Raw genomic sequence first — 49,552 nt, forward strand, 5'->3', positions numbered from 1 at the left:
ATTTGGGGTTTTTAAAAAGATCAAAAATCAGTGAATTTTAAATATTATTCTAAATTCTGAATATAAAAATGCCCTAAATTAGGGCATTTTTTATGATCTTTTAACAAAAGTTATGACGAGAAAATGCAGCGAGTACTGTTCTTTCTGAAATTTCTAAATAGTCTTCCATTGTTGTTGCGGCTTCTTGTGCTTTTCCATCCATCAACAGCATTAAAATCTGTTCATTTTTTTCAATATAAGGTGCGTGTAGTAATTGAGGATCATTGAGTAAGCCAAATGCTAAACGTAATTCAGCTAGAATAAGTTGGTATTGTTTAAACAGTCTAGGGCTATCTGAAAGCTCAACAATCGCGGTATGAAAGTGCATATTGCAGGTTCCTACACCGTTCCAATCTTGTTGTTCTTGAAAAATTTTTGCTTGATTAACACTATCTTGCATTCTAACAATAGCGGGATGCATGGGATAAGAATGTCGTAGAGCATCACATTCAATTAATCGTCTTACACGATAAATATCCATGATACTTGCCATATCTGGTACAGAAACAAAAACACCACGATTAGGTTTATAAGTCAAAAGCCCTTCTTGGGTAAGAACGCGGAAAACCTCTCTTAAAGTATTACGCGATATTTCTAGCGTTTCACTTAATGCAGTTTCTGACAATCTTTCGCCAGGAGGTAATTCTCCAATAGTGATTTTTTGCCGAATAATATTTGCAACTTTTTGAGAAAGAATTTGTGGAGATGTTTTTTTCTGCATTATCTTCTGCTATTAGCTTAATAGAAGCGTCTATTCTATCAGTGTGTTTTGTAATATATAACCTCTATTATGCCACTCTGTCGTACTTCTCACTGTATCGAATATAACTTTCTATTTATTTCCATCAAAAAAATTAATTTTTCCTTACGATATTTTAGTGATTAAACATATTTTTCCTTCTATATTAGCGCACTATTTTTGTGCATTTGATCTTTTTATGCCTCATTTAAGTGCATATTCATGACTAATTAACGAGTCATAATTGTCAATAAAATGTTAAAAATGCGATCTTGTTTGCACTTTTATCATCCCATATTTAAATCTATTTGCTTATTTATTCATCTATTATTATTAATTGTTCAACAATCTAATATCAGGTGATTAACAATTACGTATTCATGCTCAACAATGGCACGCTAATTGCCTTAGTAATAATAATTAAAATAATGATGATAAAGGGGGTAGCTCATGGCTACACAAGACACTGCAAATACAACATCAAATACGTTTATAAAAAATAGACGTTCTTCTCTGATAGCTGCCATTTTTTTAATGGCAACGTCAGCAATTGGGCCAGGTTTTATTACTCAAACTGCAACCTTTACTGCCACTATGGGAGCCGCATTTGCGTTTGGTATTTTGGCATCAATCATCATCGACTATGTTGTTCAGCAAAGTATCTGGCGAGTGATCACGGTTACCAACATGCGAGCTTCAGATATTGCTAACAAAGCAATACCTGGCAGTGGCTACTTACTTGCTGTATTAGTTATTTTTGGCGGCTTAGTATTTAACGTGGGTAACATTGCAGGTGCTGGCTTAGGGCTTAATGCAATGGTTGGTCTTGATCCTAAATGGGGCGGGATCTTAAGTGCTTTACTTGCGATCTATATTTTCTCATCACGCAAAGCCAGTAACTTTATTGATCGTATGATCATTGTTCTTGGTATCGTTATGATCTTACTGACGGTTTTTGTCATGATTGCGTCTAATCCTCCAGTAGGTGAAGCATTAAGACAAACTGTTTTACCTGATGCAATTAACTTCGCTACGATCACTACAATTGTTGGTGGGACCGTAGGCGGTTATATCTGTTATGCGGGGGCTCACCGTCTCCTTGATAAAGGAACAACGGGGATTGAGAACATTGATGCGGTATCAAGCGCTGCAACCAAGGGAATTTTAGTCGTTGGATTAATGCGCTATATCCTGTTCCTTGCCATTTTAGGTGTGGTTGCCAGTGGCGTAACATTAGATATTTCTAGCCATGCAGCAAATCCAGCTTCTCAAGCATTTCAACATGCAGCGGGTTTAACTGGATTACGCATCTTTGGTCTTATTTTATGGGCTGCTGCATTAACGAGTGTGATTGGTGCTGCTTATACCTCAATGTCATTTATTACTGTATTTAAAGAAGGTGTTACTGAGCGTCAACGTAATATCGCAACCATTATTTTCATCGCTATTTCACTCGCCATTTATATGGTAATGGGAACTGCACCGGCTGCATTATTAGTCTTTGCCGGTGGTTTTAATGGACTCATTTTACCTATTGGTATGACACTTTTCATTTTTGTTGCATGGCGCCGCCAAGATCTCATGAATGGTTATAAATATCCTGCATGGCTACTGTGGTCAGGTATTTTTGTCTGTGCGCTGACTTGGTATATGGGCATTATGTCCGTGGGTGCTATTTTCAACTACCTCAACATTGCTTAAGAGAATAATAACGATGATAAAAGCAGTCGATTTAAACAGTGATTTAGGTGAAAGCTTCGGTCAATGGACAATGGGCAATGATGATGCAGTGCTTGGAATTGTCAGTAGTGCAAATATTGCTTGTGGCTTTCATGCAGGTTCACCAGATGGAATTTTAAAAACATTAAAAGCAGCGAAACAACACAATGTCGCGATAGGGGCACACGTCGCTTATCCTGATTTAGTGGGTTTTGGTCGCCGTAATATGGATATCGCCAGTGATGAATTAACCGCAGATGTGATTTATCAAATAGGTGCATTACAAGGATTAGCTAAAGCGGTTGGAATGAGTGTGACTTATGTTAAGCCTCATGGCGCGCTTTATAACACTATTGCTCATGATAAACGTCAAGCACTTGCTGTTATTGATGCGATCCTCTCCATCGATCCACAACTTATATTAGTTGCTTTAGCCGGATCACCCCTTATTGAACTTGCAAAGGAAAAGGGGCTTCGAGTGATTGCTGAAGCCTTTGCAGATAGAGCTTATCATTCTGATGGCACATTAGTTTCTCGCAAAAAAGAGGGTGCCGTTTTACATGATCCCAAACTTGTTGCACAACGCATGTTACGCCTTGTGCAAGAAGGTGGAATTGAATCTATAGAAGGTATTTTTACCACGATACAGGCTGATTCTATTTGTGTTCATGGTGATAGCCCAGATGCTGTAGCTCTTGCCAAAAGTGTAAAAGAAATTTTAATTAATCATGGTGTTAGCATTAAGCCTTTTGCCCCTTCTTCACTGAACAATGAGGTGTAAAAATGACTTATTTAATGAAGGCAACACCTGAGGCAATCACAAAAGCACAAGAAGCTCGACTTGCCATTCGCAATGGTTTGGATATTCCAACAGCGGGTATGGCAAAAGGAATGACACAAGCTAATATGATTAGTTTGCCGCGTGATTGGGCATTTGATTTTCTGCTTTATGCTCAACGTAATCCAAAAAGTTGCCCTATTTTAGATGTGTGTGAATCAGGAAGTTATCGCACTGTTTTAGCAAAAGACGCTGATCTACGCACTGATATTCCCCGTTACTGTGTTTGGGAAGATGGCAAATTAGTTGATGAAATTACGGATGCCACTGAGATTTGGGCACAGCATCCGGATCTAGTCACTTTCCTTATTGGCTGTAGTTTCACATTTGAAACGCCAATGTTAGAAGCGGGCATTGAAATCCGCCATATCACAGATAACAGCAATGTTCCGATGTATAAAACGAATCGCTTATGTCGCCCTGCTGGGCGATTAGAAGGCGAGTTAGTGGTTTCGATGCGTCCTATTCCTGCTGACCGAGTTGCTGATGCTGTAATGATCAGTGGTCGATTTCCTTCTGTACATGGTGCTCCGGTTCATATCGGTTCACCAGAAGCGCTGGGTATTAAAGACATTATGTCACCCGATTTTGGTTCTCCAGTAAGAATTGAACAAGGTGAAATCCCTGTATTTTGGGCTTGCGGTGTAACTCCACAAGCGGCAGTTATGCGTTCAGGTGTACCTTTCGCCTTAAGTCATTCTCCGGGACATATGTTTATTACGGATGTGCCTGATGCGGCTTATCACGTATAAAGGAGGAAGATACTTTGCGCTTTTTACCCGTTAATTTATCTCACTTATTAGTTGAGCTTTCTTCTTTGAAAGAGACGCTCGCATTGTATGAATCTGTCAAACAAGCGAATATTGCTGCTATTCAAGATATTGTACCCGCGGCAAAAACACTCTTAATTCACTATACGCCGTGGCTAATCACGGCTGAAGAACTTGTGTGTCAGCTTCGACAATTAGAAGTCAAAGCGATATCAGCTCGTCAAACACAATCATTAACGATCCCTGTTCATTATCAAGGTGAAGATCTTAATGAGGTCGCTGAATTATTAGGGATCGCTACCAATGAGGTGATCCGCAGGCACACAGAACAAACCTATCAGGTTGCATTCACTGGTTTCGCCCCAGGTTTTGCTTATTTGATTGCCGATGAAACGCAGCTCTATGTGCCTCGCCGTAAAACACCTCGCACACGAATTCCTGCTGGATCTGTCGGATTAGCCGGTGAGTTTAGTGGTGTTTATCCACAACAAAGCCCAGGTGGTTGGCAATTAATTGGCACCACAGAAATAAAAATGTGGGATCTTTCTCGTGAACAACCTGCCTTTTTATTACCAGGTAATGAAGTGCATTTTGTTGATGCCCAAAAATCCCCAGTAACAGTTTCATTACCTGAGAAAAAATCAGCAGTAGCTTCCCAGCTCTCGTTAAATGATAAAGGGTTATATGTCATTTCAGCGGGGCTACAAACTTTATTTCAAGATGAAGGGCGTATTGGTGCGGCATCAATGGGCGTATCTGCTTCAGGTGCACTCGATAAGCCAGCCTTACATGCAGCTAATCGTCTAGTGGGTAATCCTATCTCATTTGTGGCGCTTGAAATAACGCAAGGTGGATTGACGCTTAAAGCACGACAAGACTGTGTGATTGCATTAACCGGTGCAGATTGTTCTATTTTATTAAAACATGAATCGGGTGAGGGCGAATATTTATCAGGTTATCAGCCTATAGATGTTCGTTGTGGTGATGAAATTATTTTAGGTATGCCAAAAGCGGGTGTACGTAGTTATCTAGCCGTTAGAGGTGGTTTTGAATTACCAGCGGTTTTAGGCAGCCATGCGTTTGATACTTTAGCGCAAATTGGTCCTAATGCTTTACAAGAAGGTGACGTGCTTCATCTTAATCACGAAAGTACGCTAAATGGGATTATTGCTGAGGAACAACCTACATCAACACTGCCAAAACAAGGCGATATCGTTACGCTGGATGTTGTTCTAGGCCCTCGTACAGACTGGTTTACAACGGATGCGATAAAGACGTTAACGTCTCAATTATGGCAAGTGACACCACAGTCTAATCGTATTGGGTTACGTCTGTTGGGCGAAATACCTCTGGCACGAGAGAAACAACAAGAGCTATCGAGCGAAGGCACTTGCATTGGTGCAATTCAAGTTCCGATTAATGGGCAACCTGTTTTGTTCCTTAACGATCACCCTTTAACAGGAGGATACCCTGTTATCGGCGCTGTTGCTGAATATCACTTACCACTCGCAGGGCAGATCCCTGTTAACGCTAAAATTCGTTTTAATCCAATTACCGAATTTCAAGAATATTGATAGGAGAATGCCACTCATGACAACAATTAACCAAAAACAACGAGTGAAGCATAGAGTACTGATTGCCAACAGAGGCGAAATCGCTGTTCGTATTATTCGAGCTTGTCAGGACTATGGCGCGACTTCCATCGCTATTTATGCCAATGATGATATTGATGCACTGCACGTTCGTCTTGCTGATGAAGCTTATGGGCTCAATGGTAATTTGCCGAAAGAGAGCTATCTAGATATTAATAAAATTATTGATATTGCCCATAAAGCCAATGCCACGATGATCCATCCCGGTTACGGTTTTCTTTCTGAACGAGCTGACTTTGCAAAAGCGGTACAAGACGCGGGATTTATTTGGATCGGCCCTAACCCAGAAACGATAGAAGTACTTGGCGACAAAGTGAAAGCTCGCAAAATTGCACAATCTGTTGGTGCTCCTCTTGTAAATGGTACGGCTGATCCTGTTAATGATGCCAAAGAGGTTCTAGATTTTGCTAAACAATATGGTCTACCCGTTGCCATTAAAGCTGCTTTTGGTGGTGGAGGTCGAGGTTTAAAAATCGCCCATAAAATGGAAGAGATTGAAGAGCTTTATCATTCAGCAGTACGAGAAGCTGTAACAGCTTTTGGACGTGGTGAATGTTATGTCGAACAATTCTTAGATAAACCTCGCCATATCGAAGCGCAAATTATTGCAGATAAACTGGGTAACGTTGTGGTTGTAGGAACGCGAGACTGTTCATTACAACGTCGTAATCAGAAGTTAATTGAAGAAGCACCAGCACCTTACTTAACAGATGAACAACGTGAACGTATTCACCAATCAGCTAAAGATATTTGCGCTAAAGCGGGCTATGTGGGCGCAGGTACAGTTGAATTTTTATTAAGTGCTAATGGGACTATCTCTTTTCTTGAAGTAAATACGCGTTTACAAGTTGAGCACCCAGTTACCGAAGAAACCGCAGGTATTGATTTAGTGATTGAGCAATTACGTATTGCGGAAGGTTTACCACTAAGTATTGATAAAACCCCCGTTCCACGCGGTCACTCTTTTGAATTTAGGATCAATGCAGAAGATCCAGCCAAAGGCTTTTTGCCAACACCGGGTTTAATTACGCATTTCTCTCAGCCTTCAGGTCCAGGTATTCGTGTAGATAGTGGTGTTGCTGAAAATAATCAGGTTTCACGTCAATTTGATTCCATGATGGCGAAATTAATCGTCACTGGGGCAACGCGTGAACAAGCTATTTCTCGTGCTCGTCGAGCATTAGCTGAATTTAAAATTGAAGGCGTGGCAAGTGTATTGCCTTTCCATTGTGAAATGATGGGGCATACTGATTTTACTGAAAACTTTAAAGTGCATACCCGTTGGATTGAAACTGATTTTCAGGCAAAAAATACCCATTTCCCTCGTAGCACACAGGCAAAAAATGAAGAGCTAGTACGTACTTTTATTGAAATTGATGGTCGTCGTCACGAATTAGCTTTACCTGCTCAATTACTTTCTCTCTCTGCGGTAATACCGACAGCAATCGGTGCGAGCCATGAGAAAGAAGAGAATGAAAAAGCCGTCACTGCACCTATTTCTGGTGTATTACATAGCTGGGTTTTATCTGATGGCGACAAAGTCAAAGAAGGCGATGTCATTGCTATTATGGAAGCCATGAAAATGGAAGTTCAGGTTGTGGCTTCTCGTAATGGTGTGTTACTGCAAAAAGCGAAAACAGGTGATTATTTTTCAGCAGAAACCATTTTGGCTGAAATTAACTAACTGATTAATCAATAAAATATCTTTTTTCAAAGTTAGCTCTTTAATATGAATAAACCTCATATTAAGGAGCTTTTTTATAACAATGAAATTTATATTCCTATTTGTTATATCTAATTCCTTTTGGTTATAAGTTATTTTGCCTATAATCGAAGCTTGTGAAATTTTGAGCAAAAAGGAAATAAGATGTTGCTTGTAACACAACTGCTTATTGGCGCTACGATAGGGTTAGTTATTACAACAACGGGTGTTGGCGGTGGTGTTATTTTATTGCCAGTTCTTATTTATCTTTTTGGTATGAATGCACTAGCGGCAGTTGCGACAGCAAATTTACTTTCTATGCTAATGAAACTCTCATCTTCTTATATCCATTTTCGTTTAGGCAATATTCCATTAAAACCTGCACTATTGATTTTGGGGATCATGTTTCCTGCGACATTTTTAGCGAGTTATGGCGTGACATGGTTGGGATCACAACCTCAATATTATGCTCGTGTTGAATCTGCAATTAATATCTTAATGATTGTGGCTATTGTATTTTCGCTGATCTTATTTTTACAGCGAATGATAAGAAAATCATCACTTTCAGCTCCTTTGAGCCCTTTATCGGCACCTTCTTCTGTTACTTTTTCTTCCTTATTTGTGCCGGGAGTAAGTGCTGGGTTTGTACTTGGTGCAACTGGCGTAGGAGGGGGATTAGTGGTGTTGCCTGTGTTAATGCGTTTTGCACAAATGGGGATTAAAGAGGCAATCGGCACTTCTATTTTTATTACCACGATCCTTTCTGGTGGATCAGCTATCGCTTATAGTGCTGGTGGTTATACCGATGTTCACACGGCACTTATTCTTTGCTTAGGCTCATTACTCTCTATTCCATTAGCACGCTATTTACTTGTGTATTTATCAGAGCGTTTTTTCCAATATTTAACACTGTCTTTTATTCTGATCAGCATCATTATGATGAGTTGGAAATTAATAAATTAACTTAATGTAATATCGAGTGAGTCAATCTTTCTCTTATTACCTTTAGTTAGACTAAACTTATTCTATCATCATTAGATTAACTATTAAGAGTAAGTAAAAACGAGATGAACATTAAAACAGGTGATGAGTTTTTAGTTTATATGGCGCTGGGTGAAGAGAGTTATATGAAAGAGTATTACCGTGTGATTGAAATTGATCCAACGCTTTCCCAAGTGACAGGTAAATTACTAAGAAGAACGACAGCTGATGACAAAAATATTGGTTTAGGTCGTTGCGAGTTAGAGGGTGGTATTGAACAATTTGCGTTAGAAGATATCTATCCTGTTAAAGAGTGATCCGTTATTGGGATCACTCTCTTTACTTAATTTGTCGCTTAGGCAACGGGCGCATTTTCAGGTAATGCAGATTTTGGTAAGCCAAACACTTTGTCAAATACCCAGTTATAAACGAAGGTATAACAAGGGATGATGATGATCAGTGCAAAGTCCATCATTAACGCTTGCCATAACGAAACATTAAGCCACCCTGCTATTAACGGAATTAAATAGAGCACCAGTGTTAGCTGAAACCCAATCGCATGTACTAGGCGACGTCTAAATGTTCGAATTCTTGAAACCTGCCGACTCTCCCAAAATTCAAATAGACAGTTATAAATAAAATTCCAACTCACCGCGATTGTTGTGATCACAAGCGCTAATGGGCCAGTTACTGCTGTTGAGCTATCAGCCAAAAGTGCAAGCCCGACTGATGAAATAACCCAGCCAAAAATTTCATAAGCTGTCACGTAGACAATTTTTCGTTTGATACCTTGCATTGTGCTCTCTTTTTCTGTGGATCTGTGTCGTTAAGCATCGTAAGATAAATCAGTAAGAATGATAGAAAAAGTTAGCTAGTATCAATTTGACTGAAACATCAGGAGTGAACATGCAGTTCTCAAGTGAACATATTGCGATATTTTTAGCCGTGATGGATAAGGGATCTTTCTCTGCGGCTGCACGTTCATTAAAACGCGTTCCATCAGCAGTCAGTATGGCAATTGCGAATATGGAAGCTGAATTAGGTTATGCACTTTTTGAGCGTTCATCACGAGAGCCACAGCCCACAGAAAAAGCCAAAGCACTTGAACCCCATGCCCGAATGATTGCAGAGCAATTAAAATTATTACAAGTGCATGCACAAGAGCTTTCGATGGATCTCGAAAGTGTCTTAAATATTGGTGTTGCGGCTGATATTAATCCTGATTATTTATTACCTGCGTTATCTGAATTAACGCAACGTTATCCGTTACTTAATGTGAATGTGATAACAGCTGCACAAGATGACATAATTGAAATGCTACATGCGCGTAAAATACAGCTCTGCTTAGTTTATGGTGGAATGTATGTTAATGGTGATGAGCAATTTCAATATTTAGGTTCTGAATCACTTGTTGCAACAATATCAGCCAGCCATATAGCTCTTGCTCACCCCGCAGGTGTATTTATTGAAGATTTAGTGAATGTTCGCCAAATCATTATTGCTAGTCATACTCAGGAATTACGTGATGTACGCTCTTTAGTGGCAACGAATTATTGGCAAACTGATAGTTTTCAAATGGCATTAGGTATGGTTGAAGCGGGAATGGGCTGGGGTAATTTACCGTATTCACTGATTTATACCCAATTACAAAAAGGTAAGCTCAAGCAGCTTCAGTTTAAAAATACCAAAAATGAGTTGCGATTACCTATTCATGCTATGTGGCTAAAAGGGGAGTCGTTACAAAAAGGGGCAAAAGAGTTAGTTGAGCTGATGAATACTCACCAGCCCATCGTACCTAATTTTGATTAATCTACACGTTGTTGATGAACCCAAACGGCAACTTCAACACGAGATTTTAGCTTCATTTTTTTCAGTAGATGTTTGACGTGTACTTTGACCGTACTTTCAGTGATATCAAGCTTACGTGCGATCATTTTATTTGATAGCCCTTGCGCGATCAGCTTTAAAATATCGCGTTCACGCGGGGTGAGTTGTTCAATATCTCGCTCACCTTCAGAACGATCTTCACGTAATGACTCGGCCAAAATAGGGGTTAACGTAGGGCTGACGACCATTTTCCCTGCGGCAGCTTGTTTAAGAGCCGCAAGTAATTCTTCCGGCTCCATATCTTTTAAAAGATAACCATCAGCACCACGTTTTAAGGCGGTGACTAAATCATCACTGTAGTTTGATACACTAAACACGACGATCCGACCTGATAACGACTTTAATCGCAGTTGATCAAGTGTTTCAAAACCATTCATTCCTGGCATATTCAGATCGAGTAAGATTAAGTCAGGATCTAACTCTTCAGCTAGTTTCACACCTTGAATACCATCTCCCGCTTCCCCAACGACAGTTAGTGTTGTATCAAGACTTAAAAGTTGTTTTACACCATTGCGTAGCATCGGGTGATCATCAATGAGTAAAATTGTCGCTTTTTCTGTGGAGGATCCCATATTATTCATTACGACTTGCTCCAATTTAGACAGGGTCTTTATGAGTAGTTATTAATGGAAATTTAACAAACACTTGAGTACCGCCCTGTTCGCGTACTTTTATAGTATAAGAACCATTTAGGCTATTTGCGCGTTCACGCATAATAATAAGACCATAATGATTTAATTTTTCAGGGTTAGGGCTAATTCCTTCACCATTATCATTAATTTTTAGCTCAACCATGCCATTATCAAGTGATAAAGAGACTTCCGCCCAGTTGGCATTGGCATGTTGTAAAATATTATTTAACGCTTTACGCACAATTTGAACCACATGAATGCCTTGATGCGAATTTACGCATTTTGCAGGTAATTGATAGTCAAAATTAATAGCAAAACCAAGGCGTTGATTAAATTCAGTTAATGTACTTTCTAACGCAGCAAGTAATCCTGGTTCAGTCAGTTTTAAGCGAAACGTGGTTAACAGTTCTCTTAATTGGCGATAAGCCACATTAAGCTCTTCACGCATCTCTTTGAGTAGTTTTTGGCAATTATCGGGTAAGGTTTCTGACTGCATTTGCAAATAGCTGACTTGCATTTTTAAACAGGAAAGTGATTGGGCAATAGAGTCATGTAATTCGCGAGCAATTGCCGAACGCTCATCCATTAATAGAAGCTGTTGCTGTTGCTCGTTTTGTTGTTCCATTGCCAGCATGGCTGAAATTTGTTTTGTCAGTAATAGCATTAAGTTATTTTGTTCATCCGTTAAAACCGTATTTTCAGGTAACTGCATAACAAACAAGCCATAACGATGGATTTGATCGGCTAATTCCCAATGTAATAACTCACTATTTAGCAAAGTTGCTATTGGCGTATTATCTTCACAACGTTCACATTGCTGATCAGGGCAATGATGCGGGCGTGATTGAGGCGCTAAACTAATTTCATTAAACAGTGTGTGATGATTATCTTCATATAAGCGTATCTGCAAATACGCATTAGGAATAATTTGTTGAAGCTCAAATAATATCTGTCTTAATCGAGCACACAGCGGTGCGGGGGAGTGTAACTGCTGGCTTGAATGATAGAGGTAAGAGAGCACTTTATTTTTCTGTTGTAAGTCGTGCGTTTTTTCGACCACTCTTTTTTCTAATTCACTATACAGCGTAGAAAGCTCTTCTGACATGGTATTGAGTGCGATACCCAATGTGGCAATTTCATCATGGTGTGCGCGCTGATGAAAACGTGCTGAAAAATCACCATGACCAATCGAATTCGCCATCGCCATTAATTGTTGCCAAGGATGTAATAAACGACGGCGAAAATGCCAAACAGAGCCAAACAGTAATAACAGAGTGAGCGCAGTAAAAATTAGCTGGGTATAAGCCACCATCCTTATTTTTTGCTCTGTTAGCTGGTCTATACTTAACACTAACTTATCGAGTTGAGAAACAAAAAAGATAACTTCTTCTTTTGCATCATCACGTTGTTTTGCATAGAGCAATGTTGGTTTTAAGGTATCTTTCCAGTAAGTATTTAATTGAGCATATTGTGATTGTAGCGATTCATTGCTTAAGACTTGAAGTAATTCACTACTGTCTAAGTCGGTTTCTAATTCGTGAAGATAATAACGATGTTGTTCATCTAGGGGTAAAGCAGATAACAAGCGATAGCTCTGCATACGCAAAGAGCCTGATTTATTAATCGCATGGGCATTACCTTGCACACTTAAAATAATATGGTTAGAAACCGCCATACCCACAACACCCAATAGGGTGAAAAGTAACATTAATATTGCGATTTGATTAATAATTGAAAAACGGTAATGCCATTGGATTTTATGAGTACTCATCGCTATTTTTCCAAATTTATTCAGGCACTATCTTGCCTTAAAAAGGCATCAAATGTCATATACTACTAAAGTATTACCCCTAAATATCTTATGGAGGTAATTTCACTTGTAAATTATAGCGGTTTTAATTTAACTTATTAATTTAAAATGAAAAATAAAGGATAACCCTATTAATACTTAGGTGTAAAGAACGATTTTAGCTTAAAAATCAAACAAATCTTTGCTTGATGCAGATCATGACTAATTAACAATTCTAATCGTAAAAAGGTGCCAATCTAACCGTTAATCGAGGTTGTTATGGCACTCACTCAACACCCAGAAAAAATGAGAAAAGGGGTGATCGAAGATTGGCATCCTGAAGATAAAGCTTTTTGGGAAAAAACTGGTCAAAAGATCGCTTCACGCAATTTATGGATTTCTGTTCCTTGTTTACTCTTATCATTCTGCGTATGGATGCTTTTTAGTGCAGTTGCAGTAAATTTGAACAAAGTCGGTTTTAACTTTACCACAGATCAGCTATTTATGCTGACGGCGCTACCTTCTGTTTCTGGCGCTATTTTACGCGTTCCTTATTCATTTGTTATTCCTATCTTTGGTGGCCGTCGTTGGACTGCGATCAGTACCGTATTTCTGATCATTCCTTGTATTTGGCTTGGTTTTGCAGTGCAAGACACCACAACGTCTTACTCAACCTTTATTGTGATTTCACTATTATGTGGTTTCGCAGGTGCAAACTTTGCATCAAGTATGGCAAATATCAGCTTTTTCTTCCCTAAAGCACGTCAAGGCGGTGCATTAGGATTAAATGGTGGATTAGGTAATCTTGGCGTAAGCGTTATGCAATTAATTGCCCCATTAGTGATTGGTGTGGGTGTTTTTGCAATGTTTAGTGGCCCCGGTGTTGTTCAACCTGACGGTTCGCACTTATGGCTAGAAAATGCGGCGTGGGTTTGGGTGCCTTTCTTATTGTTTTTTACCTTTGCTGCTTGGTTTGGTATGAATGATCTTGCCGCTAATAAAGCCTCTTTAAGTCAGCAATTACCTGTTTTAAAACGGGGTCACCTCTGGTTATTAAGTATTTTATACCTGTGCTCTTTTGGTTCATTTATTGGTTTCTCTGCGGGTTTTGCCATGTTATCAAAAACCCAATTCCCAGATATTGTCATTCTGCATTATGCCTTCTTTGGACCTTTATTAGGGGCTTTAGCACGTCCTGTCGGTGGTGCGCTTTCTGATAAATTTGGTGGTATTAGAGTTACGCTGATTAACTTTATCATCATGGCAATATTCTCTGCATTACTCTTTTTAACGTTACCTGAAAACGGTGCTGGTGGTTCGTTTATCGCGTTCTACGGTGTCTTTATGGTGCTGTTTTTAACCGCCGGTTTAGGCAGTGGTTCTACATTCCAAATGATTGCAGTGGTGTTTAGAAAAATCACTGTTGATCGCATGAAAGCCCAAGGTGCCACAGATGAAGCGGCTCAAAAAGAAGCGGTAACAGAAAGTGCCGCAGCGCTTGGTTTTATCTCTGCCATTGGTGCAATTGGTGGATTCTTTATTCCTAAAGCCTTTGGTACATCATTGGCTATGACTGGCTCTCCTGCCGGTGCCATGAAAATCTTTGTTCTATTTTATATCGCCTGCGTCTTGATCACTTGGTTGGTCTATGGACGTAAACACAATAAACAATAATGACGAATTATACGCAATGTGAGAGCGCTCGCGCGCATTGGGAGAGTATCTGATGAGTAAGTTTCTCGATAGATTCCGCTATTTCAAACAACTTGGCGATACCTTTTCAAAGGATCATGGCCAAGAGCTAAATGTTAATCGTGACTGGGAAGATGGTTATCGCAGTCGTTGGCAACATGACAAAATTGTACGTTCTACTCATGGGGTAAACTGTACAGGTTCATGTAGTTGGAAAATCTACGTCAAAAATGGGTTAGTCACATGGGAAACCCAACAAACTGACTATCCGCGTACACGTCCTGATTTGCCTGATCATGAGCCTCGTGGCTGTCCTCGTGGTGCAAGCTATTCATGGTATTTATATAGCGCGAACCGCGTTAAATACCCAATGGTACGTAAACGCCTCGTTAAATTATGGCGTGAAGCAAAAGCACAACATAGCGATCCCGTTGATGCATGGGCTTCTATTGTTAACTCGCCAGAAAAAACCAAAAGCTATAAGCAAGCGCGTGGTCGTGGTGGTTTTGTTCGCTCTTCATGGTCAGAAGTGAATGAAATCATTGCAGCTTCTAACGTGTTTACAGCAAAAGAGTTTGGTCCTGATCGTATTATCGGTTTCTCGCCAATTCCTGCTATGTCGATGGTGTCATATGCGGCGGGTGCGCGTTATTTATCGCTTATTGGTGGCGCGTGCTTAAGTTTCTATGATTGGTATTGTGACTTACCACCTGCTTCGCCAATGACTTGGGGTGAGCAAACAGACGTACCAGAATCAGCCGACTGGTATAACTCTTCTTATCTGATTGCGTGGGGTTCTAACGTACCTCAAACCCGTACTCCTGATGCGCACTTCTTTACCGAAGTTCGTTATAAAGGCACTAAAACAGTTGCCGTAACGCCTGATTATGCTGAAATCGCTAAACTGTGTGACCAATGGTTAAACCCAAAACAAGGTACAGACAGCGCAATGGCAATGGCGATGGGACACGTTATTCTTAGCGAATTCCACGTTAAGCGCCAAACAGAATATTTCCGCAACTATGTGCGCACTTACACTGATATGCCAATGTTGGTGATGTTAGATAAACACGACTCAGGCAAATTAGTTGCAGGTCGAATGTTACGTGCCTCTGATTTAGTGAACAATCTAGATCAGGAGAAAAACCCAGAATGGAAAACTGTTGCCATTGATGAGCAAACCCAACAATTGGTTGCTCCTCAAGGTTCTATGGGCTTTCGTTGGGAAGGAGCGGCTAAATGGAATCTTGAGCCTAAAGACGGTAAAAGTGGTGAAGATGTCACATTACAATTAGGTCTTTTAGATAATCATGATGATATTGTTGATGTGGCATTCCCTTATTTTGGTGGCATTAAAAGCGAATATTTTTAAGGTGTTGCGCTTGATGATGTGCTTGTTCACAAGCTACCAGCTAAGCGTATTACACTTGCGAATGGTGAAGAGAAATACATCACAACAGTTTATGACTTATTATTAGCCAACTACGGTATTGATCGCGGTTTAAATGATGAAAACTGTGCGTCAAACTACGATGAAATCAAAGCATATTCACCCGCATGGGCTGAAAAAGTCACAGGTGTAAGCCGCCAAGATATCACCCGTATAGCGCGTGAATTTGCGGATAACGCAGAAAAAACACATGGTCGTTCAATGGTGATTGTCGGTGCAGGTATTAACCACTGGTATCACATGGATATGACTTATCGTGGCATTATCAATATGCTGATTTTCTGTGGTTGTGTCGGTCAAAGTGGTGGTGGTTGGGCACACTATGTTGGACAAGAAAAACTGCGCCCGCAAACTGGTTGGTTGCCATTAGCCTTTGGTCTTGACTGGCAGCGTCCGCCTCGTCATATGAACAGCACCTCGTTTTTCTATAACCACTCAAGTCAGTGGCGTTATGAAACCGTATCGCCAACAGAGTTATTATCGCCATTAGCGGATAAATCTCGCTTTAGCGGTAGTTTGGTGGATATGAACGTGCGTTCAGAACGTATGGGCTGGTTACCTTCCGCACCTCAATTAAACTTAAACCCATTGTCTATTGCGAAAAAAGCACAAGAAGCGGGTGTGAGTGCGGCTGACTATACCGTTAATGCATTGAAGTCAGGTGAGATTCGTTTTGCATCAGAACAGCCTGATAACCCACAAAATTTCCCGCGTAATTTATTTATCTGGCGTTCTAACTTGTTAGGTTCGGCGGGTAAAGGACATGAGTATTTACTGAAATACTTGCTGGGAACTGAAAACGGCCTGCAAGGTAAAGATTTAGGCGAGCAAGGCCAAGTCAAACCACAAGAAGTGGAGTGGCAAGATAAAGGCGGTGAAGGTAAAGTTGATTTAGTGGTGACGTTAGACTTCCGTATGTCAAGTACCTGCCTCTTCTCAGATATCGTTTTACCAACCGCAACGTGGTATGAAAAAGATGATATGAATACCTCGGATATGCATCCGTTTATTCATCCATTAACAGCCGCGGTTGATCCTGCTTGGGAATCTAAAACAGACTGGGAAATCTATAAAGGCATCGCTAAAACCTTCTCTAAATTATGTGTGGGTCATTTAGGGGTTGAAACTGATTTAGTGACATTACCTATTCAGCATGACTCAGCCGCTGAAATGGCACAGCCTTTCGATGTGAAAGATTGGAAAAAAGGCGAATGTGACCTTATTCCGGGTAAAACCGCACCACATCTTATTCCTGTAGAGCGTGATTATCCTAATACCTATGCTCGCTTTACGTCATTAGGCCCTCTAATGGATAAATTGGGTAATGGCGGTAAAGGGATCAGTTGGAATACACAAACAGAAGTCGATTTCCTGAAAAAACTGAACCGTGTTCGTCATGAAGGTGCTGCAAAAGGGCGTCCAGCGATTGAAACAGCAATTGATGCAGCTGAAGTTATCCTCTCTTTAGCCCCTGAAACTAATGGTCAAGTAGCGGTAAAAGCGTGGGATGCACTGAGTAAAGTGACAGGACGCGATCACACTCATTTAGCTAAAGTAAAAGAAGACGAAAAAATTCGTTTCCGCGATATCGTTGCTCAACCTCGTAAGATTATTTCAAGCCCGACATGGTCTGGTCTTGAAGATGAGCACGTCTCTTATAACGCCTGTTATACCAACGTTCACGAGATGATCCCTTGGCGTACTTTAAGTGGTCGTCAGCAATTGTATCAAGATCATGAGTGGATGCGTGCTTATGGTGAAAGTTTAGTGGTTTATCGTCCACCAATTGATACCAAAGCCATTGATGCAGTTAAAGGCAAAAAACCAAATGGTTTCCCTGAAAAAGCGCTGAACTTCCTGACGCCTCACCAGAAATGGGGTATTCACTCAACATATAGCGATAACTTACTGATGTTAACGCTTGGTCGTGGTGGCCCTGTGGTTTGGCTGAGTGAAGATGATGCTAAAGAGATGGGAATTAGTGATAACGATTGGGTTGAAGCATACAACAGTAATGGTGCGCTAACGGCGAGAGCGATTGTCAGCCAACGTATTCCTGATGGCATGATTTATATGTATCACGCACAAGAACGCCAAATAAATCTGCCAGGATCTGAAATAACAGGAATGCGTGGTGGTATTCACAACTCTGTGACGCGTGTTTGCCCTAAACCAACCCATATGATTGGTGGATATGCTCAGTTGGCTTATAGCTTTAACTATTACGGCACTGTGGGTTCTAACCGTGATGAGTTTGTTGTGGTGCGTAAAATGAAACAGATTGATTGGCTTGATGGTGAAGGTGATGCTTATCAACAGACCCTGAATGGACAGGAGAAGGCATAATGAAAATTCGTTCACAAGTCGGTATGGTACTGAACCTCGACAAATGTATCGGTTGCCATACCTGTTCAGTAACCTGTAAAAATGTTTGGACGAGCCGTGAAGGTGTCGAATACGCATGGTTCAATAACGTTGAAACAAAACCGGGTACAGGGTATCCACAAAATTGGGAAGACCAAGAGAAATGGAAAGGCGGTTGGATCAAAAATATCAAAGGTAAATTGGTACCAAGAATGGGCAACCGTGTTGGTCTATTATCGAAAATTTTTGCCAACCCAGATGTCCCAGCATTAGATGATTACTATGAGCCATTTGATTATGACTATGAGCATTTAAAAAATGCACCAGAAGGCTCTTTACCGACAGCACGACCTCGTTCGCTGATCACCGGTCAGCGCATGACCAAAATCGAAAAAGGCCCAAACTGGGAAGACGATTTAGGTGGCGAATTTAGCAAACGTGCTGCGGATAAAAACTTCGCCAATATGCAAAAAGAGATGTATGGGCAGTTTGAAAATACATTCATGATGTATTTACCACGTTTATGTGAACACTGCTTAAATCCTGCTTGTGTTGCAACATGTCCAAGTGGTGCGATTTATAAACGTGCTGAAGATGGCATTGTGCTTATCGACCAAGATAAATGCCGTGGATGGCGCATGTGTTTAACCGGATGCCCATACAAAAAAATCTACTTCAACTGGAAAAGTGGTAAGTCAGAAAAATGTATTTTCTGTTATCCACGAATTGAAGCCGGTCAGCCAACACTGTGCTCAGAAACTTGTGTAGGACGTATTCGTTATCTGGGTGTGATGCTGTATGACGCAGATAAAATTTCACAAGCCGCCAGTGCGGATAATGAAAAAGATTTATACCAAAGCCAATTAGATATCTTCTTGGATCCATTTGATCCTGAAGTGATCAAAGCCGCTGAAGAGCAAGGTATTCCATTAAGTGTGATTGATGCAGCGCAGCGTTCACCTGTTTACAAAATGGCGGTGGATTGGAAGCTGGCATTACCACTGCACCCTGAATATCGCACCTTACCAATGGTTTGGTATGTACCACCTTTGTCACCTATTCAGTCTGCTGCTGATGCGGGCGTGCTACCACATACAGGCGTTCTGCCTGATGTAGAAAGCTTACGTATTCCAGTTCAGTATTTAGCAAACTTACTGACAGCTGGGGATACTGCACCTGTGTTATTAGCATTAAAACGCATGTTAGCGATGCGTCATTATAAACGTGCTGAAACCGTAGAAGGCAAAACAGACTTAAGTGCATTAGAGCAAGTAGGTTTGACTGAAGCGCAAGCACAAGAGATGTATCGTTATCTAGCTATTGCAAATTATGAAGATCGCTTTGTTATTCCATCAAGCCATCGTGAACTTGCAAGAGAAGCTTTCCCAGAACGTAATGGTTGTGGTTTTAGCTTTGGTGATGGTTGTCATGGCAGTGATAGCAAATTTAATTTGTTTAATAGCCATCGTATTGATGCGATTGATATCACATCAAGAACACCTCAAGACGAACGCCGATCAGAGGAGAAAATATAATGATCTCTCTGAAAGTCATTTCACATCTCTTAGATTATCCCACACAAGAATTGTGGGATAACCGAGGCGAACTTATCGATGCATTACAGGAAGCTGATGAGCTTCCTGTGACTCAAGTTGCGAAATTAATGGCATTTATTCATACCTTAACGCAACAAGAGTTGTTAGATGCGCAAGCCAATTACAGCGAGCTTTTTGATAGAGGGCGGGCGCGATCACTACTGTTATTTGAACACGTTCATGGTGAGTCTCGTGATCGTGGTCAAGCAATGGTTGATCTGCTCAATCAATATCAACAAGCAGGGATCACATTAAGTAGTCGTGAACTTCCTGACTATTTGCCTACTTATCTTGAGTATTTAACGCTCCTGCCAACGACAGACTGTATTGAAGGGCTAAATAACATTGCGCCTATTTTGGCGCTGTTAGGTGAGCGTTTGAAACAACGAGGCAGTGATTATCACGCGCTCTTTGATGTGTTGCTTTGCCTCTCACAAAGTGGATTGGAAGCATCACAACTGACTGCTCAAGTAGAAAAAGAGCCTTTAGATGATACACCTGCTGCATTAGATGCTGTGTGGGAAGAAGAGCAAGTAACGTTTCTTGGCGAAGGTACGCAATGTGGCAGTGGCAAAATCAGCCAACATCAGCGCCGTTTTGCACAAGAGACGACAGTTCAATATCTCAACGTGGGGAATTCGTTGGATACGGGAGCACAAAAATGAATTACATCAATATGTTATTTTTTGATATCTATCCCTATATTGCTGGTGCCGTTTTTATTATCGGTAGCTGGTTACGTTACGACTATGGTCAATATACATGGCGAGCCGGCTCTAGCCAGATGTTAGACAAGAAAAATATGCGATTGGCTTCTAACTTGTTCCATATCGGGATCATCGGTATTTTTGCTGGTCATTTTCTGGGAATGCTAACACCTCACTGGATGTATGAATCTTTCCTGCCTATTGAATACAAACAAATTATGGCAATGGTTGGTGGCGGTACTTGTGGTGTATTAATGCTGGTGGGGGGCGTGATGTTATTAAAACGCCGTTTAACCAATCCACGGGTTAGAGCTACATCTTCATTTGGTGACATCATGATCTTAACGCTTTTGGTTATTCAAGTAGCGCTAGGTTTACTGACTATTCCATTCTCAGCACAACATATGGATGGTAGCGAAATGATGAAGCTGGTGGCTTGGGCACAATCTATAGTGACTTTCCACGGCGGTGCTTCGGCTCATCTTGAAGGTGTCGCGTTCGTGTTTAAATTGCACATTTTCTTAGGTATGACGATTTTCTTATTGTTCCCATTCTGTCGATTAGTTCATATTTGGAGCGTGCCAGTTGAGTACTTAACTCGTCGCTATCAAATTGTGCGTAATCGTCATTAATGAATACCCATCTCCTGATAGTAAATTAGAGACCTTTTAATTGCGCTTATCTCACCCCCGCCCGCGGGGGTTTTTTTTATCTTTTTTCTCCCTTAAAACTTGAACAAAAAATTTGAATGGTTAAAGCAATAATCTTTAGATTCATTTAAGAATAGTTGCACTTATAATTCTTTTTAACGAAATGAATTTATATAAGGCAATAAATAGTTAATTAAATATCGTGATATTTAATTAAATTTAAATATTTATAATTGGTTGTTTATTATAAATAAACTCAAATTTAAATTAATCTGAATATTGTCATGTAAATTTGGTGCTATGATTTAATTGAGTCTTACCTCTATTATGCTATCGGAGATTATTATGAGCTTTAAATATCATCGTATTGATAAAAATAATGCCGCTGTTCTGTTGGTAGACCATCAAGCTGGATTACTCTCTTTAGTCAGAGATATCGAGCCTGATAAATTCAATAATAATGTACTAGCATTAGCCAATGCTGCTAAATACTTTAATTTACCTACCATTTTAACGACTTCTTTTGAAGATGGTCCTAATGGTCCTCTAATGCCTCAGCTCGTTGAAATGTTCCCAGATGCTCCTTATATCGCTCGCCCAGGTCAAATCAATGCATGGGATAATGAAGACTTCGTCAAAGCAGTTAAAGCAACGGGTAAAAAACAACTGATTATTGCGGGTGTTGTGACTGAAGTTTGTGTTGCATTCCCTGCATTATCAGCACTTGAAGAAGGTTTTGAAGTCTTTGTTGTCACTGATGCTTCAGGTACTTTCAATGCCATTTCTCGCGACTCTGCATGGGATAGAATGTCAAAAGCAGGGGCTCAATTAATTAACTGGTTTGGTTTAGCTTGTGAGTTACACCGTGATTGGCGTAATGATGTCGAAGGATTAGGTACACTGTTTGCTAACCATATTCCAGATTATCGTAATCTGATGACAAGCTATAATACTTTAACAAAAAAGTAAGCGGTTAATTTAAGTTTTACCTAAAAATAGGGCTTATATTATTTTTTGAAAAATATAATTTAATTGAATTTTAATTTTATTAAATTATAGATGTAAGCCCTTAATTAAAAATGGAATAGAAATGAAAAGTCAAATATTAAAAGCTACCGCTGTTGCTATGGCATTAAGTGTAGGTGTTGCACAGGCTGCTGAATATAAAGCAAGTACTGCTGAAGGTCCAATAAAAATAGTAAACCTAAAAGCAATGGAAGCTCAAGTTCAAGCAAATATGGAAAAAGGCGCCTTCGGTTATATTCGCGGTGGTGCTGAAGATGAAAATAACTTACGCTCTAATACAAGTGCATTTGATAAAAAATATATTATGCCTCGTTCATTACAAGGCATCGAATTTTCTGACTTAGATTTAAAAACAGAATTTTTGGGTATTAAATTAGATACGCCTATTATTCAGGCACCGATGGCAGCTCAAGGGCTTGCACATCAACAAGGCGAAGTTGCCACAGCAAAAGGTATGGCGAAAGCCGGCTCTATTTTTTCATTAAGCACTTATGGTAATAAAACCATTAAAGAAGTGGCGGACGCCCAACCCGGTTACCCATTTTTCTTTCAGTTGTACATGAGTAAAAATGATGCCTTTAATGAGTATATTTTATCTCAAGCAAAACAGTATGGCGCTAAAGGTATCATTATGACTATCGACTCTTCAGTGGGTGGTTATCGTGAAGATGATGTGAAAAATAACTTCCAATTCCCATTAGGTTTTGCCAACTTAGAAGCGTTTGCAAAAATCAGTGATGATAAATCTAAAACAGGTAAAGGTGCGGGTATTAGCGAAATTTATGCTCAAGCTAAACAAGCATTTACACCCGCAGATATTCAGTATGTGAAAAAAATGTCTGGTTTACCTGTGATTGTAAAAGGTATCGAATCACCTGAAGATGCAGATACTGCAATTAAAGCCGGCGCAGATGCAATTTGGGTTTCTAATCACGGTGGTCGTCAATTAGATAGCGCACCAGCAACAATTGATGTCTTACCTGCGATTGCCAAAGTGGTGAATAAACGTGTACCTATCGTGTTTGACAGTGGTGTGCGTCGTGGTTCACATGTCTTTAAAGCATTAGCAAGTGGTGCAGATGTTGTTGCCGTCGGTCGCCCAATTCTTTATGGATTAAATTTAGGGGGTGCTGAAGGTGTTAATTCAGTTATCCAACATTTAAATAAAGAATTAAAAATTAATATGATGTTAGGTGGCGCAAAAACAGTAAAAGATATTCAAGCCACTCCACTTTATACCGACGCAAGTTTTAATCAATAATTAGTTTATAAAGTTAAAAGTAATAAAACCCACGCTCAATATTGAACGTGGGTTTTTTCTATTAACTTATTTTTTCTATCAACTTAAAAGAATATTGTTAGTTTAAAAAATTATTCTTGGGTTGATGGTGTATCACTAAAACAGAGGTTATTTTGATTATTAATACCACCATCTGACGATGAATAACCTAGACAACCTAACATTGAATCAAAAATATTGTGATGATAGAACGTGCGTTCTGCATCTTGATTGCGCTTTAAGTTATCAAATAGCTGTTTATTTTCAGGCTCTGCTAAATAGCTATCTGACATCCAAACTAAGAATGGTACTTTAAATTGTTCTGGTGGGGCAATTTCTTTTGGTGTGCCATGTAAGCCACCTTTTTCTGAAATAGATTCACCGTGATCGGAGGTATAAAACACAATGGCTTTTTTATCGCGCAATGTGTCGAGTATGCCATCAATAAAATAGTCGGTATAAAGAATAGAGTTATCATAAGCATTCACTAACTGCTCTTTAGTACACTCATCATCCACATTTAAACATTCAGGTTGGTATTTTTTGAATGATTCAGGGTAACGCTGTGAATACATAAAGTGAGAGCCTTTAGTGTGTAAAATTACTAAATGATTTCCCTTTGGATGTTGGGCAACCGTATTTGCCGTTTCAGTAATTAATAAGGTGTCATCAAGTTCTTTACCAAAATTGCTATTTTTTGCAGTCATCATCTCTTTCATTGCGTAGTTATTTAAATCAAGTTTATTGTAAAACCACAATTCACTTTGCATGGAGAACAACTCTGATGACATACCTAATTGGCTTAATACTGAAAAAATATTGTTCTCTTTTAATGTCCGCTGATCGTTACTTTCTGTCCCGTTTTCTCGTACAAACATACATTTTAAAGAGAGCTTGGTTGCGGTATCACAAGAAATACCTTTAAAGGCAACAAGATTTTTCTCTTGGCTTAATAGAGGATTTGTTTGACGTTCATATCCTAACAATCCCATATGATCCCATCTTGCTGTTTCACCAATAATAAAAACAACATACACATCTTCATTTGCCTTTGAAGGCTCATAAGTGAAGTGATCGGCAGGATTAAAAATATTTTGGTTATTAAACGTATCGTCATACTGCGTTATTGCATATTGAAATAATGGGATAATCCAATTTGTAGGTAAATACGCATAACTTAAGCCACCACTATAGCTTGGCAGATCCAAGTTATTTTTTATTTCATAGGCTTTTTGTTTTGAATCAAGTGTTTTCAAATAGGCAAAAACAGCCAGTGCAATCACAAGCATTTTGACGGTATTTTTTATCCAGATTTTTTTCTTTTGTTGTGTAGTTAGATTTTTCTCTGGTTTTTTACCTAGCCAAATAAGAGCTAATGGCAAAATAGATAAGCCAATAATCCAAATAATCACATTTGGGCTAACCAGCTCTTTAGATAAATCCGTATCCGTGGTTAGTGTTGAAATAATAATGCCGTATCCAATGACGACATCATAAAAAGAAATATAGTAACTCGCACAAACACTCACGACGAGAATAAAAGAGGCGACGATTTTAAAGAATAGAGAGCCGAAAAAAGAGAGTAGCCGTAATAGAAAGAAGGTAAAGGCAATGTTAACAGCAATTTCACCTAGAATATATAATACATCAATGAGGGGGTTGTTTGTATTTTGTGTGCCGTATCGGCCAATGTAAACGGAAAGATTAAGAAAGAAACCAAGGTAGACAGCTAAAAAAAGGGCAATGTTCTCTTTAGAAAAACGTAAAAACTTTAATTTTTGCATGTTCAGTTATTATCAATTTATATGGTGTAGAGGTCTTTAAGACCGCGAGGTTGTTTTCAGGTTCAGTATTATGTTCTTTTTTTTATTGAAGTTTAAAAATTTTTTATTTGATTTACATAAATATCAAAATTATTAATTTTAAATAGTTTTAGTAGATAGGAATATTGATAGAGATATTAGAAGGTTGTCATCATTATATACGGCAAGATCCCGATAAAGGCAGATAAGAAAGCGTATTTATTATTTTGATTTCGCAGATGAAATAAATAAGTATTATTACGTTATAAATATTAATGTATAACGAATTTTGATAGAAATACAAATCGACATAAATATCGTCATTAGTGTCGAGCACTTCCTACTACTTTAGCTGTCATTGTTTTCTTGCTCATTCAACGGATTTTATTTCTCTTTATTTTTCATTGTGTTGTGGAAAAGTGAAAAAGCGTGCTTATTTGGCACACTCTCTGCATAGATAGAGGAGAAGATCAGGTAATAACCTGAAAGTTGATGAACACAGGAGCAATGTTGATGAAAAAAGTCATCACGGTCTGTCCGTATTGCGCCTCAGGATGCAAAATCTACCTGAAGGTGGAAAACGGTAAAATTATTGGCGCTGAAGGAGCCAATGGTTTAACAAACCAAGGTGAGCTGTGTCTGAAAGGGTATTATGGATGGGATTTTATCCATGATACTAAGATACTGACTCCACGTCTTAAAACACCAATGATCCGTCGTGAAAGAGGCGGAAAATTAGAATCGGTTTCTTGGGATGAAGCGATTGAGTTTGCAAGTAGCAAGCTTCTTGCTATCAAAGAGAAATACGGTGCTAAATCTATTATGACAACCGGCTCTTCACGAGGCCCGGGTAACGAAGCTAACTTCGTTATGCAGAAATTCGCTCGTGCGGTTATCGGAAATAATAATATAGACTGCTGTGCTCGTGTCTGACACGGCCCTTCGGTTGCAGGTCTGCAGCGTTCGGTCGGTAATGGTGCTATGAGCAACTCAATCGTTGAGATTGAGGATACCAAATGTCTATTTGTCTTCGGCTATAACGCCGCAGACTCGCATCCTATTGTTGCTCGCCGTATTGTTAAGGCGAAAGAAAAGGGTGCCAAAATTATTGTATGTGACCCTCGTTACATCGAAACAGCACGTTTAGCCGATTTACACTTAGGCTTAAAAAATGGCTCTAACATTGCGCTATTAAATGCGATTGCGCATGTGATTATTGAAGAAGGATTGCATGATAAATCCTTTATCGAAAATCACACCGAGCAATTTGACGAGTATTGTAAATTAGTTGAAAGCTATACACCTGAATCTGTTGAAGAAATAACAGGTTTAAGTGCTCAAATTATTCGTGAAGCTGCACGTATGTACGCGAAAGCAGAAACAGCGACAATTCTTTGGGGTATGGGTGTAACTCAATTCTACCAAGGTGTTGAAACGGTACGTTCACTGACTAGTTTAGCTTTATTAACGGGTAATTTAGGTAAAAAATATGTCGGGGTTGGCCCAGTTCGTGGTCAAAATAACGTACAAGGTGCGTGTGATATGGGAGCATTGCCTAACACACTACCAGGTTATCAATACGTTACTGACGAAAAAGCGCGTGAGAAATTTGCTAAATTCTGGGGCATTGAGTCAATGCCTGAAGAAGTGGGCTATGCGTTAAGTGAAGTTCCTCATAATATCGATCACGGCTTATTAAAAGCTCACTATGTAATGGGTGAAGATCCACTGCAAACTGAGCCTGATTTAGCAACAATCCGTAGAACGTTTGAAAAACTGGATCTACTGATAGTGCAAGATATCTTTATGACCAAAACGGCGTCTATTGCTGACGTTATTTTCCCTGCAACATCATGGGGTGAGCATGAAGGTGTTTATACTGCGGCAGACCGTGGTTTCCAACGCTTCTATAAAGCTGTTGAACCTGTTGGTGATGTGAAAACAGACTGGCAAATTATCAGTCTGATGGCAACAGCAATGGGTTATCCAATGCATTACAACAATACCAAAGAAATTTGGGATGAGTTGCGTGAGTTATGCCCAATTTATTATGGTGCGACTTACGAAAAAATGGCGGACTTGGCTTATATCCAATGGCCTTGCCCAACAGAAGATAGCCCAGGTACACAATATCTGTACGATGGTGGTAAATTCGATACTCCTAACGGTAAAGGTCAATTCTTTACTTGTGAGTGGGCTCCACCAATTGACAAACTCTCTGATGAGTTTCCAATGGTATTGGCAACCGTCCGTGAAGTTGGACACTACTCTTGTCGTTCAATGACAGGTAACTGTAAAGCATTGGCGGCGTTGGCTGATGAACCGGGTTATGTTCAATTAAACACAGAAGATGCCAAACAGTTGGGTATCAAAGATCAAGAGTTAGTTTGGATACGCTCTCGTCAAGGTAAAGTCATTACGCGTGCTGCGGTCAGTGATAGACCGAATAAAGGTGCTGTATATATGACTTATCAATGGTGGATTGGTGCTTGTAACGAACTGGTTGCAGAGAATTTAAGCCCAATTACCAAAACACCTGAGTATAAATATTGTGCAGTATGTGTTGAGCCAATCAAGGAACAGGCTCAGGCAGAACACTATGTGAAAACGGAATATAGCAATATTAAACGTCGTTTAAGAGAAGCCGCCGAGGGTTGATCTTCGTCTGATTAATATTGTCTTTCTGCCTTAGAACCGAGTTTATTGACCTTAGCGTCAGTAAGCTCGGTTTTTTATTAGATTATTATTTTGTGCACAACTAAGCGACGGACTGATTTAAATAAAGTGTTAAAGGTAAGTCAGGATGCGGATCCATCGAATCAAATTTATGTGATGGGTGAGAATCAACCGTTGGATAGCGAGATAGTAAAACAATAAAGTCTTGGTAAGCCTGTTTTTTATTATCATGCGTAAAAATAGGTGTACCGCTATGATTTAATTCATTATCTGCAATGAGTAAAATATCAAGATATTGCGCATTATTGTGTTCATAAAGTACATTTTTAGGATCAATTTTTTGCCAAGCTGTTCCTATCGCCTCTTTTGGTGAATGAACACGTAAAGCGCCAGTATTATCCTTAACGTTATTCTTATTCATCATCACAATCATGGTGTGATCAACGCCATCTTTATGAACCCCTTCAATTGAAAGTTCACTTAAAGAATCTGGTTGGGCAATTAATCTTAAATGAAAAACAGTTGATATTGATTTAGGCGAATTTTGATCGGTTAAGTGACGAGATGTAAATTTATTACCTTGAATTAATAGCATTTTTAATTTTAATAACGCTTGATAAGCCGTATTGCTCTGCCAGCGATCATCAAGTGCTCTAAAATGCCTTTGTGTGCCACTGTCTTCACGAATAAATCCATCTTCTTCAGTGAGAACAAAAGGTTGATATTCTAGTCTGGAGATCGTTTCTATATCATTATCAAAAAGGTAGCGTCCTGTTCGAGAATGACGAAATGAAAGAGTCGGATCTTGTGCTAAATAGTCACCATATTCCATGAGTGCATTAATATCTTTTTCTTCAGCACCTAATTGTTTTATTAAATCAATGACAATACTTTGGGGAATAAAGACATATTTATTATTCTTGTATTCTTTTTTTATTTCACTAATTCTATTTATAAGCAGGCTATTCATATATAATATGCTCCATTGATGGTTTATATTATTAATAGTTAATAAAGTGAGTAATTAATAAAATATAATCATTTAGATTATAGATAGAGATTAATAAGTTTCAAATGTACAAAAAAAGAGTGTAATAAAATAATTACACTCTTTTAGATAAGTAAGAAACTATTTTAGGGTTAAAGTATTTCTGGAATTGAAATACCGAGACGTTGCATCCGCGATAATAACGTTGTTCTTTTTAATCCTAGTTTTAAAGCAGCGCCTCTAGCGCCAGCAACTACACCATTGGTTTCTCTTAATGCTTGAATTATCCTTTCTCGCTCTTCATCATCGCTTTCTGGCGCATTCGTCTGCATGCGCTTTTCAATGGATGAAGGTTGCGTCAGTACCTGCTTTAAACGAGAGGGCTTGTTAATATGAAGCTCTTTTAACTGAAGGTTTAATGTTGATCCTCGCGTTAAAATAACGGCACGCTCAATAATATTTTCAAGTTCACGAACATTACCCGGCCATGGATAAAGTGTTAACTGCTCCAATGCGTTGGCAGGTATACAATCTATTTTTCTATCCATTCTACGCGCAATTTTTTGCGTAAAATGTTTAGCTAAAAGCGGAATATCTTCAGGTCGCTCTCTTAGTGGTGGAATAATAATAGGAAAAACATTAAGACGATAATAAAGATCTTCTCGAAATTCACCTTCATCTGTTAATTCATGCAGATCTTTATTGGTCGCTGCAATTAGCCTAACATCAACTGGGATCACTTTATTACCACCCAACCTTTCTATTTCTCGCTCTTGAAGAACGCGAAGTAATTTGGGTTGTAAGTCAATTGGCATATCACCAATTTCATCAAGAAATAGCGTGCTTTTATCTGCCATCTCAAATCGGCCAATATGTGTATTGGTTGCGCCTGTAAATGCGCCTTTATCATGGCCAAAGAGATCACTTTCTAAAAGGCCAGAAGGTACTGCGGCACAGTTCATTTTTATCATCGACTTATTTTTTCGCAGACTTAGACGATGAATAGCGCGCGCAATTAATTCTTTACCCGTACCTGTTTCACCTAATATAAGTACAGTACTATCACTTTGTGCCACTAATTCAATTTGTTCTAGCACATTATGCATAGCGTCACTTTGATAAATAATCTCACTGAAGCATGCATTGTTATCTATTTGCTCATTAAGCCAAATATTCTCATTCTTTAAACTGTCTTTTAAATGTGTTATTTCTTCATAAGCCGCTGCATTTTCAATGGCGATACCAATACGAGCTGCAATTTGTTGTAGCAATTGGCAAGTATCGTTAGTAAAAACGCTTCCTACTTCGTGTGCTAAAATTAATAAGCCTAGCGGTTTATGATTAAAAGCCAGTGGCAATAACAAAGCCGTCTGCATATTTTGCTTAACTAGACGCTTAATCAAAACATCTTCTTGATTTTCTTTATTAATATCAATTAAGACAGGTTTATTCTGATTAATAATTTCTTCTGCTTTGTTATTCGCGCTACTAAACTTACGTTGTTGGCGAATGACTGATTTCCCAGTCTGATAACGACTAGAGTAAAGAATACCTTCACCACTATTTTGTGATGAGGTACGGCATAACATAAGACTAATATGGTTCAATCCAAAAAAACGATGTATTTCTTTAGAGACTTCAGAAATAAGACCATCCATGTCTAGATGAGCTAATACAGAATTTGTGATATCAACCAATATTCGATATTGGTTGCGCTCATTACGAAGGCTCTCCATAGTTTCAGCATTGTTACTGCTTAATTTCATGACACCACCGATTGCCCTAAAAAATTAGCTATATTGTAGTAGGTTTATAATAAATTTATATCAATGACTGAATCATTTTTGATCCAACCCGCTATTTTTGTATACGTCGTGAAACTTAAGAATATAAATGTATCAAATCACTATATAATCAAATATATATCGATTTATTTTATCGTCAAAATTGTCGAATAATTTGACGAAGTAACTTATTTATTAATTAATAATTATTTTTATTTGAAAATTATTTAATTGAAAAATAAGGAATAGTTATATCAAAAATATATTGGCATGAACCGTGCTAGATTCATTCTATTGATACTCTAATTATTACTCTTAATTAGAATAACTCGTTGCATTTATCGCCATATATAACGGCTATATATAACAAAGATCAGGAGAATATGATGAACCGTTTCATCATTGCAGACCCTAAAAAATGTATTGGTTGCCATACTTGTGAAGTGGCTTGTGTCGTGTCACATCAGCAAGTAGACCAAGATAATTTAGCCATTGAGCAAATTAGTGAGCAGAATTTCCAACCCCGAATTCATGTGGTCAAAGGATTTTCAATCAGTACGGCAGTTGTTTGTCATCAATGTGAAGATGCCCCTTGTGCTAATGTGTGTCCGAATGGCGCTATCATTCATAACAAAGATTATTACTATGTTGATCAGGAAAAATGTATAGGTTGTAAAACCTGTGTACTGGCTTGCCCTTATGGCACGATGGAAGTGGTTTCTCGTCCAGTTATGCGCACATCAACCGCGCTCAATGCGATTGAGGCATTTAAAGCGGAAGCCAACAAATGCGACTTATGCCACCATCGTGAAGCGGGTCCCGCATGTATTGAAGTCTGCCCAACTCATGCTTTAGTGTGTATTGATAGAGATGCACTTGAAGAGATGGTTAAAGAGCGTCGTCGCAGAGCAGCTTTTGAAACCGGTGCTGAATTGTTGTTCTAAGATCAATAATAAAGCAACTATGTACTGGTACTATAGTTGCTATTATTTATCCTGCTTCAATAAGGTATCGACATGCATGAAATTACGCTTTGCCAGAGCGCATTTGAGATAATAGATTCTCAAGCTAAATTAAATAATGCAAAAAAAGTAAAAAGTGTATGGATGGAATTGGGCGCATTATCTTGTGTTGAAGTCAGTGCACTTGAATTTTGCTTTGATATTGTTTGCAGAGACACCCTTGCCCAAGGTTGTGAATTACATATTGAGGTTATCCCCGCGAAAGCATGGTGTTGGGATTGTCATCAAGTTGTCACTGTTTCAACCTTTAATGCAGGTTGTCCGTCTTGTGGTAGCCAAAATTTGCGCGTTGAAAATGATGATGCAATGCGAATAAAGCAAATAGAGATCGAATAGGGGTTGTTATGTGTCTTGGTATTCCAGGTCAGGTTGTTGAAGTCGGAAAAACAATCACTGAAAATGCAATGGTCGATGTTTGTGGCGTTAAACGAGAAGTGAATATTGCGTTAGTCTGCGAGGGTGAGCCTCATACGATGATCGGTAAGTGGGTGTTAGTGCATGTTGGTTTCGCCATGAGTATTGTCAATGAAGAAGAAGCAAAAGAGACGCTGGATGCTCTGATGGCAATGGGAGAAGTTGAAGATGATGTCTCTGCTTTTCTTTATGGCGAAGAGGGCGCACCTAAGCAAGTTTGAATAAATTTCAAGCTATTGCATGCTTTATTACTTTTTCTTATAATTCAATCTCATTTCTCTGAAGCTGGGACGACCCAGCTTTCTGTTGTTCATTCAGGGGACGACCCCAAATATGTTTTATATAAAAGGGGTAATTTATGTCCTGGGCAATTCTATTTGTTGCTGGTTTACTTGAGATAGTTTGGGCTGTTGGCTTGAAATACACTCATGGATTTACGCGACTAACACCAAGCATTATTACGATAACGGCCATGATTGTGAGCATGGGCATGTTATCTTATGCCATGAAAGGCTTACCAGCAGGCACCGCTTATGCGATTTGGACTGGTATTGGTGCTGTCGGTACTGCAATTTTTGGTATTTTAGTTTTTGGTGAGTCTGCCAATATTTATCGTTTATTGAGTTTAGCGATGATAATTTTTGGCATTATCGGGCTGAAATTGGCGAGTTAATTGTGATAGGTTTGATTTATTAAAAAATTTTCTAATAAGATTAGCGTAATTAAAATCTTTTTACTTATGTTATTGTTCTAATAAAAATCATCAAAAATCAATTAGATAATGATAATTAAAAGATCTGCGTTAAAATTTTGATAGTCAATAAGCGGTAACATTTAACCATAGAACCCCCCAAAATAAGTGTCCTATTTTGGGGAGAATTTAGAGACTTTGATTTTGCTCTAATCAATTGGGTACGATATTTTCTAGCTTCTCCCATATCCTTTTTGCAGAATAAAAAATGCAATCACCTAACTTTTTTTGTTTCTTGGTTTTTAATCTAAGTGGTTAAAGAAACATTGATTGAAAAAGTGGTACTGGTTACTATAGTGCTCATTACTGCAGAGGGAGTGGCATGGGAATATATAAAATATCTTCTTTTAAGAGAAGTGTGAAGAAAACACCCATAACGGATAAGCAGTTATCTGTAGCTGCAAAAGAAGTTCAGCAAGGAAAATATGAAGCTGACTTGGATGGTGGAGTAATAAAAAAACGTCTAGCAATACAAGGACAAGGTAAAAGCGGAAGTGTTAGAGTCATCATATTTTTTAAGATCAACAATCATCTTTTTTTCGCTGATGGCTGGACGAAAAATGCCGTTAATGCAAAGGGAAAAAAAGAAATAGAAGATGACGAATTGCAGGCCTATAAACATTTAGCAAATGAGTTTTTAAATTATGATGAAAGTACTATTAATCATTTAATTTCTTGCAGAATTTTAGAGGAAATAACTGATGAGTAACAAGCTAAATAACATGCTTGAATTGGCTAAAGAGCTAAATGCCGCAGGTACATCACCCGATAGCTTGGTTCAAGAAATTGAAAGTATTGTTCACACTCGTGAAATTAATGACAAAATACAATGCGTATCGGCGATGAGTGGTGCAGAGATTAAAACTTTGCGCACTAAATTTGGAATGTCACAGGCTGTTCTTGCCCGAGCTTTAGGTATGTCAAAAGAGAGCGTATCTAAATGGGAAAGAGGTGAAAAGAAGCCAAGTGGACCAGCGCTAAGAATGTTACGTATTTTAGAACGTCAGGGACCTGAAGTCCTAATAATTTAAGTGAGAGACGATAAGCCGTTAAGTGCTTTTTGTTTACTGTGGAGATATAGTTCAAATATAAAAAAGTTAATTATAGAAAATTTTTTTCATAAAAAAAGCCACTCAATGAGTGGCTTTTAATTTTTACGTATTAATCAATTACAGCGTAAATACACCAATGATAGCGATAACGCTGATAATTGCTGCACCACCATAAAATACCCATTTGCTTGCAGGTACATGCACTTTAAAATCGTGCAGAGTATGGTGAATACGGTGTAATGCACACCAAACTGGCAGAATAATCATTAGCAGTAAGAACAGACGGCCAATGATGCTTTGGCTAAATGCCATAATACGTTCATAAGTAAATGCTTCTGGCGCAATACCCATAGGGATTAGGATACCGAGCAGGATGATGATTGCTGGAGAAACAATCGCACTCCACATACCACCTGCACCAAATAATCCCCAGAAAATAGGTTCATCAGAGCGCTTAGGAAGTTGATTCTGATTCATTATTTCCTCCTGGGTTAAATTAACGCCACTGCCAGAATAGCGGCAGTAACAACGATAGTGACACCCCAGAAACCACGAACGATGGGTTCTTGTGGCATTTTTTCATCTTTAACAACGATAACCACTGCTTTTGGTGCAAGTTTGAACCAAGTTGCAGAGTGGAAGACCGTCGCAATTAGGGTCACAATGTTAATTAGCATTACAATTGGGTTGCTCAGGAATCCAACGAAACCTGCCCAACTTTCTGGTCCATTTTTCAGTGCGAATACACCAAACAGTACAACCAGACTGAACCAAAGTTGTGGAAGACAAGTCCCTTCACGGGTGATATAGAAACGATAGAATCCAAGTTTCGTCCACCAGTTTGGTTGCATGCCACGAACATAAGGCTTACGTTTTGTTGTCATGTCTTGTTTCCTCCTTAACGTGGTTTCAGCATCGCAATGACAAAGTCTTGCGCACTGGCTGCTTTACCTTGCTGAATAGCGGCAGCAGGATCCACATGTTTTGGACAGACTTCAGAACAGTAGCCAACAAAGGTACAAGACCAGACACCATTCTCACCATTTAACTGAGGCATACGCTCTTTTGCCCCATGGTCGCGACTATCTGTGTTGTAACGTTGAGCTAATGTAATCGCTGCTGGGCCAATAAACTCTGGGTTTAGACCAAACTGCGGGCATGCTGCATAGCAAAGACCGCAGTTGATACAACCAGAGAATTGGTGGTATTTTGCCATTTGAGCAGGAGTCTGTTTATTCGTCCCTTCTGAAGGCTTACGATCATTACCGATGATATAAGGTTTAATCGCTTCTAAGCTTTCAATAAAGTGAGTCATATCGACAACAAGGTCACGCTCAACTGGGAAGTTACCTAACGCTTCAACTCTTATACCGTCTGGATATTCACGAATAAACGTTTTACAAGCCAATTTAGGCACTTTGTTGACCATCATGCCGCAAGAGCCACAAATCGCCATACGGCAAGACCAACGATAAGAAAGATCAGGCGCTAAATTGTCTTTAATATAACCCAATGCGTCCAGTAATGAGGTTTGCTCATCATAAGGAACATCATAAGTGACGAAATGAGGCGCTTCGTCTGTTTCTGGGTTATAGCGCATGACTTCCATTTTAATGTGCTTCATGTCATCAGCCATTCGCTTTCTCCTTATTCTGCTTGTCTTGTGCAGTCGCTTCACCACCATAGACACGTTTAGCAGGAGCAGATTTCGTGATCTTCACATCGCTATATTCTAAACGAGGGGCACCTTCTGGGTTATAGAACGCCAGAGTATGTTTCAGGAAGTTCACGTCATCACGCTCAGTACAACCTTCGTCAAGACGTTGGTGTGCACCACGAGACTCTTTACGATTGATTGCGGAATGAGCCATACATTCAGCGACATCTAAACCAAAGCCAAGCTCAATTTTGTACAGTAAATCTGTATTAAAGACACTGCTCGTGTCTTTAATTTCAACGCGTTTGAAACGTTCTTTTAATTCAGCCAGTTTATCAATGGTTTTTTGCATTAATTCAGGTGTACGATAGATACCGCAACCTTCTTCCATTGATTCACCCATTTCGTCTCGAATTTGTGACCAGCTTTCAGAACCTTTTTGGTTCATCAGATTTTTCAGGCCATCTTCGATATCACGAGTACGAGCATCTAATGCTGATGCGTTAGCTGGTGCTGCTTCTTGTGCACAACGAACCGCTTCTTCACCAGCAAGACGACCGAATACAACCAGCTCTGCCAGTGAGTTAGAACCTAAACGGTTAGCGCCGTGTAAGCCAACAGATGAACATTCACCCACCGCAAACAGACCTTTAATACGAGTCTCAGTTTGTTGGTTAGTTTCGATACCACCCATAGTGTAGTGAGCAGTAGGACGAACAGGGATTGGTTCATTAACTGGGTCAACACCCACATACGCTTTTGCCAGTTCACAAATAAATGGCAGACGTTCATGAAGTTTTTTCGCACCCAGATGACGTAAGTCAAGATAAACAACGTCACCACGGTGAGTTTTGATGGTACGGCCTGCGCGCCACTCATGCCAGAAAGCTTGAGAAACTTTATCGCGAGGACCTAATTCCATGTATTTATTTTCTGGTTTACCTAATGGTGTTTCTGGTCCTAGGCCGTAATCTTGCAGATAACGATAGCCATCTTTATTGACCAGAATACCACCTTCACCACGACAACCTTCGGTCATCAGGATACCTGAACCTGGTAGGCCAGTTGGGTGATATTGAACAAATTCCATATCACGCAGTGGAACGCCATGACGTAAAGCGATACCCATACCATCACCAGTAACAATACCGCCATTGGTATTGAAACGATAAACACGTCCCGCACCACCAGTTGCCATAATGACTGCGTTAGCACGAATTTGAACTTTCGTACCTTCCATCATATTAATAGCAACAAGACCACGAGCGTGACCTTCATCAACAAGAATATCGAGAACAAAGTGTTCGTCGAAACGTTGAATTTGTGGGTATTTTAAGGATGTTTGGAACAGGGTATGTAGCATATGGAAGCCGGTTTTATCGGCTGCGAACCAGGTCCGTTCGATCTTCATCCCACCAAAACGTCGGACGTTGACTGACCCGTCTTCTTTCCGGCTCCAAGGACAGCCCCAGAGTTCTAGTTGAGTCATCTCTGTTGGACAATGCTCAACGAAGTAATCGACGACATCCTGTTCACACAACCAGTCACCGCCTGAAACGGTATCATTGAAGTGGAAATCATAGGAGTCGTGAGCCTGAGTCACTGCTGCTGATCCGCCTTCTGCTGCCACGGTGTGGCTACGCATTGGGTAAACTTTTGAGATCAGAGCAATTTTCAGTTGAGGATTAGCTTCCGCTGCAGCTATTGCTGCTCGTAAGCCTGCGCCCCCGGCTCCGATTATCGCTATATCGGCATTAAAGGTTTGCACTGCGCTTCTCCATTGTTCAAGTGAAAATTGGAATAATTGTCTAGAATTCAATTCACTGACATTATTAATTTGTAATGCTATTTTTTTACGCTATCCGTAACGAAATTGTTTCACTACCTTGTGACTGCGCTTGATAACATCTTTATTATCATTGACTGTAATTTTAGTATAACGAAATGTAGGGCACCGAAATTTGATATGAATGATGGTTTTCCCGTATTTCGCAAAAAAAGTGTGATCTATGCCAAGAATTCTGGGTTTAACTAATAAGCCACCAGAGAAACTTGAAGATTAAATAGAATATATTTTTCTAAATTGAAAATTTATAAATAGTAATGAATAACCTATTTTGAAAGTATAGATAACTTTAATTGGAAATGACAATGATTTTTTATTAAATGTTGATTTTAAAGGGTAAATGCTTTTATCTTTCTTAAGTCTAATTTTAATTAATAAAATTCCATTTTAAAAACTAAAATAAATTTTTTACTATTTATCTAAAACAAATCGGTTTGTCTTGTTAATTGTTAATAAAATATTAATAATATTTCTAAAGGTTTTTAATATTCATCAAAATACGTAGATTTAAATAGAAAGTTAACTTTGAAGTTTAGATGAGTTTGGCTATTTAAATATAAGCATAGTGTTAGTTTATTGTTATTTGTAATTGAGAAAAAGAATTATTCTAATTAACTTTTTTTATAAAAATAGCGAAAAAGCACTGAGTTTCTTACTTTAAATTGGTGTTTATTTAAACGATAAAAAGTGCCCAAAAGTAGATGTTTTGTAGAATTATATTTATTTATCTTATGTGTTTTTACTTAATAAAAGAAAAGATCAGTGAAAAAATATAAAATGAAACCTCTCTTTATTAGGAGAAATTTGTCTGTTGAAGAGGATGCGAGTAAACTGCACGCTTTGTTTTCTGTTGGAGTTTTTCGTTCATGAGTGAAATCGCGGATTGGCAGCCAAGCGCCTCAATCGCCAACTTATTAAAAAAGGCGAAAATAGTCAGTAATATTAGGCGTTTTTTCACTGATCGTGGTGTGTTAGAAGTTGAAACACCGATGATGAGTCAGGCTACCGTTACCGATGTTCATCTTTACCCATTTGAAACCCAATTTGTGGGGCCTGGTGCTTCTCAAGGGCTAAAACTTTATTTGATGACAAGCCCTGAATACCACATGAAGCGTTTATTGGCTGCAAACAGTGGGCCGATTTATCAAATGGGGCGTTGCTTCCGTAATGAGGAAGCCGGTAGATATCATAATCCGGAATTTACGATGCTTGAGTGGTATCGCCCTTGTTTTGATATGTACCGGTTGATGAATGAAGTCGATGATCTACTGCAAGAAGTGTTAGATTGTGAAGCATCAGAGTCACTCTCTTATCAGCAAGCATTTTTGCGTTATCTCGATATTGACCCTTTATCTGTTGATAAAGAAAAATTGCGTGAAGTGGCGGCAAAACTGGATTTATCAAATATTGCAGATACTGAAGAAGATAAAGATACGCTACTTCAGTTGCTATTTGTTTCTGGAGTTGAACCTCATATCGGTTTAGAAAAGCCAACCTTTATCTATCATTTCCCTGCGTCACAAGCGTCATTGGCTGAAATCAGCTCTGAAGATCATCGTGTAGCAGAGCGTTTTGAAGTCTATTTTAAAGGTGTTGAGTTAGCGAACGGATTCCGTGAGCTGACGGATGCACAAGAGCAACGTCATCGCTTTGAACGTGATAATCGTCAGCGAGTGGCAATGGGATTACCAGAGCAACCTATTGATGAGCGCTTTTTAGCTGCTCTTGAAGCGGGACTACCTGAGTGTTCGGGTGTAGCTTTAGGCGTTGATCGCCTTATTATGCTAGCACTGGGTGTTGAACGCCTTAGTGATGTTATTGCATTCCCTGTTTACAGGGCATAAGTGCGATATCAATAGTGCTAAAAAAGAGAGCCGAGGCTCTCTTTTTTATTTTTTGGATTTTCGGCTTTGTCTTCGTTTTTCTTCTGCTTCAAGGGCTTTTTCTTGAAACTTCGCAAACTTATTCCCTGTTACGTCTTTCATATAGCGATAATTAATAAACCAAAACGTAATACATGAAAATAAAATAACCCACCAAATTAACAGTAGCTTTAATGCAGAATTAACACCCAGCATTAAATTAAAGCTAATTAAGACCATTAAGCTGACAAATATCGAGCTAAATAATCCTCCTGCAATTTGCAACATATATTTTTTTAAAGGTGTGATACTGATTAATGGCAAGATAATTGCCATAGAGAACAGTACGCCAAATGTGGCAAACATAATAATCGAGATAGGTTCATCAAAGCTTAGAAACCAATCCGTTATACCAAAAAAAGAAAAGGGAATTTCTATCATGATATTGCTTCCCTACTAGGGTAAAAAAGAGGGATATCTTTAAATTTAAAAATAAACATAAACACTATATTAGGAAAAATACGTATTTCAGTATTATAGAGAGTCACGGATTGATTGAAGAATTCTCGCCTGTCAGCTATGCATTCTTCTAATTCTTTCGCTTGTATTTGTAATAGGTGCAAATTTTTCCCGCTGATAAGTTCAGGATATTTTTCAGCAATAATGAGTGATTTTTTTATTTGTGGTAATAACTGATTAGCTAAATTAACTTTTTCATCTAATACATCTGCATGTAAATAGTGATCTCTATTTTCAGCCAATTTTTCAAATAAGGCTTTCTCATGATCCATTGCTTTTTGTGTAATCACTATCAGCATGAGGATCAAGTCAGCTTGTTTTTTTAATAAAACATCAATGTTTGCAAAGGCTTTATAGCAATTATTTTTTAGCATCACCATGTTGTTATAAATCATCACTAATTGGCGTATTAAAAAATACACTAAGGTGAGAATAAAAATAATGAAAATAAGCCATTCCATAATAATTAATTACCAAGGTGAAGAGGTGTTATTAAAATAAAGCGTTAAGATGCCGTCTTGATATTCCATCGGTATTACTAAAATGGAAAAGATAACAAAAAGAGCAAGGATAACGATGATAGTCGCGTTACGACGTAAAGGACGCGCTTTGTTCCAACTAACAATATAATCTTGTGGCGATAAACCCAGTAGGTAATGAGGCGCTTTACGTGTGATAACCACTTCGCTATTGACGGACTCTGCATCACCAATTAATAAATATGTTGTATTTTTGTCTAAAATGTACTCTTTAAAACGTTTACTGTTGGATTCAAAATCTTGATGAGGTTTGATACCAAAGTGTATAAAAGGAGTATCAGCCGCAAGAACTTGAATTGATCCTGTATCATCTGTCATCGTGAAATTATTGATTTCTTTTTCGCAAAGCGTTTGCTGATAGCTTTTTTTACCTTCTTTGTCTGTGGATATGTCGTATTCATAATAGAAATAGCCATAACACTCTTTTTTACCTAATCGACTATTTAAGATTTTCCCCGCAGTTATCTTGCCTTCAATTTCAACAAGCCCAATGGCTAAAGAGCGAATTTTAGATGTCGCTAGAATTTTTTGAAAACGTAAAAAACGTTTTTCAGGTGTTCTTCTGACGATTTGGTAAACGAACATTAAAACGAAACTTAAAAAGAACAATCTTTGGTCGATAAATAAGCTGAAGCTTAAACTCAGCAATAAAAGGCTAACAAATACAGTGTTGATAAGTGCTGAAAATTTAGAGGTTCCTTCATTTTGTAATTGATGGTAATTCTTTATCGCTTTCTCTCCAATATTCGCAATATGGGTTGAAATACCATATGCAAATAGCAAAATAACAGCGAATGCAATTCCGGAGATAAGATTAACAACAGAGTCTTCACCACTAGGATAAACGTCCGTTTCTCTCGAAAAAAACAGATAATTTCCAGCAGCAAAAGCGATCCCTAAAAAGGGAACAATACTCAAGCTATTCTTCTTTTTTTGAGGACGTTTGCTGCGTAAAAAATAGATTAATGCACCCACAGCACAGCCGATAAAAAAATAAATTAACACTGCAATTTATCCTTAATGCGGTTATTTAAAGTGAATTCCTTCAAATTTCATTTCTTCTTTTGGTATTTCGAGTAATTGCATACGTTCAAAGCGAAAAAGGCCAGCAATTAAGCTATCAGGAAACATCTCTATTGCAGTGTTGTAGTTAGTTGTTGCATCATTAAAGCCTTCACGACGTTGAGCAATTTTATTTTCTACATCACTAACACCTGTTTGAAGTAGTGCTAATTGCTCACCTGAAATTAACGTCGGATAATTTTCAGCAAGGGCAATCATGCCTCGCAGTGCTGTATTCATCTCATTTGTTGCGCTAATTTTTTCATTAATATTTTGTGCTTTAAAATAGCGTTGTCTTGCGTCACTTAATGCAATAAATACACCTTTTTCGTGCTCCATGGCTTTTTCAGCTATAGCCATTAATTGAGGAATTTGGTCAGCTCTTTGTTTTAAAATAACGTCAATATTCGCAAACTGATTACTTACTTGATTGCGTGTTGCAATAAGACGGTTGTAAATGGAAATTCCCCAACCAATAAAAAGAACGATAAGAACAAGTAAAATAATCGCCATTATTGTCATCGTGATCCCTTCCTCTAAATATTTAATAAATAATGATAGCTAAATTAAAAAGTGATTATGATTTTTAATTAAATTATTAGAATAAGTTAGAGAAAGATTAAGGAATATACAATCAGAAAGGGCGCAAATATCTAGGATACTCGTCATACTTCAAGTTGCAGCGTTGTTGACTATATTCATTCGTACTAGTCACATACTTATGTATGCTCCTAGCACCTCATTCATTTGTCGCCTAGCTGCACCTTGAATTATTTAGAGTATCGACTTGTTATACTTCAAGTTGTACCTTGAATTATTTAGAGTATCGACTTGTTATACTTCAAGTTGCACCTTGAGTTATTTAAGGTGCAACTAAAATGTGATAAGTTATTTAGCTTGTTTTTGTAAGAATTTAACTCCTAAATCAGGGAAGTCTGTAAAGACACCCTCAGCACCTGCTTGGTTATAAATGATGTCGTAAAGCTGATCACCATCTTTTGCGTATTTAGGCAGTTTATCAATACGAACAGTAAATGGATGAATGGTTAGTTTATTAGCATGCGCATCAGCAGCCATTCCCGTTAAGGTGATTTTTTCTGGTGTTGAATTTTCTTCGACTAACATGTGGTAGTCAGGGCCAATACCATCGGCATAAGTGGCAATTTCTTTCATTGCACCTGGCTTAAACATCCACTCATAGCTGTAGTTTGTCCATGTTCCATCAGGTTGTTTTTCATAAGTCTCATTCCAGTCTGTATAGGCAATTAACTGAACGAGTTTTAAATCCATACCCATTTTAGGCATTAATTCTGTTTTGATGCGTTTTAGGTCGTTAGCATCGAAAGATTGCAGATAAACATTGTCGGTTTTTTTCGTGTAACCATACTGTTTAAGTACTTCGAGCACTTTAGAGGTAATGTCTTTGCCTTCTTGTTCATGGAACCAAGGCGCTTTAATTTCAGGGTAAATACCAATATCTTGCCCTGTTGATTTGTTTAAACCTTGAACAAATTCAATCTCTTCTTGGAATGTGTGTACACGGAAATCGGATTTACCCATAGGGAAACGGTTTGGATAACTTTGGACTTTTTTACCGTCAACAATGTCAAAACCTTCGGTAAATTTTAGCCCTTTGATCTCTTCAAGTGTAAAGTCGATAGCGTAATAACGACCATCTTTTCTTGCTCTATTTGGATAACGTTCAGCCACATCTGTTACACGATCAAGATAGTGATCATGTAAGACAACCAGTTCGTTATCTTTTGTCATCACTAAGTCTTGTTCTAGATAATCTGCGCCTTGAGCATAAGCTAATGCTTTGGCAGGAAGCGTATGTTCAGGCAAATAACCACTTGCACCACGGTGAGCGATAACGACCTTATCACTTGCCGCTTGTGCGATTGCACTTAAAGATAGAGTTAAAAGAACGCCTGCAACTAACGGTTTTATTCTAAAAGATTTACTCATAAAGCTGCTCCATTTTAATTCTATGTACAACAAAGTTATGTACAGTTGGCAATAAAAAAGCCACATCAAAACAGTTGATGTGGCTTGGTTTTTAGAGATGAGATTTAACTAATTTCATAAATAATCAGTTAGCGATTATTCGTACTTCTGAAGCATTTCACGTTTGTGTTTGGTTTCAGTAACCATCACGATAAGTAATAACACAACAGATAGCGCACTACCGCCGATCATGACCATAAAGCCGCCATCCCAGCCGAAGTAGTCAACGGTGTAACCTACGATAGCACTTGCTGCAACAGAACCACCTAAGTAACCGAATAGACCAGTAAAGCCTGCTGCTGTACCTGCTGCTTTTTTCGGGGCAAGCTCTAGCGCATGCAGACCAATTAACATAACAGGACCGTAGATTAAGAAACCGATGATTAACATACACGCCATATCAACATTCGGGTTACCCGCTGGGTTCATCCAGAATACGATAGTTGCGATAGTTACCAAGGTCATGAAGAACACGCCTGTTGCACCACGATTACCCTTGAACACTTTATCCGACATCCAACCACACAGCAGCGTGCCTGGAATACCAGCGTATTCATATAAGAAGTAAGCCCATGATGATTTATCCATTGCAAAGTGTTTAACTTCACGCAGATAAGTTGGTGACCAGTCCAGTACGCCGTAACGCAGTAAGTAAACGAACACGTTCGCAATTGCAATCATCCACAGAAGTTTGTTAGGGAACACATACTTCATGAAGATTTCTTTTGCAGTCAGTTCTTGTTCGTCGGTTTCTTTATAATCTGGTGGATAGTCGTTTTTGTACTCTTCGATTGAAGGTAAACCACAAGATTGTGGGGTATCACGCATTAATGCGAATGCAATCATAGCAACTAAGATTGCGGCAAATGCTGGCATATATAACGCTGCTTTCCAGTCGTTAAACCACGCCATACCTAATAAGAACAGTAATGGAGGTAAGCCACCACCAACGTTATGAGCACAGTTCCAGATAGAAACGATACCGCCACGTTCTTTTTGTGACCACCAGTGCACCATTGTACGTCCACAAGGAGGCCAGCCCATACCTTGGAACCAACCACAAAGGAACAACAGAACGAACATTACCATAATGCTCGAAGTTGCCCATGGTACAAAGCCCATAAATAGCATCACTGCGGATGCTAAAATAAGACCTGCTGGTAAGAAATAACGAGGGTTAGCACGGTCAGAGAATGAGCCCATGATAAACTTAGAGAAACCGTAAGCAATCGAGATCCCTGATAAAGCAAAACCTAGGTCACCTTTAGAAAACCCTTCTTCTACAAGATAAGGCATTGCTAACGCAAAGTTTTTTCTTACTAAATAATAAGCAGCATAACCGAAGAAAATCCCCATAAAGATCTGCCAACGCAGACGACGATAGACAGGATCTATCTGCTCTTTTGGCAAACGCGCTTTATGTGGCGCAGGTCTAAACAGACTTAACATATTAGCCTCCGATGGCTTTTATTTTAATATGTTGATATTAAATAATGACAAAACGAACAGTGAAGTTATCAAAAAATTTTCTTTAACGAACTTAATAGTAAACTTATACAATCAAATTTACTGTGAGGTATTACTCAGTTGTCGAATAATTTTTCAAGATGTGCAATTTTGAGTGATATGTTAACTTTATCAAATACTTTTTGTTAAATAATTTGTGATTAGTATCACACTTGTGGTTTTAATTTTTCACTCGTGAGCGTTTCTCTTTCGTTTTTGCTCATTATCAAACATTAACCACATTTTTTGTGTATCTTATACACTATAATTAACGCTAAAGAATAATTAAGCGTTTGCTGAATGTAATGTGAGAGGGCATCTCTATGATGAGCGGTTCACCAGTGACAGAAACTGATGTCATTATTATTGGCGGGGGAGCAACCGGTGCAGGCATGGCAAGAGACTGTGCACGCCGTGGATTACGTTGTGTCCTGCTTGAAAGGCATGATATTGCAACCGGTGCGACCGGTCGAAATCATGGATTGTTACACAGTGGTGCGCGTTATGCAGTAACAGACCCTGAGTCAGCGCGTGAGTGTATTGAAGAAAACATGATTTTAAAACGGGTCGCTCGTCATTGTGTTGAAAAAACGGATGGCCTTTTTATTACCCTTCCTGAAGATTCTTTAGAGTTTCAACAGACCTTTATTCAATCTTGCCAAGCAGCAGGTATTGATGCTCAAGCGATTTCACCCGAAGAAGCTATTCGCTTAGAGCCATCTGTTAACCCAAATTTAATCGGCGCGGTTAAAGTGCCAGATGGTACTGTCGATCCTTTCCGTTTAACTGCCGCAAATATGTTAGATGCCCGCGAACATGGCGCCCAAGTACTGACTTACCATGAAGTTGTTGGACTTATTCGTGAAGGCGACCGTGTTAAAGGTGTGAAAGTTTACGATCATCAAGCGAAAAAACTGTATGAAATTCGCGCGCAAATAGTGGCAAATGCAGGGGGAATTTGGGGGCAAAAAATCGCTGAATATGGCGAGTTAAAAGTTCGTATGTTCCCAGCCAAAGGTGCGTTGTTGATTTTGGGTCATCGTATTAACAATATGGTGATCAACCGCTGTCGTAAACCTGCGGATGCCGATATTTTAGTGCCTGGCGATACCATTTCATTAATTGGTACAACATCAACACGAGTACCTTACGATGAAATCGACAATATGTATGTCACCCCTGAAGAAGTTGATATTCTTATTCGTGAAGGTTCAATGTTAGCGCCAAAACTGGCTCAAACTCGAATTTTACGTGCTTATGCAGGTGTGCGTCCTTTAGTTGCAAGTGATGATGATCCATCTGGTCGTAATGTTAGCCGTGGTATTGTTTTACTCGACCATGCGCAACGTGATGGATTAGAAGGATTTATTACTATTACTGGCGGTAAATTAATGACTTACCGTTTAATGGCTGAATGGGCAACAGATAAAATCTGCGAAAAATTAAATGTCTCTGCTAAATGTACAACCGCAGAAGAAGCCTTACCGGGCTCTCGCCAATCAGCAGAGCAAGCATTACGTAGCGTTGTTTCATTACCTGCGCCAATTCGTGGTTCTGCGGTTTATCGCCACGGTGATTTAGCTAATAAATTATTGAGTAATGAACGTAGCGATAAGAGTTTAGTCTGTGAATGTGAAGCCGTTACGGCAGGGGAAGTTCGCTATGCGGTTAACTCTTTAACTGTCAATAACTTACTTGATTTACGCCGCCGTACTCGCGTGGGTATGGGAACATGCCAAGGTGAACTTTGTGCTTGTCGTGCAGCGGGTTTATTAAACCGTTTACAAGTCACTACTCCTCACGAATCAGAACAGCAGCTTGCCCATTTCTTAAATGAGCGTTGGAAAGGTATTCGACCAATTGCTTGGGGTAATGCGTTACGTGAGAGTGAATTCACCAGTTGGGTTTACCAAGGTTTATGTGGTTTAGATGCTGATATGATTGAAAAAACAGCTTCAGCGGAGGCAGATAATGAAATTTGACGTCATCATTATAGGTAGCGGGCTTGCAGGATTAACCGCAGGTATTCGTCTTGCTGAAGCTGGTAAGTCTTGTGCAATCATCAGTAATGGTCAAAGTGCGCTACACTTTTCATCAGGTTCATTGGATTTATTAACCCATCTTCCTGATGGTTCAGTCGTGACTCAACCTAAAAAAGCATTGGCAACATTAGCTGAATTAGCCCCTAAGCATCCTTATAGCCGTATTGGTGAAATTCAGGTTTCAACTTTCATTGAACAGGCTCAAGCACTATTAGCAAATACGAGTGGTCTTGAATATCAAGGTAATGGTGATGAAAACCATTATCGTATTACACCCGTTGGGCGTTCACGTATGAGTTGGATGAGCCCAAAACGTGTGCCAACGCATGGTGTTGATCAAGCGTTGCCATGGAAAAAGCTGGCTGTTGTTGGAATCGAAGGCTTCTTAGATTTTCAGCCACAATTTGCAAGCAATACGCTTAATGAGCAAGGTGTTGAGTCTATTCCTTATCATATTCACTTACCGCTATTAGACAGATTACGTGATAATCCAAGTGAATTTAGAGCAGTCAATATTGCGCGCTATTTAGATAAACCTGAAAACACTAAAGCGTTAGCGGAAGAGCTGAAAAAGCATATCGATGATAGTGTTGAAGCAATTATTTTACCTGCATGTATTGGACTGGATGCTGAAGAGCCAGTGATGCTACTTCAACAACTTGTCGGTAAACCTATCTGTTTATTACCGACATTGCCACCATCACTATTAGGTATTCGTTTACATCAAGCATTAAAACTGCGTTTCCAAAAAGCTGGCGGTTTAATAATGCCGGGCGATCGTGCAGAACAAGTTGATTTAGTAGGGAATAAAGTTACCGGTATTCATACTCGAAACCATACTGACATTCCGATTCGCAGTGAGCATGTTGTATTGGCGACGGGCAGCTTCTTCAATAATGGGTTAATTGCAGAGTTTGATCGTGTCTATGAACCTTTGATGGAACTTGATTTGCTAGAAACATTACCTCGCAATGAGTGGACAAAAGAGAATGTCTTTGCGAAACAGCCTTATATGCGATTTGGTGTTGATACAGATAGTCAATTAAGACCGATGAAATATGGCGAAGTCTTAGAGAATGTTTACGCCGTAGGTGCTGTATTAGGTGGGTTTGACCCACTTAATGAAGGTTGTGGCGCAGGTGTTTCAATGATCAGCGCACTTTATGCAGCGCAGCAAATTTTACAGCACAATAAATCAAAACAAACCACATCTGCGGTTGTGGAGGCAGCACAATGAGTTTACATGATAACAGTTTTGAAGCGTGCATTAAGTGTACTGTTTGTACGACTTACTGCCCTGTTGCAAAAGTGAATCCACTTTATCCGGGCCCTAAACAAGCGGGTCCTGATGGTGAGCGTTTACGCTTAAAAGATCCGATGCTTTATGATGAAGCATTGAAATATTGCACCAATTGTAAGCGTTGTGAAGTTGCTTGTCCGTCAGATGTGAAGATTGGTGACATCATTTCGCGTGCGAAACTGAACTACAATACAAAAACACCAAAACTTCGTGATGCTATTTTAAGTCATACGGATCTAATGGGTACATTATCAACGCCAATGGCGCCGATAGTAAATACCATTACAGGATTAAAACCTGTACGCAAGATCTTGGATAAAGCACTTAAAATCGACCATCGTCGCGAATTACCAAAATACTCTTTTGGTACATTTAGAACATGGATGAAAAAACAAGTTGAAGAGCAGGCGCGTTTTAAAGATCAAGTTGCCTTCTTTCATGGTTGTTATGCTAACTATAACCACCCACAATTAGGGAAAGATTTAGTTAAAGTATTCAACAAAATGGAGATTGGTGTTCAGTTATTAAAACGTGAAAAATGCTGTGGTGTTGCATTAATTGCGAATGGCTTTGTTAAACAAGCTAAAAAACAAGCCGCGGTAAACCTTGAATCTCTGACAGAAAAAATTGTTGAAAACAATATTCCTGTTGTTGCAACATCATCAACCTGTACTTTCACTATTCGTGATGAGTATGAACATATCCTTGATGTTGATACATCAAAAGTACGTGAAAACATTGAATTAGCGACACGTTATATTTATCGCTTATTAGAAGAAGGTCGTGAATTACCACTGAAGCACACTCCGTTAAAAGTGGCGTATCACACACCTTGTCATATGGAAAAAATGGGATGGACAGCGTATTCCATTGATTTAATTAAGCGTATCCCTGGTGTTGAAGTCATTGTTTTAGATTCTCAATGCTGTGGTATTGCTGGAACTTACGGTTTTAAATCTGAAAACTATGATGTTGCTCAAGGCATTGGTGCGGGCTTATTCCGCCAGATTGAAGAGAGTGGCTGTGATTTGGTAATTACAGACTGTGAAACCTGTAAATGGCAAATTGAGATGTCAACGACGAAAAAATGTGAACACCCTATTAGTTTATTAGCAAGAGCATTATAAGTACTACCTATTCGATAATAAAAAGTAATTGATTACTAAGATAACAAGCAGCTAGGGAATAAAAGAGGATCTTTTATTCCCTTTT

At 39.0% G+C, this 49,552-nt stretch carries 42 protein-coding genes and 1 pseudogene; 26 read left to right on the forward strand and 17 right to left on the reverse strand.

The window, feature by feature from the left end:
* Positions 1 to 100 precede the first annotated feature (100 nt).
* Complete coding sequence (locus tag JEP36_RS15800) at positions 101 to 760, reverse strand: GntR family transcriptional regulator (protein WP_198630452.1); 660 nt, start codon at positions 758 to 760, stop codon at positions 101 to 103.
* A 468-nt stretch (positions 761 to 1,228) separates the two neighbouring features.
* Here JEP36_RS15800 and JEP36_RS15805 point away from each other — a divergent pair, with 468 nt between their 5' ends.
* The 7 genes from JEP36_RS15805 (at position 1,229) to JEP36_RS15835 (ending at position 8,757) form a co-directional block, all read left to right on the forward strand.
* Positions 1,229 to 2,479, forward strand: coding sequence for an NRAMP family divalent metal transporter (locus JEP36_RS15805; RefSeq protein WP_160229930.1), 1,251 nt, complete (start codon positions 1,229 to 1,231; stop codon positions 2,477 to 2,479).
* Positions 2,480 to 2,492: 13 nt separating this feature from the next.
* Positions 2,493 to 3,278, forward strand: a complete 786-nt coding sequence (locus JEP36_RS15810) for a LamB/YcsF family protein (RefSeq protein ID WP_198630453.1) — start codon at positions 2,493 to 2,495, stop codon at positions 3,276 to 3,278.
* Positions 3,279 to 3,280: 2 nt separating this feature from the next.
* Positions 3,281 to 4,087 carry a putative hydro-lyase gene (locus JEP36_RS15815; RefSeq protein WP_198619230.1) on the forward strand — a complete coding sequence of 269 codons (807 nt, stop codon included), beginning with the start codon at positions 3,281 to 3,283 and terminating at the stop codon, positions 4,085 to 4,087.
* A 14-nt stretch (positions 4,088 to 4,101) separates the two neighbouring features.
* On the forward strand, positions 4,102 to 5,679 hold the full coding sequence (locus tag JEP36_RS15820) for an urea amidolyase family protein (RefSeq protein WP_198630454.1): 1,578 nt from the start codon (positions 4,102 to 4,104) through the stop codon (positions 5,677 to 5,679).
* A gap of 16 nt (positions 5,680 to 5,695) precedes the next feature.
* Positions 5,696 to 7,441, forward strand: coding sequence for an acetyl/propionyl/methylcrotonyl-CoA carboxylase subunit alpha (locus tag JEP36_RS15825; RefSeq protein WP_198630455.1), 1,746 nt, complete (start codon positions 5,696 to 5,698; stop codon positions 7,439 to 7,441).
* Positions 7,442 to 7,624: 183 nt separating this feature from the next.
* Entirely contained in the window at positions 7,625 to 8,422 is a 798-nt protein-coding gene (locus JEP36_RS15830) for a sulfite exporter TauE/SafE family protein (protein ID WP_160229933.1), read from the forward strand.
* A gap of 104 nt (positions 8,423 to 8,526) precedes the next feature.
* Positions 8,527 to 8,757: a hypothetical protein gene (locus JEP36_RS15835; RefSeq protein WP_100159878.1), complete on the forward strand. Its 231-nt coding sequence runs from the start codon at positions 8,527 to 8,529 to the stop codon at positions 8,755 to 8,757.
* A 38-nt stretch (positions 8,758 to 8,795) separates the two neighbouring features.
* Here JEP36_RS15835 and JEP36_RS15840 read toward each other — a convergent pair whose 3' ends face one another.
* The gene (locus JEP36_RS15840) at positions 8,796 to 9,236 is read right to left on the reverse strand and encodes a PACE efflux transporter (protein ID WP_198630456.1); all 441 of its coding nucleotides are present in this window, start codon (positions 9,234 to 9,236) and stop codon (positions 8,796 to 8,798) included.
* A 110-nt stretch (positions 9,237 to 9,346) separates the two neighbouring features.
* On the opposite strand from JEP36_RS15840, the gene JEP36_RS15845 reads away from it, so the two are divergent.
* Positions 9,347 to 10,249 (forward strand): LysR family transcriptional regulator, encoded by a 903-nt coding sequence (locus JEP36_RS15845; protein ID WP_198619233.1) that lies wholly within the window; start codon positions 9,347 to 9,349, stop codon positions 10,247 to 10,249.
* Here the strand turns inward: JEP36_RS15845 and narL are convergent.
* Together narL and narX are read right to left on the reverse strand one after the other, a co-directional pair.
* Positions 10,246 to 10,899, reverse strand: a complete 654-nt coding sequence (gene narL, locus JEP36_RS15850) for a two-component system response regulator NarL (RefSeq protein WP_109374313.1) — start codon at positions 10,897 to 10,899, stop codon at positions 10,246 to 10,248. The genes JEP36_RS15845 and narL overlap by 4 nt on opposite strands.
* A gap of 25 nt (positions 10,900 to 10,924) precedes the next feature.
* Positions 10,925 to 12,730: a nitrate/nitrite two-component system sensor histidine kinase NarX gene (gene narX / locus JEP36_RS15855; protein WP_198630457.1), complete on the reverse strand. Its 1,806-nt coding sequence runs from the start codon at positions 12,728 to 12,730 to the stop codon at positions 10,925 to 10,927.
* Positions 12,731 to 13,027: 297 nt separating this feature from the next.
* On the opposite strand from narX, the gene JEP36_RS15860 reads away from it, so the two are divergent.
* The 7 genes and pseudogenes from JEP36_RS15860 to JEP36_RS15890 all read left to right on the forward strand — a co-directional run bounded on the left by JEP36_RS15860 (position 13,028) and on the right by JEP36_RS15890 (position 23,493).
* Positions 13,028 to 14,422 (forward strand): NarK family nitrate/nitrite MFS transporter, encoded by a 1,395-nt coding sequence (locus JEP36_RS15860; protein ID WP_109374295.1) that lies wholly within the window; start codon positions 13,028 to 13,030, stop codon positions 14,420 to 14,422.
* 52 nt (positions 14,423 to 14,474) lie between these two features.
* Positions 14,475 to 18,236, forward strand: a pseudogene (locus JEP36_RS15865) (nitrate reductase subunit alpha).
* Entirely contained in the window at positions 18,236 to 19,789 is a 1,554-nt protein-coding gene (narH, locus tag JEP36_RS15870) for a nitrate reductase subunit beta (protein ID WP_088493882.1), read from the forward strand. Before JEP36_RS15865 ends, narH begins: the two are co-directional and overlap by 1 nt.
* On the forward strand, positions 19,789 to 20,514 hold the full coding sequence (gene narJ, locus JEP36_RS15875) for a nitrate reductase molybdenum cofactor assembly chaperone (RefSeq protein ID WP_167392502.1): 726 nt from the start codon (positions 19,789 to 19,791) through the stop codon (positions 20,512 to 20,514). Before narH ends, narJ begins: the two co-directional genes overlap by 1 nt.
* Positions 20,511 to 21,188, forward strand: coding sequence for a respiratory nitrate reductase subunit gamma (gene narI, locus JEP36_RS15880; RefSeq protein ID WP_196532428.1), 678 nt, complete (start codon positions 20,511 to 20,513; stop codon positions 21,186 to 21,188). The genes narJ and narI overlap by 4 nt, the downstream gene beginning before the upstream one ends.
* A 363-nt stretch (positions 21,189 to 21,551) precedes the next feature.
* Positions 21,552 to 22,175: an isochorismate family cysteine hydrolase YcaC gene (ycaC, locus tag JEP36_RS15885; protein WP_023583682.1), complete on the forward strand. Its 624-nt coding sequence runs from the start codon at positions 21,552 to 21,554 to the stop codon at positions 22,173 to 22,175.
* A gap of 121 nt (positions 22,176 to 22,296) precedes the next feature.
* On the forward strand, positions 22,297 to 23,493 hold the full coding sequence (locus JEP36_RS15890; RefSeq protein ID WP_196569896.1) for a lactate oxidase: 1,197 nt from the start codon (positions 22,297 to 22,299) through the stop codon (positions 23,491 to 23,493).
* Positions 23,494 to 23,603: 110 nt separating this feature from the next.
* Here the strand turns inward: JEP36_RS15890 and eptB are convergent, their stop codons facing one another.
* A complete protein-coding gene (gene eptB, locus JEP36_RS15895) occupies positions 23,604 to 25,295 on the reverse strand; it encodes a kdo(2)-lipid A phosphoethanolamine 7''-transferase (protein ID WP_198630458.1) in 1,692 nt (563 codons plus the stop codon).
* A 531-nt stretch (positions 25,296 to 25,826) separates the two neighbouring features.
* On the opposite strand from eptB, the gene fdhF reads away from it, so the two are divergent.
* Positions 25,827 to 27,971 carry a formate dehydrogenase subunit alpha gene (gene fdhF / locus JEP36_RS15900; RefSeq protein WP_198619238.1) on the forward strand — a complete coding sequence of 715 codons (2,145 nt, stop codon included), beginning with the start codon at positions 25,827 to 25,829 and terminating at the stop codon, positions 27,969 to 27,971.
* Positions 27,972 to 28,071: 100 nt separating this feature from the next.
* Here fdhF and JEP36_RS15905 read toward each other — a convergent pair whose 3' ends face one another.
* Together JEP36_RS15905 and JEP36_RS15910 are read right to left on the reverse strand one after the other, a co-directional pair.
* Positions 28,072 to 28,959, reverse strand: a complete 888-nt coding sequence (locus JEP36_RS15905; RefSeq protein ID WP_109374303.1) for a 2OG-Fe dioxygenase family protein — start codon at positions 28,957 to 28,959, stop codon at positions 28,072 to 28,074.
* A gap of 170 nt (positions 28,960 to 29,129) precedes the next feature.
* Positions 29,130 to 30,743 carry a sigma 54-interacting transcriptional regulator gene (locus JEP36_RS15910; protein ID WP_198630459.1) on the reverse strand — a complete coding sequence of 538 codons (1,614 nt, stop codon included), beginning with the start codon at positions 30,741 to 30,743 and terminating at the stop codon, positions 29,130 to 29,132.
* Between the two features lie 404 nt (positions 30,744 to 31,147).
* Between JEP36_RS15910 and hydN the strand changes: the two genes are divergently transcribed.
* The 6 genes from hydN (at position 31,148) to JEP36_RS15940 (ending at position 33,979) form a co-directional block, all read left to right on the forward strand.
* Positions 31,148 to 31,705, forward strand: coding sequence for an electron transport protein HydN (gene hydN, locus JEP36_RS15915; protein ID WP_198619240.1), 558 nt, complete (start codon positions 31,148 to 31,150; stop codon positions 31,703 to 31,705).
* Positions 31,706 to 31,777: 72 nt separating this feature from the next.
* Positions 31,778 to 32,119: a hydrogenase maturation nickel metallochaperone HypA gene (hypA, locus tag JEP36_RS15920; protein WP_198619241.1), complete on the forward strand. Its 342-nt coding sequence runs from the start codon at positions 31,778 to 31,780 to the stop codon at positions 32,117 to 32,119.
* A gap of 8 nt (positions 32,120 to 32,127) precedes the next feature.
* On the forward strand, positions 32,128 to 32,418 hold the full coding sequence (hybG, locus tag JEP36_RS15925) for a hydrogenase maturation factor HybG (protein ID WP_198619242.1): 291 nt from the start codon (positions 32,128 to 32,130) through the stop codon (positions 32,416 to 32,418).
* Positions 32,419 to 32,555: 137 nt separating this feature from the next.
* Positions 32,556 to 32,870, forward strand: a complete 315-nt coding sequence (gene sugE / locus JEP36_RS15930; RefSeq protein WP_064718792.1) for a quaternary ammonium compound efflux SMR transporter SugE — start codon at positions 32,556 to 32,558, stop codon at positions 32,868 to 32,870.
* Between the two features lie 400 nt (positions 32,871 to 33,270).
* Complete coding sequence (locus JEP36_RS15935) at positions 33,271 to 33,657, forward strand: type II toxin-antitoxin system RelE/ParE family toxin (protein WP_198630460.1); 387 nt, start codon at positions 33,271 to 33,273, stop codon at positions 33,655 to 33,657.
* Positions 33,650 to 33,979, forward strand: a complete 330-nt coding sequence (locus JEP36_RS15940; protein WP_198619244.1) for a helix-turn-helix domain-containing protein — start codon at positions 33,650 to 33,652, stop codon at positions 33,977 to 33,979. The genes JEP36_RS15935 and JEP36_RS15940 overlap by 8 nt, the downstream gene beginning before the upstream one ends.
* A gap of 138 nt (positions 33,980 to 34,117) precedes the next feature.
* On the opposite strand, the gene frdD is transcribed toward JEP36_RS15940, so the two are convergent.
* Genes frdD through frdA form a run of 4 tightly spaced genes read right to left on the reverse strand, consistent with a single transcriptional unit; the run spans position 34,118 to position 37,425 of the window.
* Positions 34,118 to 34,477, reverse strand: a complete 360-nt coding sequence (gene frdD / locus JEP36_RS15945) for a fumarate reductase subunit FrdD (RefSeq protein ID WP_006535438.1) — start codon at positions 34,475 to 34,477, stop codon at positions 34,118 to 34,120.
* A 14-nt stretch (positions 34,478 to 34,491) separates the two neighbouring features.
* Positions 34,492 to 34,884, reverse strand: coding sequence for a fumarate reductase subunit FrdC (frdC, locus tag JEP36_RS15950; RefSeq protein ID WP_088493866.1), 393 nt, complete (start codon positions 34,882 to 34,884; stop codon positions 34,492 to 34,494).
* Positions 34,885 to 34,898: 14 nt separating this feature from the next.
* Entirely contained in the window at positions 34,899 to 35,636 is a 738-nt protein-coding gene (locus tag JEP36_RS15955) for a succinate dehydrogenase/fumarate reductase iron-sulfur subunit (protein WP_023583701.1), read from the reverse strand.
* Positions 35,629 to 37,425: a fumarate reductase (quinol) flavoprotein subunit gene (frdA, locus tag JEP36_RS15960; RefSeq protein ID WP_109374308.1), complete on the reverse strand. Its 1,797-nt coding sequence runs from the start codon at positions 37,423 to 37,425 to the stop codon at positions 35,629 to 35,631. The genes JEP36_RS15955 and frdA overlap by 8 nt, the downstream gene beginning before the upstream one ends.
* 944 nt (positions 37,426 to 38,369) lie before the next feature.
* Between frdA and epmA the strand changes: the two genes are divergently transcribed.
* Positions 38,370 to 39,347: an elongation factor P--(R)-beta-lysine ligase gene (gene epmA, locus JEP36_RS15965; RefSeq protein ID WP_023583702.1), complete on the forward strand. Its 978-nt coding sequence runs from the start codon at positions 38,370 to 38,372 to the stop codon at positions 39,345 to 39,347.
* A gap of 45 nt (positions 39,348 to 39,392) precedes the next feature.
* Here epmA and JEP36_RS15970 read toward each other — a convergent pair whose 3' ends face one another.
* The 6 genes from JEP36_RS15970 to glpT all read right to left on the reverse strand — a co-directional run bounded on the left by JEP36_RS15970 (position 39,393) and on the right by glpT (position 44,941).
* Positions 39,393 to 39,806, reverse strand: a complete 414-nt coding sequence (locus JEP36_RS15970; protein WP_198625928.1) for a hypothetical protein — start codon at positions 39,804 to 39,806, stop codon at positions 39,393 to 39,395.
* A complete protein-coding gene (locus JEP36_RS15975) occupies positions 39,803 to 40,264 on the reverse strand; it encodes a LemA family protein (RefSeq protein ID WP_232797541.1) in 462 nt (153 codons plus the stop codon). Before JEP36_RS15975 ends, JEP36_RS15970 begins: the two co-directional genes overlap by 4 nt.
* A 90-nt stretch (positions 40,265 to 40,354) precedes the next feature.
* Complete coding sequence (locus JEP36_RS15980; RefSeq protein WP_198625930.1) at positions 40,355 to 41,428, reverse strand: hypothetical protein; 1,074 nt, start codon at positions 41,426 to 41,428, stop codon at positions 40,355 to 40,357.
* Positions 41,429 to 41,449: 21 nt separating this feature from the next.
* The gene (locus JEP36_RS15985; protein ID WP_160229943.1) at positions 41,450 to 42,007 is read right to left on the reverse strand and encodes a LemA family protein; all 558 of its coding nucleotides are present in this window, start codon (positions 42,005 to 42,007) and stop codon (positions 41,450 to 41,452) included.
* 366 nt (positions 42,008 to 42,373) lie between these two features.
* Positions 42,374 to 43,453: a glycerophosphodiester phosphodiesterase gene (gene glpQ / locus JEP36_RS15990; protein WP_198619248.1), complete on the reverse strand. Its 1,080-nt coding sequence runs from the start codon at positions 43,451 to 43,453 to the stop codon at positions 42,374 to 42,376.
* A 135-nt stretch (positions 43,454 to 43,588) separates the two neighbouring features.
* Entirely contained in the window at positions 43,589 to 44,941 is a 1,353-nt protein-coding gene (gene glpT, locus JEP36_RS15995) for a glycerol-3-phosphate transporter (RefSeq protein ID WP_198630461.1), read from the reverse strand.
* 380 nt (positions 44,942 to 45,321) lie between these two features.
* On the opposite strand from glpT, the gene glpA reads away from it, so the two are divergent.
* From glpA to glpC, 3 genes are read left to right on the forward strand one after another with little or no spacing between them, the layout of a single operon-like run.
* Positions 45,322 to 46,980, forward strand: coding sequence for an anaerobic glycerol-3-phosphate dehydrogenase subunit A (gene glpA / locus JEP36_RS16000; protein ID WP_171455253.1), 1,659 nt, complete (start codon positions 45,322 to 45,324; stop codon positions 46,978 to 46,980).
* Positions 46,970 to 48,277: a glycerol-3-phosphate dehydrogenase subunit GlpB gene (gene glpB / locus JEP36_RS16005; protein WP_198630462.1), complete on the forward strand. Its 1,308-nt coding sequence runs from the start codon at positions 46,970 to 46,972 to the stop codon at positions 48,275 to 48,277. Before glpA ends, glpB begins: the two co-directional genes overlap by 11 nt.
* On the forward strand, positions 48,274 to 49,467 hold the full coding sequence (glpC, locus tag JEP36_RS16010) for an anaerobic glycerol-3-phosphate dehydrogenase subunit GlpC (protein WP_088493856.1): 1,194 nt from the start codon (positions 48,274 to 48,276) through the stop codon (positions 49,465 to 49,467). Before glpB ends, glpC begins: the two co-directional genes overlap by 4 nt.
* Positions 49,468 to 49,552: the final 85 nt, after the last annotated feature.

Origin of the sequence: Proteus sp. PR00208 (genome assembly GCF_016238545.1) — a bacterium.
Taxonomy (GTDB): Bacteria; Pseudomonadota; Gammaproteobacteria; order Enterobacterales; family Enterobacteriaceae; genus Proteus.

Coding starts and splice junctions, on each gene's coding strand:
- JEP36_RS15800 (WP_198630452.1), bottom strand. CDS start 760: ATGCAGAAAAAAACATCTCCACAAATTCTTTCTCAAAAAGTTGCAAAT.
- JEP36_RS15805 (WP_160229930.1), top strand. CDS start 1,229: ATGGCTACACAAGACACTGCAAATACAACATCAAATACGTTTATAAAA.
- JEP36_RS15810 (WP_198630453.1), top strand. CDS start 2,493: ATGATAAAAGCAGTCGATTTAAACAGTGATTTAGGTGAAAGCTTCGGT.
- JEP36_RS15815 (WP_198619230.1), top strand. CDS start 3,281: ATGACTTATTTAATGAAGGCAACACCTGAGGCAATCACAAAAGCACAA.
- JEP36_RS15825 (WP_198630455.1), top strand. CDS start 5,696: ATGACAACAATTAACCAAAAACAACGAGTGAAGCATAGAGTACTGATT.
- JEP36_RS15830 (WP_160229933.1), top strand. CDS start 7,625: ATGTTGCTTGTAACACAACTGCTTATTGGCGCTACGATAGGGTTAGTT.
- JEP36_RS15835 (WP_100159878.1), top strand. CDS start 8,527: ATGAACATTAAAACAGGTGATGAGTTTTTAGTTTATATGGCGCTGGGT.
- JEP36_RS15840 (WP_198630456.1), bottom strand. CDS start 9,236: ATGCAAGGTATCAAACGAAAAATTGTCTACGTGACAGCTTATGAAATT.
- JEP36_RS15845 (WP_198619233.1), top strand. CDS start 9,347: ATGCAGTTCTCAAGTGAACATATTGCGATATTTTTAGCCGTGATGGAT.
- narL (WP_109374313.1), bottom strand. CDS start 10,899: ATGGGATCCTCCACAGAAAAAGCGACAATTTTACTCATTGATGATCAC.
- narX (WP_198630457.1), bottom strand. CDS start 12,730: ATGAGTACTCATAAAATCCAATGGCATTACCGTTTTTCAATTATTAAT.
- JEP36_RS15860 (WP_109374295.1), top strand. CDS start 13,028: ATGGCACTCACTCAACACCCAGAAAAAATGAGAAAAGGGGTGATCGAA.
- narH (WP_088493882.1), top strand. CDS start 18,236: ATGAAAATTCGTTCACAAGTCGGTATGGTACTGAACCTCGACAAATGT.
- narJ (WP_167392502.1), top strand. CDS start 19,789: ATGATCTCTCTGAAAGTCATTTCACATCTCTTAGATTATCCCACACAA.
- narI (WP_196532428.1), top strand. CDS start 20,511: ATGAATTACATCAATATGTTATTTTTTGATATCTATCCCTATATTGCT.
- ycaC (WP_023583682.1), top strand. CDS start 21,552: ATGAGCTTTAAATATCATCGTATTGATAAAAATAATGCCGCTGTTCTG.
- JEP36_RS15890 (WP_196569896.1), top strand. CDS start 22,297: ATGAAAAGTCAAATATTAAAAGCTACCGCTGTTGCTATGGCATTAAGT.
- eptB (WP_198630458.1), bottom strand. CDS start 25,295: ATGCAAAAATTAAAGTTTTTACGTTTTTCTAAAGAGAACATTGCCCTT.
- JEP36_RS15905 (WP_109374303.1), bottom strand. CDS start 28,959: ATGAATAGCCTGCTTATAAATAGAATTAGTGAAATAAAAAAAGAATAC.
- JEP36_RS15910 (WP_198630459.1), bottom strand. CDS start 30,743: ATGAAATTAAGCAGTAACAATGCTGAAACTATGGAGAGCCTTCGTAAT.
- hydN (WP_198619240.1), top strand. CDS start 31,148: ATGAACCGTTTCATCATTGCAGACCCTAAAAAATGTATTGGTTGCCAT.
- hypA (WP_198619241.1), top strand. CDS start 31,778: ATGCATGAAATTACGCTTTGCCAGAGCGCATTTGAGATAATAGATTCT.
- hybG (WP_198619242.1), top strand. CDS start 32,128: ATGTGTCTTGGTATTCCAGGTCAGGTTGTTGAAGTCGGAAAAACAATC.
- sugE (WP_064718792.1), top strand. CDS start 32,556: ATGTCCTGGGCAATTCTATTTGTTGCTGGTTTACTTGAGATAGTTTGG.
- JEP36_RS15935 (WP_198630460.1), top strand. CDS start 33,271: ATGGGAATATATAAAATATCTTCTTTTAAGAGAAGTGTGAAGAAAACA.
- JEP36_RS15940 (WP_198619244.1), top strand. CDS start 33,650: ATGAGTAACAAGCTAAATAACATGCTTGAATTGGCTAAAGAGCTAAAT.
- frdD (WP_006535438.1), bottom strand. CDS start 34,477: ATGAATCAGAATCAACTTCCTAAGCGCTCTGATGAACCTATTTTCTGG.
- frdC (WP_088493866.1), bottom strand. CDS start 34,884: ATGACAACAAAACGTAAGCCTTATGTTCGTGGCATGCAACCAAACTGG.
- JEP36_RS15955 (WP_023583701.1), bottom strand. CDS start 35,636: ATGGCTGATGACATGAAGCACATTAAAATGGAAGTCATGCGCTATAAC.
- epmA (WP_023583702.1), top strand. CDS start 38,370: ATGAGTGAAATCGCGGATTGGCAGCCAAGCGCCTCAATCGCCAACTTA.
- JEP36_RS15970 (WP_198625928.1), bottom strand. CDS start 39,806: ATGATAGAAATTCCCTTTTCTTTTTTTGGTATAACGGATTGGTTTCTA.
- JEP36_RS15975 (WP_232797541.1), bottom strand. CDS start 40,264: ATGGTGATGCTAAAAAATAATTGCTATAAAGCCTTTGCAAACATTGAT.
- JEP36_RS15985 (WP_160229943.1), bottom strand. CDS start 42,007: ATGACAATAATGGCGATTATTTTACTTGTTCTTATCGTTCTTTTTATT.
- glpQ (WP_198619248.1), bottom strand. CDS start 43,453: ATGAGTAAATCTTTTAGAATAAAACCGTTAGTTGCAGGCGTTCTTTTA.
- glpT (WP_198630461.1), bottom strand. CDS start 44,941: ATGTTAAGTCTGTTTAGACCTGCGCCACATAAAGCGCGTTTGCCAAAA.
- glpA (WP_171455253.1), top strand. CDS start 45,322: ATGATGAGCGGTTCACCAGTGACAGAAACTGATGTCATTATTATTGGC.
- glpB (WP_198630462.1), top strand. CDS start 46,970: ATGAAATTTGACGTCATCATTATAGGTAGCGGGCTTGCAGGATTAACC.
- glpC (WP_088493856.1), top strand. CDS start 48,274: ATGAGTTTACATGATAACAGTTTTGAAGCGTGCATTAAGTGTACTGTT.